The sequence below is a fragment of the Limnohabitans sp. WS1 genome (assembly GCF_003063265.1).
Lineage (GTDB): Bacteria > Pseudomonadota > Gammaproteobacteria > Burkholderiales > Burkholderiaceae_C > Limnohabitans_A.
Genome location: NZ_NERU01000008.1, coordinates 55902 through 111628, shown reverse-complemented (window position 1 = coordinate 111628; position 55727 = coordinate 55902). Strand labels below are relative to the sequence as shown.

General features: G+C 57.8%; 57 protein-coding genes and 2 tRNA genes (1 of these 59 only partly in view). 42 read left to right on the top strand and 17 right to left on the bottom strand.

What is annotated here, in order from left to right; genetic code table 11:
* Window positions 1-122 precede the first annotated feature (122 nt).
* Together tolB and pal are read left to right on the top strand one after the other, a co-directional pair.
* Window positions 123-1412 (top strand): Tol-Pal system beta propeller repeat protein TolB, encoded by a 1290-nt coding sequence (gene tolB, locus B9Z48_RS11815; protein ID WP_108378606.1) that lies wholly within the window; start codon window positions 123-125, stop codon window positions 1410-1412.
* Window positions 1413-1442: 30 nt separating this feature from the next.
* Window positions 1443-1976 (top strand): peptidoglycan-associated lipoprotein Pal, encoded by a 534-nt coding sequence (gene pal / locus B9Z48_RS11810; protein WP_108378604.1) that lies wholly within the window; start codon window positions 1443-1445, stop codon window positions 1974-1976.
* Between the two features lie 65 nt (window positions 1977-2041).
* Here the strand turns inward: pal and B9Z48_RS22110 are convergent, their stop codons facing one another.
* Window positions 2042-2317, bottom strand: coding sequence for a hypothetical protein (locus tag B9Z48_RS22110; RefSeq protein WP_368665921.1), 276 nt, complete (start codon window positions 2315-2317; stop codon window positions 2042-2044).
* Between B9Z48_RS22110 and ybgF the strand changes: the two genes are divergently transcribed.
* From ybgF to B9Z48_RS11785, 5 genes are all read left to right on the top strand, one after another.
* Window positions 2210-2779, top strand: coding sequence for a tol-pal system protein YbgF (ybgF, locus tag B9Z48_RS11805; protein ID WP_368665920.1), 570 nt, complete (start codon window positions 2210-2212; stop codon window positions 2777-2779). The two genes, B9Z48_RS22110 and ybgF, sit on opposite strands and share 108 nt — an antisense overlap.
* Window positions 2780-2791: 12 nt before the next feature.
* Window positions 2792-3910, top strand: coding sequence for a YeeE/YedE thiosulfate transporter family protein (locus B9Z48_RS11800; RefSeq protein WP_233261097.1), 1119 nt, complete (start codon window positions 2792-2794; stop codon window positions 3908-3910).
* Complete coding sequence (locus tag B9Z48_RS11795) at window positions 3907-4674, top strand: ThiF family adenylyltransferase (protein WP_108378602.1); 768 nt, start codon at window positions 3907-3909, stop codon at window positions 4672-4674. The genes B9Z48_RS11800 and B9Z48_RS11795 overlap by 4 nt, the downstream gene beginning before the upstream one ends.
* A 50-nt stretch (window positions 4675-4724) precedes the next feature.
* Window positions 4725-4800, top strand: a tRNA-Lys gene (locus B9Z48_RS11790).
* A gap of 98 nt (window positions 4801-4898) precedes the next feature.
* Window positions 4899-5150 (top strand): hypothetical protein, encoded by a 252-nt coding sequence (locus B9Z48_RS11785; protein ID WP_089962696.1) that lies wholly within the window; start codon window positions 4899-4901, stop codon window positions 5148-5150.
* Between the two features lie 38 nt (window positions 5151-5188).
* Here B9Z48_RS11785 and B9Z48_RS11780 read toward each other — a convergent pair whose 3' ends face one another.
* Genes B9Z48_RS11780 through dapC form a run of 5 tightly spaced genes read right to left on the bottom strand, consistent with a single transcriptional unit; the run spans window position 5189 to window position 10962 of the window.
* Complete coding sequence (locus tag B9Z48_RS11780; RefSeq protein WP_108378600.1) at window positions 5189-7189, bottom strand: ABC-F family ATP-binding cassette domain-containing protein; 2001 nt, start codon at window positions 7187-7189, stop codon at window positions 5189-5191.
* Window positions 7186-7701: an N-acetyltransferase gene (locus B9Z48_RS11775; RefSeq protein WP_108378598.1), complete on the bottom strand. Its 516-nt coding sequence runs from the start codon at window positions 7699-7701 to the stop codon at window positions 7186-7188. The genes B9Z48_RS11780 and B9Z48_RS11775 overlap by 4 nt, the downstream gene beginning before the upstream one ends.
* Window positions 7698-8585 (bottom strand): 50S ribosomal protein L3 N(5)-glutamine methyltransferase, encoded by an 888-nt coding sequence (gene prmB / locus B9Z48_RS11770; RefSeq protein WP_108378596.1) that lies wholly within the window; start codon window positions 8583-8585, stop codon window positions 7698-7700. Before prmB ends, B9Z48_RS11775 begins: the two co-directional genes overlap by 4 nt.
* Window positions 8582-9745: a succinyl-diaminopimelate desuccinylase gene (gene dapE, locus B9Z48_RS11765; RefSeq protein ID WP_108378594.1), complete on the bottom strand. Its 1164-nt coding sequence runs from the start codon at window positions 9743-9745 to the stop codon at window positions 8582-8584. The genes prmB and dapE overlap by 4 nt, the downstream gene beginning before the upstream one ends.
* Window positions 9746-9747: 2 nt before the next feature.
* Window positions 9748-10962, bottom strand: a complete 1215-nt coding sequence (gene dapC, locus B9Z48_RS11760) for a succinyldiaminopimelate transaminase (protein WP_108378592.1) — start codon at window positions 10960-10962, stop codon at window positions 9748-9750.
* Between the two features lie 321 nt (window positions 10963-11283).
* Between dapC and smc the strand changes: the two genes are divergently transcribed.
* Genes smc through ligA form a run of 3 tightly spaced genes read left to right on the top strand, consistent with a single transcriptional unit; the run spans window position 11284 to window position 18004 of the window.
* Complete coding sequence (gene smc, locus B9Z48_RS11755; protein WP_108378684.1) at window positions 11284-14811, top strand: chromosome segregation protein SMC; 3528 nt, start codon at window positions 11284-11286, stop codon at window positions 14809-14811.
* A 19-nt stretch (window positions 14812-14830) separates the two neighbouring features.
* Complete coding sequence (locus B9Z48_RS11750) at window positions 14831-15865, top strand: cell division protein ZipA C-terminal FtsZ-binding domain-containing protein (RefSeq protein ID WP_108378682.1); 1035 nt, start codon at window positions 14831-14833, stop codon at window positions 15863-15865.
* 12 nt (window positions 15866-15877) lie between these two features.
* Complete coding sequence (ligA, locus tag B9Z48_RS11745) at window positions 15878-18004, top strand: NAD-dependent DNA ligase LigA (RefSeq protein WP_108378590.1); 2127 nt, start codon at window positions 15878-15880, stop codon at window positions 18002-18004.
* Window positions 18005-18007: 3 nt separating this feature from the next.
* On the opposite strand, the gene def is transcribed toward ligA, so the two are convergent.
* A complete protein-coding gene (gene def, locus B9Z48_RS11740; RefSeq protein WP_108378588.1) occupies window positions 18008-18547 on the bottom strand; it encodes a peptide deformylase in 540 nt (179 codons plus the stop codon).
* Window positions 18548-18557: 10 nt separating this feature from the next.
* The gene (locus B9Z48_RS11735) at window positions 18558-18953 is read right to left on the bottom strand and encodes a 5-fold beta-flower protein (protein ID WP_108378586.1); all 396 of its coding nucleotides are present in this window, start codon (window positions 18951-18953) and stop codon (window positions 18558-18560) included.
* 232 nt (window positions 18954-19185) lie between these two features.
* Here B9Z48_RS11735 and B9Z48_RS11730 point away from each other — a divergent pair, with 232 nt between their 5' ends.
* Window positions 19186-21036 (top strand): hypothetical protein, encoded by a 1851-nt coding sequence (locus B9Z48_RS11730; protein WP_108378584.1) that lies wholly within the window; start codon window positions 19186-19188, stop codon window positions 21034-21036.
* Window positions 21037-21339: 303 nt separating this feature from the next.
* Here B9Z48_RS11730 and B9Z48_RS11725 read toward each other — a convergent pair whose 3' ends face one another.
* From B9Z48_RS11725 to lptF, 6 genes are read right to left on the bottom strand one after another with little or no spacing between them, the layout of a single operon-like run.
* Window positions 21340-22395, bottom strand: coding sequence for an alpha/beta fold hydrolase (locus B9Z48_RS11725; protein WP_158273250.1), 1056 nt, complete (start codon window positions 22393-22395; stop codon window positions 21340-21342).
* A gap of 59 nt (window positions 22396-22454) precedes the next feature.
* A complete protein-coding gene (locus B9Z48_RS11720; RefSeq protein WP_108378580.1) occupies window positions 22455-23624 on the bottom strand; it encodes a pyridoxal phosphate-dependent aminotransferase in 1170 nt (389 codons plus the stop codon).
* 22 nt (window positions 23625-23646) lie between these two features.
* Window positions 23647-24588 (bottom strand): CysB family HTH-type transcriptional regulator, encoded by a 942-nt coding sequence (locus B9Z48_RS11715; RefSeq protein WP_089962668.1) that lies wholly within the window; start codon window positions 24586-24588, stop codon window positions 23647-23649.
* A 44-nt stretch (window positions 24589-24632) separates the two neighbouring features.
* A complete protein-coding gene (locus B9Z48_RS11710) occupies window positions 24633-25025 on the bottom strand; it encodes a sirohydrochlorin chelatase (protein WP_108378578.1) in 393 nt (130 codons plus the stop codon).
* Window positions 25022-26128 carry an LPS export ABC transporter permease LptG gene (lptG, locus tag B9Z48_RS11705; RefSeq protein ID WP_108378576.1) on the bottom strand — a complete coding sequence of 369 codons (1107 nt, stop codon included), beginning with the start codon at window positions 26126-26128 and terminating at the stop codon, window positions 25022-25024. Before lptG ends, B9Z48_RS11710 begins: the two co-directional genes overlap by 4 nt.
* On the bottom strand, window positions 26125-27231 hold the full coding sequence (gene lptF / locus B9Z48_RS11700; RefSeq protein ID WP_108378680.1) for an LPS export ABC transporter permease LptF: 1107 nt from the start codon (window positions 27229-27231) through the stop codon (window positions 26125-26127). Before lptF ends, lptG begins: the two co-directional genes overlap by 4 nt.
* 23 nt (window positions 27232-27254) lie before the next feature.
* On the opposite strand from lptF, the gene B9Z48_RS11695 reads away from it, so the two are divergent.
* From B9Z48_RS11695 to B9Z48_RS11585, 24 genes are all read left to right on the top strand, one after another.
* Entirely contained in the window at window positions 27255-28760 is a 1506-nt protein-coding gene (locus B9Z48_RS11695) for a leucyl aminopeptidase (RefSeq protein ID WP_108378574.1), read from the top strand.
* A 32-nt stretch (window positions 28761-28792) separates the two neighbouring features.
* Window positions 28793-29227: a DNA polymerase III subunit chi gene (locus B9Z48_RS11690; RefSeq protein WP_108378572.1), complete on the top strand. Its 435-nt coding sequence runs from the start codon at window positions 28793-28795 to the stop codon at window positions 29225-29227.
* Entirely contained in the window at window positions 29224-29499 is a 276-nt protein-coding gene (locus B9Z48_RS11685) for a hypothetical protein (protein WP_089962657.1), read from the top strand. Before B9Z48_RS11690 ends, B9Z48_RS11685 begins: the two co-directional genes overlap by 4 nt.
* 105 nt (window positions 29500-29604) lie before the next feature.
* On the top strand, window positions 29605-30774 hold the full coding sequence (locus tag B9Z48_RS11680) for a branched-chain amino acid ABC transporter substrate-binding protein (protein ID WP_108378570.1): 1170 nt from the start codon (window positions 29605-29607) through the stop codon (window positions 30772-30774).
* Window positions 30775-31044: 270 nt separating this feature from the next.
* Window positions 31045-32286, top strand: coding sequence for a site-specific integrase (locus tag B9Z48_RS11675; protein ID WP_108378568.1), 1242 nt, complete (start codon window positions 31045-31047; stop codon window positions 32284-32286).
* A 104-nt stretch (window positions 32287-32390) separates the two neighbouring features.
* On the top strand, window positions 32391-32630 hold the full coding sequence (locus B9Z48_RS21395) for a hypothetical protein (RefSeq protein WP_146186273.1): 240 nt from the start codon (window positions 32391-32393) through the stop codon (window positions 32628-32630).
* Complete coding sequence (locus tag B9Z48_RS21390) at window positions 32627-32878, top strand: hypothetical protein (protein ID WP_146186272.1); 252 nt, start codon at window positions 32627-32629, stop codon at window positions 32876-32878. The genes B9Z48_RS21395 and B9Z48_RS21390 overlap by 4 nt, the downstream gene beginning before the upstream one ends.
* Before the next feature lie 239 nt (window positions 32879-33117).
* A complete protein-coding gene (locus B9Z48_RS11665; RefSeq protein ID WP_108378564.1) occupies window positions 33118-33870 on the top strand; it encodes a helix-turn-helix domain-containing protein in 753 nt (250 codons plus the stop codon).
* Window positions 33871-34027: 157 nt separating this feature from the next.
* Window positions 34028-34288, top strand: a complete 261-nt coding sequence (locus tag B9Z48_RS11660) for an AlpA family transcriptional regulator (RefSeq protein WP_108378562.1) — start codon at window positions 34028-34030, stop codon at window positions 34286-34288.
* Between the two features lie 10 nt (window positions 34289-34298).
* Entirely contained in the window at window positions 34299-34502 is a 204-nt protein-coding gene (locus B9Z48_RS11655) for a hypothetical protein (protein ID WP_108378560.1), read from the top strand.
* Entirely contained in the window at window positions 34495-34800 is a 306-nt protein-coding gene (locus tag B9Z48_RS11650; RefSeq protein WP_233261096.1) for a helix-turn-helix domain-containing protein, read from the top strand. The genes B9Z48_RS11655 and B9Z48_RS11650 overlap by 8 nt, the downstream gene beginning before the upstream one ends.
* On the top strand, window positions 34797-34988 hold the full coding sequence (locus B9Z48_RS11645) for a hypothetical protein (protein WP_108378558.1): 192 nt from the start codon (window positions 34797-34799) through the stop codon (window positions 34986-34988). The genes B9Z48_RS11650 and B9Z48_RS11645 overlap by 4 nt, the downstream gene beginning before the upstream one ends.
* Window positions 34981-35745, top strand: a complete 765-nt coding sequence (locus tag B9Z48_RS11640; RefSeq protein ID WP_108378556.1) for a Rha family transcriptional regulator — start codon at window positions 34981-34983, stop codon at window positions 35743-35745. The genes B9Z48_RS11645 and B9Z48_RS11640 overlap by 8 nt, the downstream gene beginning before the upstream one ends.
* Window positions 35742-36062 carry a hypothetical protein gene (locus B9Z48_RS11635; protein WP_108378554.1) on the top strand — a complete coding sequence of 107 codons (321 nt, stop codon included), beginning with the start codon at window positions 35742-35744 and terminating at the stop codon, window positions 36060-36062. The genes B9Z48_RS11640 and B9Z48_RS11635 overlap by 4 nt, the downstream gene beginning before the upstream one ends.
* Window positions 36059-36883, top strand: a complete 825-nt coding sequence (locus tag B9Z48_RS11630; protein WP_108378552.1) for a helix-turn-helix domain-containing protein — start codon at window positions 36059-36061, stop codon at window positions 36881-36883. Before B9Z48_RS11635 ends, B9Z48_RS11630 begins: the two co-directional genes overlap by 4 nt.
* Window positions 36883-38217, top strand: coding sequence for a DnaB-like helicase C-terminal domain-containing protein (locus tag B9Z48_RS11625; RefSeq protein ID WP_108378550.1), 1335 nt, complete (start codon window positions 36883-36885; stop codon window positions 38215-38217). Before B9Z48_RS11630 ends, B9Z48_RS11625 begins: the two co-directional genes overlap by 1 nt.
* Window positions 38210-39223 (top strand): hypothetical protein, encoded by a 1014-nt coding sequence (locus tag B9Z48_RS11620; RefSeq protein ID WP_108378548.1) that lies wholly within the window; start codon window positions 38210-38212, stop codon window positions 39221-39223. The genes B9Z48_RS11625 and B9Z48_RS11620 overlap by 8 nt, the downstream gene beginning before the upstream one ends.
* 18 nt (window positions 39224-39241) lie before the next feature.
* Window positions 39242-39625 (top strand): single-stranded DNA-binding protein, encoded by a 384-nt coding sequence (locus B9Z48_RS11615; protein ID WP_108378546.1) that lies wholly within the window; start codon window positions 39242-39244, stop codon window positions 39623-39625.
* Window positions 39625-39909: a hypothetical protein gene (locus B9Z48_RS11610; protein WP_108378544.1), complete on the top strand. Its 285-nt coding sequence runs from the start codon at window positions 39625-39627 to the stop codon at window positions 39907-39909. The genes B9Z48_RS11615 and B9Z48_RS11610 overlap by 1 nt, the downstream gene beginning before the upstream one ends.
* A 66-nt stretch (window positions 39910-39975) precedes the next feature.
* Window positions 39976-41502: a hypothetical protein gene (locus tag B9Z48_RS11605; protein WP_108378542.1), complete on the top strand. Its 1527-nt coding sequence runs from the start codon at window positions 39976-39978 to the stop codon at window positions 41500-41502.
* A gap of 43 nt (window positions 41503-41545) precedes the next feature.
* Window positions 41546-42727 carry a hypothetical protein gene (locus B9Z48_RS11600; RefSeq protein WP_146186271.1) on the top strand — a complete coding sequence of 394 codons (1182 nt, stop codon included), beginning with the start codon at window positions 41546-41548 and terminating at the stop codon, window positions 42725-42727.
* A gap of 3 nt (window positions 42728-42730) precedes the next feature.
* Window positions 42731-43054: a hypothetical protein gene (locus B9Z48_RS11595; RefSeq protein WP_108378538.1), complete on the top strand. Its 324-nt coding sequence runs from the start codon at window positions 42731-42733 to the stop codon at window positions 43052-43054.
* Window positions 43055-43062: 8 nt separating this feature from the next.
* A complete protein-coding gene (locus B9Z48_RS11590; RefSeq protein WP_108378536.1) occupies window positions 43063-43383 on the top strand; it encodes a hypothetical protein in 321 nt (106 codons plus the stop codon).
* Window positions 43377-43892, top strand: coding sequence for a hypothetical protein (locus B9Z48_RS11585; RefSeq protein ID WP_108378534.1), 516 nt, complete (start codon window positions 43377-43379; stop codon window positions 43890-43892). The genes B9Z48_RS11590 and B9Z48_RS11585 overlap by 7 nt, the downstream gene beginning before the upstream one ends.
* A gap of 104 nt (window positions 43893-43996) precedes the next feature.
* Here the strand turns inward: B9Z48_RS11585 and B9Z48_RS11580 are convergent, their stop codons facing one another.
* A complete protein-coding gene (locus B9Z48_RS11580; RefSeq protein ID WP_146186270.1) occupies window positions 43997-44368 on the bottom strand; it encodes a hypothetical protein in 372 nt (123 codons plus the stop codon).
* A 315-nt stretch (window positions 44369-44683) separates the two neighbouring features.
* Window positions 44684-44774, bottom strand: a tRNA-Ser gene (locus B9Z48_RS11575).
* A 198-nt stretch (window positions 44775-44972) separates the two neighbouring features.
* Here B9Z48_RS11575 and B9Z48_RS11570 point away from each other — a divergent pair.
* A complete protein-coding gene (locus B9Z48_RS11570; RefSeq protein WP_108378676.1) occupies window positions 44973-47246 on the top strand; it encodes an arginine/lysine/ornithine decarboxylase in 2274 nt (757 codons plus the stop codon).
* Between the two features lie 422 nt (window positions 47247-47668).
* Here the strand turns inward: B9Z48_RS11570 and fabI are convergent, their stop codons facing one another.
* Complete coding sequence (gene fabI, locus B9Z48_RS11565; RefSeq protein ID WP_108378530.1) at window positions 47669-48484, bottom strand: enoyl-ACP reductase FabI; 816 nt, start codon at window positions 48482-48484, stop codon at window positions 47669-47671.
* A gap of 76 nt (window positions 48485-48560) precedes the next feature.
* On the opposite strand from fabI, the gene B9Z48_RS11560 reads away from it, so the two are divergent.
* From B9Z48_RS11560 to nusA, 6 genes are all read left to right on the top strand, one after another.
* Window positions 48561-50420: an extracellular solute-binding protein gene (locus tag B9Z48_RS11560; RefSeq protein WP_233261095.1), complete on the top strand. Its 1860-nt coding sequence runs from the start codon at window positions 48561-48563 to the stop codon at window positions 50418-50420.
* A gap of 3 nt (window positions 50421-50423) precedes the next feature.
* Entirely contained in the window at window positions 50424-51461 is a 1038-nt protein-coding gene (locus B9Z48_RS11555; RefSeq protein WP_089957575.1) for a microcin C ABC transporter permease YejB, read from the top strand.
* On the top strand, window positions 51458-52513 hold the full coding sequence (locus B9Z48_RS11550; protein WP_108378526.1) for an ABC transporter permease: 1056 nt from the start codon (window positions 51458-51460) through the stop codon (window positions 52511-52513). The genes B9Z48_RS11555 and B9Z48_RS11550 overlap by 4 nt, the downstream gene beginning before the upstream one ends.
* Entirely contained in the window at window positions 52510-54114 is a 1605-nt protein-coding gene (locus tag B9Z48_RS11545; RefSeq protein WP_108378524.1) for an ABC transporter ATP-binding protein, read from the top strand. The genes B9Z48_RS11550 and B9Z48_RS11545 overlap by 4 nt, the downstream gene beginning before the upstream one ends.
* Window positions 54115-54269: 155 nt before the next feature.
* On the top strand, window positions 54270-54833 hold the full coding sequence (gene rimP / locus B9Z48_RS11540) for a ribosome maturation factor RimP (RefSeq protein WP_089957584.1): 564 nt from the start codon (window positions 54270-54272) through the stop codon (window positions 54831-54833).
* A gap of 72 nt (window positions 54834-54905) precedes the next feature.
* Window positions 54906-55727: the 5' portion of a transcription termination factor NusA gene (gene nusA, locus B9Z48_RS11535; protein WP_089957588.1), read on the top strand. It continues 663 nt past the right edge of the window; only the first 822 of its 1485 coding nucleotides appear in the window; it begins with the start codon at window positions 54906-54908; its stop codon lies off the right edge, out of view.

Genomic DNA, 55727 nt, shown 5'->3' with positions numbered 1-55727 from the left:
GCCCCCTTCAGTGCCTGTGCAGTAGCTTCGTTTTGATGCAAGGACAAGGGCAAAGCAAAGCAAAAGGCCCTCGTGTCGGTGTACGATCGCAGTTTCATTGGCACTTGAGCGCAGAGAGGTCTATGACTTTGTTTTCCAAATCCCCGCTGTGGATCGCCCAGTTGTTCAGGGTCATTGTTTTACTGGGATTGAGCGTGCCTGCCTGGGGACAATTTCGCGTAGAGGTTTCCGGTGTGGGCATGACCCAGTTGCCCGTGCTCATTGCGCCTTTCAAAGGCGAAGCCTCCGTGCCGCAAAAAATCGCCATCATTGTGCAATCCGACCTGGAGCGCAGTGGCTTGTTCAAGGCTTTGAATGCAGCGGGCATTTCGCTTGATGAAATGAGCCGACCCGACTGGTCTTCGCTGCGTTCTCAATCGGTTGAAGCCCTCGTGGCCGGCTCGGTCACACGTTTGGCAGACGGGCGTTTTGACATTCGCGCCCGACTTTGGGATGCCGTCAAAGGCCAAGAAAAAGCGGATTTTCGTGACACGGTGGTGCTGGGTGATTTGCGTTTGTCGGCCCACCGTTTGTCCGACTGGGTTTACCAGCAATTGACCGGGACACCGGGTGTTTTTGCAACCCGAATCAGCTACGTGACCAAGGCAGCCGGTCGCTACAGCCTATGGATTGCAGACTCTGATGGCGAGGGTGCCAAGTCGGCACTCAGCAGCCCTGAGCCCATCATTTCGCCCTCATGGTCCCCCAATGGTCAGCAATTGGCCTATGTTTCTTTTGAGTCGCGCAAACCCGTGATTTACGTGCACGAACTGGCCAGTGGCCAGCGTCGGGTGGTGGCCAATTTCAAAGGCTCGAACAGTGCGCCGGCATGGGCACCCGATGGACGGTCACTGGTTGCAACGCTCAGCCGTGATGGCGGGTCTCAGCTTTATCGCATCGACTTGGCAGGTGGCGAACCAAGACGCTTGACCCAGGGCAACATCAACACAGAGCCTGCTTTTTCACCCGATGGCACAGCGCTTTACTTCGTCAGTGATCGAGGAGGCAGCCCTCAAATTTACCGCATGCCCGCTCAAGGTGGTCCCGCTGAGCGTGTGACTTTTTCGGGCAATTACAACATCTCGCCCACCATCAGCCCGGATGGGCGCTGGCTGGCATATGTTTCTCGCACGGGTGCGGGCTTTTCATTGCAGTTGATGGACGTCAATTCGGGCCAAGTCATCGCCTTGACCGATACGTCTGCTGACGAGCGCCCCAGTTTTGCGCCCAACAGTCGAATGATCATGTATGCCACGGTCCAACGCGGGCAAGAAGCCTTGATGACGACCACATTGGATGGTCGTATCCGCGCCCGTTTGGCCGGTCAAGCCGGGGATCTACGGGAACCTCATTGGGGACCCATGAGAAAATAATCATGTCATTTGTTTTTCAAAAGGTGAGATATGCGTACAAAAATTCTGACAGCTCTGTTTTTTTCGGCTCTTTTGGCCGGTTGTGCTTCGGGGGTCAAGCTTGACGAGGTGCCTGTTGAGGACCGCTCGGCCACGTCCGCCGGTGCCAATGTTCAAGCTCAACCCATTGGCAGCGCTGCACAAACCAGCGTCTCCAACGTGATCAGCGAAAAATCGAGCAACGGCATCGGTCCTGTAGGCGTTGAACATGTGGTGTTCTTTGACTACGACAGCTTTGTGGTTCGTGCAGATGCCCGGCCAGTCATTGAAAATCACGCCCGTTTCCTGCAAGCCAACAAACAACGCAAAGCCAATTTGGAAGGCCACACCGACGAGCGCGGTGGCCGCGAATACAACTTGGCCTTGGGTCAAAAGCGTGCGGAAGCTGTTCGCCAAGCTTTGACTTTGCTCGGTGTGTCTGACGCGCAGCTCGAGGCGGTCAGCTACGGCAAGGAAAAGCCTGCAGCCCAAGGCAGTGCCGAAACGGATCTGGCCAAAAACCGCCGCGTTGAAATACGTTATTGATGACCGTTATGCCAATTTTTAACACACGGTCGGCTTCGGCCGGCCTCGCCCTGACTCTGGCTTTGTTAGGGGCGGGAGGCTCCGCCAATGCCGCCTTGTTCGGTGATGATGAGGCCAGGCGAGCCATATTGGACCTTCGTCAAAAATTGGAGCAATCCCAGACCGCCCAAAAAGCCTTGGTCGAGGAAAGCAACCAGTCTCAAGCCCAGCTGAATGCTCAGCTGCGGCGCTCTTTGTTGGATTTGCAAACTCAAATTGATGCGCTGAAGGCTGATCTTGCCAAAAGCCTGGGCCAGCAAGAACGCCTCGCGCGTGACCTGACCGAATTGCAATTGCGACAAAAAGATGTTCTTTTGTCCGTGGATGACCGTTTGAAGCGTTTTGAGCCCGTCAAAGTCACGGTGGATGGCCGCGAGCACTTGGTGGAGCCCGCTGAAAAACGTGATTTTGAACAAGCCATGGATGTTTTTCGGCAAGGTGATTTCTTGGCAGCGCAAGTGGCCTTGACGACTTTTGTGACGCGTCATCACAACAGTGTTTATCTGCCCTCGGCCCTTTTTTGGTTGGGCAACGCCCAATACGCCACCAAATCTTACAAAGAGTCGATGGCGAATTTCCAAAAAATGCTGACGCTTGCGCCCAACCATCCCCGAGCAGCAGAGTCCATGCTGGCGATTTCGAACGTGCAAATTGAACTGAAAGACCTCAAAGCAGCACGCGTCACTCTGACCGACTTGGTCAAGTCTTATCCTGAGTCCGAAACAGCTGCGACGGCCCGTGATCGCTTGTCTCGCCTGCGTTAAGGTTCGACCAAAGTGATCACATTGGCTGACGTTCAGACCCAAAGCCATTGGGTTTTGGGTCTTTCCTTTTTTCTGGCCGTGTTGGCAGGTGGTGTTTTGCACCGCAGCCATTTTTGTACCATGGGTGCCCTCAGTGACATTTTTCTGATGGGCAGCGCCACCCGCTTGCGCCAATGGGTATTGACTGTGGCCGTGGCCATCCTGGGTTTTGGAGCGATGGCTGGCTTGGGCTTGATCTCGCCGCAAAACACCATCTACGCCAACACATCATTGAGTTTTGTTTCCTTGGGCTTGGGTGGCTTGCTGTTTGGGTCAGGCATGGTGCTGGCATCGGGCTGCATCAGCAAGTCCTTGACGCGACTGGGTGCCGGGAATTTAAAGTCTTTGGTGGTTCTTTTGGTTGTGGGGGTATCGGCATTGGCCACCATGCGGGGTTTGCCCGCGGTATGGCGAGTCCATGCGCTCGATCCCATCAGTCTTCCTTTGAGTCATGGGGCTTTTGTGGGGCAGTGGGTCACGCATTGGACCGGTTGGACACTGGCGTCCGCTTCAGGTGTTTCAGCTGGTTTTGTCGGCGCTTTGCTGCTGCTGTGGGTCTTTAAGGATGCATCGTTTCGTTCATGGCGGGATGCCTGGCCTGGACTGGCCGTTGGCAGCTGTGTTGTGGTTGCTTGGTGGGTCAGTGGCGTTTTGGGTTTTGTGTCCGAACACCCGGAAACCCTGGACACCGTGTTTTTGACCACGGCAAGTGCTCGCATGGAGGCCATCAGCATGACAGCACCTGTGGCATTGTGGTGGGACGCTTGGATGTACTTCAGTGATGGGAGCAAACGTCTGACTTTGGGCATGGTTTGGGTGCCGGGCTTGATTCTCGGGTCCTTCCTGAGTGCAAGTCATGAAGGCTCGTTTCGCTGGGAGGGGTTCACACAAACGCCTGATCTGGTGTCACATTTGCTGGGCGGGGTGTTGATGGGGGTGGGCGGTGTCTTGGCCATGGGGTGCACGTTTGGTCAAGGTTTGTCCGGTTTGTCGACCCTGAGTTGGGGCAGCATGTTGGCTGTGGCAGGTATGGTTTTGGGTGCGTGGCTGACCTTTCAGTGGCAAATGCGCCGTGCAGAGGCCTTGGCATGATGTCCCTGGACGAAGAGCGGCGTTTTGGTGGTTTACAGCGCCTGTATGGTTTGTCTGGCGCACAGCGCATTCGTCAAGCCCATGTGGTGGTGGTGGGCATTGGTGGTGTGGGTTCTTGGGCTGCCGAGGCTTTGGCCCGAAGTGGTGTGGCACGTCTGAGTCTCCTGGACATGGACCACATCGCGCCATCCAACATCAATCGCCAAATCCATGCCCTGACGCACACCACGGGACAGTCCAAGGTCGAGGCGATGCGCGAAAGAATCGCCTTGATTCACCCGGAATGCCAGGTCGATGCCATTGATGATTTTGTGACGCCTGAAAATTGGCCAAGTGTTTTGCCCGCCCAGCCCGATGCGGTGATCGATGCCTGCGATCAGCTCAGAGCCAAGGTGAGCATGGCCCACTGGGCTCTTCAAAACAAAATCGGTTTTGTGTCAGTGGGGGCGGCAGGTGGTAAGCGATTGGCCCACCTCGTGGATGTGCAAGACTTGTCCCGCATCACGCACGACCCTCTGTTGGCACAATTGCGCTACCGTTTGCGAAAGCATCATGGGGGTGCACGGGACGGCAAGTTGATGGGTGTTCAAGGGATATTTAGCCGAGAGTCTGTCGCGCCTCCTGATGCTTCCTGTTTGCTTGAGGGCGATGGCTCTCTCAATTGCCATGGGTATGGCTCCGTGGTCAGCGTGACGGCCACATTCGGCATGTGCGCAGCCTCTGTCATTTTGAACTTTTTGGCAACTTCCCTCGAGAAACCCTGAAAAAGACGCTATAATTTGAGTCTTGCTTGAGTACACTGCACTCAAACATCGGGACCATAGCTCAGTTGGTAGAGCAGCGGACTTTTAATCCGTTTGTCGTGGGTTCGACCCCCGCTGGTCCCACCAAATTTAAAAGCACTTTGTATTTCGGTACAAAGTGCTTTTTTCATTGTCTCTTCAAGGATGGGCGTATTTCACGCAAACCCATCAGAAAGCGTCTCGACATGTCAGTTGAATCGAACATCCACAACGAATTGAAAAAAATGGTGCTGTGCGAACCTTGCACCGGTATTCAGCGCAACTGGCGTCGCGCTCCCGGTCATGCTGAACTGGTTCAAGGCAGCAACCGCAAAGAAACACGAGAAACTGGACAGGTCACCATCACCCGTTACCGTTGCGACCGGTGTGGTACATCTTGGGAATACGAAAATAACAGGGCGGACCAGCACGCGGGCTGGTCCGTGGTGGGCGGCTGAAGAAACGCTGTGTTTTTATGGGCGGGGCGACGAGCGGTTCAGGCCGTTTCTTCCAGCAGTTGTGTCAGCTCTAGCCAGCGCTCTTCCATGGCCGAGAACTCATCGCCAAGAGCTTTGAGTTTGCGACCCGCATCTGCAATTTCAGCCGCGGGCATAGGGCGGCTCAGCAAATGCTCCAGAGCGCTCTTTTCAGTTTCGATGCTCGCCATGCGCTGTTCGATTTGCTCCAGCTCTTTTTTCAGAGGTCGTGTTTGTGCGGCCAGTTGCTGACGCCGTTGCGCGTCTTGTTTGCGTTGTTCAGCGCTGCTCAGCGCCGGTGTGGCCGGGCTGTGGACCGCAGCCACGGGTGCAGGCTTGGGCATTTCGACGACCATGGCCAGAGTTTCTGTCGGGCCATTTTTTGCGTCATTTTTGACCGCTTCTCGCAGGCGCTTTGACTCTTCGAGCAAATACTTCTGGTAGTCGTCCAGGTCGCCGTCAAACGGCTCGACCTTGCCCCGGCCCACCATCCAGAACTCGTCACACACGGCACGCAACAAAGCGCGGTCGTGGCTGACCAGCATGACGGTGCCTTCGAACTCGTTGAGCGCCATGGACAGCGCTTCGCGGGTGGCCAAATCCAGGTGGTTGGTGGGTTCGTCCAGCAACAGCAAATTGGGGCGCTGCCACACGATCATGGCCAGCACCAGACGGGCTTTTTCACCGCCGCTCATGGAGCCCACGGCTTGCTTGACCATGTCGCCACTGAAGTTGAAGGTCCCCAGGTAATTGCGCAAATCCTGCTCACGGCTGGGCTCACCGCTGTTGGGCCCCAGCTCTTTGGCCAGGCGGATCATGTGCTCGAGTGGGTTGTCTTGCGGGTGAAGCACATCGAGTTCTTGCTGAGCAAAGTAACCAATGTTCAGACCCTTGCCCTCGGTCAGCGTGCCTGCCAGTTGGGGCATGGTGCGGGCGATGGTTTTGACCAGGGTTGATTTGCCTTGGCCGTTGGCACCCAAAATGCCAATGCGTTGCCCGGCCAGAACCGATTTGCTGACGTTTTGCAAGATGGATTTGGGTTCATCGTCCACCATGTATCCAAAGCTCGCTTCGCTGATGGCGAGCATGGGGTTGGGCAGGTTGTTGGGTTCTTTGAAGCCAAAGGTGAATTCGGCATCGGCCAGCAGTGGGGCCACTTTTTCCATGCGTTCGAGCGCCTTGACTCGGCTTTGTGCCTGTTTGGCCTTGCTGGCTTGTGCTTTGAAGCGGTTGATGAATTTTTGCAGGTGGGCAATTTTGTCCTGCTGCTTGGCAAATGAGGCCTGTTGCAGCTCCATTTGTTGGGCGCGCAAAATTTCAAAGCCGCTGTAGTTGCTGCCGTAACGCGTCAGCTTGGCATGGTCGATGTGCAGGGTGACATTGGTGACTGCGTCCAAAAATTCGCGGTCGTGGCTGATCACGATCATGGTGCCCGCATAGCGCTGCAGCCAGGCTTCCAGCCAGACCAGGGCGTCCAAGTCCAAGTGGTTGGTGGGTTCGTCCAGCAGCAAAATGTCGGACGGACACATCAGCGCCCGGGCCAGTTGCAAGCGCATGCGCCAGCCGCCCGAAAAACTGTTGACCGGGTTGTTGAGTTCATCCACCCGAAAGCCCAAGCCCAAAATCAAGGCTTCTGCGCGGGGCAGGGCGTCGTGGTCGCCCGCGTCGGCGAGGTCCGTATAAACGTGGGCCATTTCCATGCCGTCGCCGCTGGCTTCCGCCGCCACCAAGCGTTGGCGCAACTCGGCCAGGCGGGTGTCTCCTTCCAGCACAAACTCACTGGCAGGCTGGTCCGTCTCGGGCATGTTCTGCGCAACCTGACCCATGCGCCAGGCTTTGGGCATGTCAAAGTCACCGCCGTCCTCGTGCAGGGTACCGTTGAACAGCGCAAACAAGGTGGACTTGCCCGCACCATTGCGTCCAACCAAGCCGACTTTTTCTCCGGGGTTGAGGGTGACCGAAGTTTGGTCGAGCAGCACTTTGGTGCCACGGCGGAGAGTCACGTTTTTAAGAACAATCATGGGGTGTGTGGGGTGACCGCGTCCAGCGCTGTCAAGTTCATGCCAAGGTAAACCAGATCAGGGTCCGGGTGATTTTTGAATGCAGGGATGGCGGTAAAACCCATGCGTTCGTAGAGAGCTAAAGCCACGGTGTTGCTGCGCCAGGTGCTCAGCCCCATGCGGGTAAAACCTGCTGCACGGGCCTGTTTGATCAGATGCAGCGTGAGTTGTCGCGACGCGTTAAGGCCACGAAAGGGCGGACGCACATACAGGCGCTTGAGTTCAGCAAGCCCGGTTTCGCGGGTGGTCGTGAATGCGCCGCAGCCGACCCATTGCGCAGCACACTGAATCAGCCAAGCTTGTCCATTTGCGCCTGAATACCGTTCTTGAGGGTGAAGCATGTCACCGTGAATGGAACTCAGGCCCGGGTTGTTCAGGTCGCTTCTCGCGTACTCGCGCATCAAGTCCACAAACGCATCCCAATGCGCAGTTTGCTCGACTCGAAACTGCTCAAAAATGAGTAAGGCACTCATGCGGCGTTCAGCGCCTGCAAAGCCGAGCGGGTGATGAGCAGCACTTGGTCTTCTCCTTGGCTGGTGTCCAGCCAGGCGGCCTCCAGCTGAGGAAAGGCTGCTTCAAAGTGTTCGCGTTCGTGGCCGATTTCCAGCACCAGCACGGCGTGTTCGCTCATGTGCGATGGCGCATCTCGAAAAAGCTGACGCACAAAGTCCATGCCGTCTGTACCGCCGGCCAGAGCCAATTCGGGTTCAGCACGGTACTCGGCAGGCAGGGCATCCATGCTGGCCTGGCACACGTAAGGCGGGTTGCAGAGAATCAGGTCAAAAGGGCCAGGCGCGTCGGATAATCCATCGCTGTGCAGCAGTTTGACGCGCTCATTCAGGTCGTGACGCTCGATGTTGATGGCGGCCACGGCCAAGGCGTCATCAGAAATGTCGGCCCCAGTGACCTGCACCTCGGGCCAGGCCAGTGCCGCCAGCACGGCCAAGCTGCCGTTGCCAGTGCACAAGTCCAACACATGCCGCGTCTGGTCACTCAACCAAGCGTCGATGGTGCCGTCGGCCAGCACCTCGGCAATCAGGCTGCGCGGCACGATGGCGCGTTCGTCGATGTAAAACGACACACCCTGAAGCCAGGCTTCACGCGTCAGGTAAGCCGCAGGCTTGCGGGTGCCGATGCGCTCTTCGATCAGTGCAGCGCAGGCCGATTGCTGCTCACTTGTGACGGCTTGATCGGCCACCTCGTCGAGATCGGTGTCCAGTGGCAGGCCCAGACGCCAGAGCACCAGCCAGACGGCTTCGTCAAAAGCGCTCTGGGTGCCGTGGCCAAAGGCCACGCCCGCAGCTTGTAGCCGTTCGGTGGCTTGTTCGATCAGCCCTAAAAGAGTTGAAGCACTCATGCAGACAAGCCCGCGTTGAGTTGTTCGAGCGTGCGGCGGTAGATGGCCTTGAGGGGTGCCATGTCGACCAGCGCCACATGCTCGTTGACCTTGTGAATCGTCGCGTTGGGCGGGCCGAATTCGATGACTTGCGGGCAAATTTGCGCGATGAATCGGCCGTCGCTCGTGCCGCCTGTGGTGGACAACTCGGTCTTCAGTCCGGTCTCGTCGGTGATGGCTTGCTCAATCGCTTGGACCAACGTGCCGGGCGTGGTCAGAAATGGCCGACCACCCAGGGTCCATTCCAGCTCGTACTTCAGACCGTGCTGGTCGAGCACCGCTTGCAGCCGCTGCTGAAGGCTCTCGGGTGTGGACTCGGTGCAAAAGCGGAAGTTGAAGTCCACCACGCAGTCGCCCGGGATCACGTTGCTCGCGCCCGTGCCCGCGTGGATGTTGCTCACTTGCCAGCTGGTGGGCGGGAAAAAGGCGTTGCCTTCGTCCCAGCGGATGGCCACCAGATCGGCCAACGCCGGCGCGAGGCGGTGGATCGGGTTGTCGGCCAGGTGCGGGTAGGCAATGTGGCCCTGCACGCCTTTGACGGTCAGCTTGCCGCTCAAGGTGCCGCGTCGGCCGTTTTTGATCATGTCGCCGGTTTGTTGCACCGAAGTGGGTTCGCCCACGATACAAAACTGTGGTGCGTCGCCACGGGCCTGGAGCTTTTCGCAAACGATCACGGTGCCGTCAAGGGCCGGGCCTTCTTCGTCGCTGGTCAGCAAAAAGGCGATGCCCAATGTCGGATTGGGGTGGGCCGCCAGAAACTCTTGCACCGCCACGACCATGGCCGCCAGCGAGGTTTTCATGTCGCTCGCGCCGCGCCCAAACAGCTTGCCGTTCTTGTGGGTGGGGGTGAAGGGGTCGCTGTCCCATTGCGCGAGCGGCCCGGTGGGCACCACGTCGGTGTGCCCTGCAAAGGCCAAGGTCTGGCCCGAGGTGCCTGCACGTTTGGCCCACAGGTTGCGCACGCGGAAGGTGTCGGGGCCTGAGTCCATGAATTCGCAGACAAAGCCCAAAGGCTTCAAAGCGTCGGCGATCACATCCATGCAGCCTGCATCTTCGGGCGTGACGGAGGGGCGGGCGATCAGTTGCTCGGCCAGGCGCAGGGTGTCGTGACAGGTGGTCATACTCAAGCCTTGTTGGGGTGGGTACGTACAAAGCTGGCAATGCGCTCGGCCGCTTCGAGGCACTCGGCGGTTTCCGCCACCAAGGCCATGCGGATGCGGCCACGGCCCGGGTTGCTGCCCTTGAAGTCTCGGGCCAAGTAGCTGCCGGGCAGCACAGTGACGTGTTCGGCTTGATAAAGCGCTTGGGCAAACGCGGCGTCGTCGCCTTGCCAGTCTGCGGGCACGCCCGCCCAGAGGTAAAAGCTGGCGTCGGGCAGCTTCACATCCAGCACTTCGGCCAGCACGGGTGTGACCTGGGCGAACTTGGTGCGGTACTGGTTGCGGTTGTCCACCACATGGGCTTCGTCGCCCCAGGCGGCCACGCTGGCGGCTTGCACCACCGGGCTCATGGCGCTGCCGTGGTAGGTGCGGTAGAGCAAAAATTGTTTGATGATGGCCGCGTCACCGGCCACAAAGCCGCTGCGCAGGCCCGGCACATTGCTGCGCTTACTGAGGCTGGTGAAGGCGATCAAGCGCTTGAAGTCGGTGCGGCCCAGCTGGTGGGCGGCTTCCAAGCCACTCAATGGGGCTTCTTCACGGAAATAAATCTCGCTGTAGCACTCGTCCGATGCGATGACGAAACCATGCTGGTCCGACAGAGCGAACAACTTTTCCCATTCCGACAGCGGCATGACCGCGCCTGTGGGATTGCCGGGTGAGCAGACAAACAACAGCTGCGTGCGGGCCCAGACATCGGCCGGCACGCTGTCCCAGTCGTTGCCAAAGTTACGCGCCGGGTCGCTGGGCACGTAATAGGGCTCAGCGCCAGAGAGCAAGGCCGCGCCTTCGTAAATTTGGTAGAAGGGGTTGGGGCTGACCACCGTGGCGCCTGGGCGGGTCGGGTCGATCACGGTTTGCGTCAGGGCAAACAGGGCTTCGCGCGAACCATTCACCGGCAACACCTGCGTGGCGGGGTCCAGTACCAGCTGGTAACGGGTTTGCAGCCAGGCCGCGCAGGCTTTTCGCAAAGCAGGCTCGCCCGCTGTGGCCGGGTAGGCCGACAAGCCGTTGGCCACCGACGCCTTGAGCGCTTCCTGAATGAAGGCGGGCGTGGCGTGCTTGGGCTCGCCAATGCCCAAACTGATGTGGCGCAGGGCTGGGTTGGGCGTGACGCTGGCGAACAGCCGTTTGAGCTGTTCAAAAGGATAGGGTTGCAGCTTGGCGAGAAGGGGATTCATCCCCCGATTATCCGGGATGAAATCGTGCCAATGCATTCGGCAGGCTGCCAGCCTGACAATTGATGAAGTGGGCGCAAGGGGTTCATCACAGCACAGTGCACAACAGAAGGAAGGCCGAGGTTGGGTCGCACACACAGATTTGCTGCGCATGGCTCCCCAAGGGGCCCAATGAGGGTGATGGCTGAGTTAACATCTAAGATTATTCGGGATCGGAGATTGAGTTCTTTGATTCGTGGTTTTTTGCGAGTTTTGGTGACTTCTTGACGAATTCTCGCAAGACCTTGTGTTTTTTTGGCTTTTCCTTGGATCGATCAGACCACCGTGCGTCTCAACTCCATCAAACTTTCCGGCTTCAAATCGTTTGCTGAACCCACCAACTTCCTGCTGCCCGGGCAGCTGGTCGGGGTGGTGGGCCCGAACGGTTGTGGCAAATCCAACATCATGGACGCGGTGCGATGGGTGCTGGGTGAGTCCAAGGCCTCCGAATTGCGCGGCGAATCGATGCAGGACGTGATTTTCAACGGCACCACCACCCGAAAGCCTGCCAGTCGGGCCAGTGTCGAGTTGGTGTTTGACAACGACGATCACCGTGCCGGGGGGCAGTGGGGCCAGTTTGCCGAGATCGCCGTCAAGCGTGTGCTGACCCGCGACGGCAACAGCAGTTATTACATCAACAACCAGCCCGTGCGCCGTCGTGACGTTCAGGACGTGTTTCTGGGAACGGGCTTGGGTCCACGCGCTTACGCCATCATTGGACAGGGCACGATCAGTCGCATCATTGAGTCGCGCCCCGAAGAGCTGCGCTTGTTTTTGGAGGAGGCCGCTGGCGTTTCCAAATACAAAGAGCGCCGCCGCGAAACGGAAAACCGCCTGTCGGACACGCGCGAAAATTTGACCCGCGTTGACGACATCTTGCGGGAGTTGAATGCCAATTTGGAGAAATTGGAAAAACAAGCCGAGGTGGCTCACCGATACAACCGCTTGCAGGCCGACAGCACCTTGAAACAGCACCAGCTGTGGTTTTTAAAACGGCGTGACGCCGAGGCCGACCAAGCTCGCATGAAGGCGGATGTGGATCAGGCGGTCAACGCTTTGGAGTCACGCATGGCCGATTTGCGCCATGTCGAGGCCGATTTGGAGACGATCCGTCAGGCCCATTACGCCGCGGGCGACCAGGTCAATCAAGCGCAAGGGGCTTTGTACGAGGCCAGTGCGGAGGTGGGCCGTTTGGAGGCCGAAATTCGTTATGTGGTCGAAGGCCGACAACGTGCCGAACAGCGACTGCAACAACTTTTGGAGCAAACCACGCAATGGGGCACACGCAGCCTGGACGCACAAGCCGAACTCGAAACACTGGCCGAGCAAGCGGTCATGGCCGAAGACCAAAGTTTGACATTGGCTGCGCAGGTCGAAGACCAAGCCATGGCTTTGCCTGATCTTGAGGAAAGCCTGCGCAAAGCCCAAAACGATGCCACGGCCCAACGGGCCACAGTGGTTCAAGTGCAGCAGCAAATTGGCGTGTTGGCCGCCGATCAGCGAAACATTCAGGAACAATCGCGCCAACTCGACCAGCGCCGTGAGCGCCTTTTGACGGACCGCAATGCACTGGCTGCCCCCGACGAAGCGCGTTTGAATCATTTGCAAGATCAAGTGGCCGAGGCTGAAGCTTTGATGCAAGAGGCCGAGGCCCGTTTGCATGAATTGCAGGAACTTGTGCCTGCCCTCGACGAAGATCGCCGCCAGCGTCAAGCGGCGCTGAACCAAGAGTCGTCGAAGTTGGCCGATTTGCGTGCTCGCATAGAGGCCCTCAAAGCCTTGCAAGAAAAGGTGCGCACCGATGGCAAGCTCAAGCCTTGGCTGGCCAAACATGGCATGGACGGTTTGGAGGGCCTTTGGCGTCGCATTCAGATCGAGCCAGGCTGGGAAAATGCGCTCGAATCGGCCTTGCGTGAACGCTTGTCAGCCCTCGAAGTGTCGCGACTGGACATGGTGCGCGCCTTTGCGCTGGATGCACCGCCGGCCAAGCTGGCTTTTTTCACCTCGCCTTTGGCCTCCAAAGCCACACCCCGCAGCGGTTTGCCCACCGGTTGCAAACCCCTGTCCGATCATTTGCGCGTGCACGATGCGGGTTTGTCTGCCTTGTTGACCGACTGGTTACACGGTTGCTTGACCGCCCCACACATGGAAGACGCCTTGGCCTGGCGCGGTGAACTTCAGCCAAACGAGACTTTGTATGTGCAAGCGGGTCATGCCGTGAGCACCCACAGTGTGTTGTTCTATGCGCAGGATTCCGAGCAAGCAGGTTTGCTGGCGCGTGCACAAGAAATTGACAACCTTGAAAAGCAACTGCGGGCCCAGACGCTGATTTCAGAGGAAAGCCGCAGCGCTTTGGTGCGTGCAGAGGCCACCTACGCAGATGCCTCTCAGCGCTTGATCAGCGTGCGTCGCGAAGCCAGTGAAAGTCAATCGCGTGCACATGAGATGCAAGTGGAAACCCTGCGGCTGTCTCAGTTGGTGGCCCAAACACGTGCCCGCAGTGAACAAATCAGCAACGACCTGGCCGAAGTTGAGGCCTTGCTTGACGAGTTGCAGGAGCGTCGAGTGACGGCCGAGGCCCGTTTTGAAGAACTCGACATGCAGTTGGCCGACACGCAAGAGCGCCATGCACAATTGGACGAGCGCGTGATGGCCTGCGAGCGCAAACTCTCTGAGTGCCGCGAACAACAGCGCAGCTTGGAACGCCGAGCCCAAGAAGCCCAGTTTTCTCAACGCAGCCTGGATGCACGTCGCGCGGAACTCCAACGCACCATCGACACCGCCCAGCAACAAGTGGCCGGCATCGAGGCCGAAACACAACGCGCTCGCGATGAACTCAGTCGTTTGACCGACGCAGCCGCTCAAGCAGGACTGCAAAACGTGCTGGCCATCAAACTCGATCGTGAGCAAGCGTTGGGAGCTTGCCGCAGCGCTTACGATGATTTGACGGCCAAATTGCGTGCCAGTGATGAGCGAAAAGTCACTTTTGAACGTGAACTAGACCCTTTGCGCCAACGCATCAGTGACCTGCAACTCAAAGAGCAAGCGGCCCGTTTGGGTTTGGAGCAATACAGCCAATTGTTGGCCGATGCCCAAGCAGATCTGCAAGCTGTGGCGCAGTCTATTGAATTGGGTTCCGTGCGCGTGACGGGTCTGCAGGGTGAAATCGACCGCATTCACCGAGAAATCACAGCTTTGGGGCCTGTCAATTTGGCGGCTCTGGACGAGTTGACCAGCTCGCGAGAGCGCAAGGTGTTCCTGGATTCACAATGCACCGATCTGACCGATGCCATGAACACGCTGGAAGACGCTATTCGAAAAATCGATGCCGAGACGCGTGAACTGCTGGGCGGCACGTTCAAAATCGTCAACGAGCACTTCAGTCGGATGTTTCCCGAGTTATTTGGGGGCGGCAATGCCCGCCTGGTCATGACGGGTGATGAGATTCTGGATGCGGGTGTCCAAGTGCTGGCTCAGCCTCCGGGCAAAAAGAACCAGACGATCCACCTGCTTTCAGGTGGCGAAAAAGCCCTGACTGCAATTGCCTTGGTCTTTGCGATTTTTCAGCTCAATCCGGCACCTTTTTGTTTGCTCGATGAGGTGGACGCACCGCTGGACGATGCCAACACCGAGCGTTATGCCAAGTTGGTCAAGGGCATGGGCAAGGAAACCCAGTTTTTGTTCATCAGCCACAACAAGATCGCCATGGAGATGGCGGAGCAGTTGATTGGTGTGACCATGCAAGAGCAGGGCGTTTCCCGCATTGTTGCTGTGGACATGGAGTCCGCAGCGTCATTGGCCGACGTGGCCTGAGGAAGTTATGGCGGATTCTTTGAGTTCTTTGCAAGTGAGTTTGGCCGCCATTGGCGGGCTGACGGTGGTGGCTGTGGTGGCCTACAACTATTGGACTTCGCGTCAAAATGTCCCCAAGCAAGCCGAACCCTACACCGAGCCGACGGGACTGCAACCTGCCGGTTCATTGGCCAACGGCCAGGCGATTGAGCCGGTCCTGACCGATGATTTTGTCGCTTTGTCGACGTCTGACAAAAAACCGCATTTGGATGCCTTGATCGATGTGATATCAAGCATTGAAGTGGAGCAAGCCGTGCCTGCCCAATTGGTATTGGCCGCCTTGCCGCCCACGCGTCGCGTCGGCACCAAAGCCTTTCATATCGAGGGATGTTGTCAGCTTCATGGGCAGTGGGAGCCTATTCAGCTGGGGAAACGTTATGTGGCTTTTCAAGCGGGTGTGCAGTTGGCCAATCGGATGGGTGCACTCAACGACATCGAATTTTCTGAGTTTGTAGTCAAAACTCAAGCTTTTGCGGATGCGATCGGGGGGACCGCCCACTTCAGCGACATGATGGAGGAAGTGGCCCGTGCTCGAGAACTCGACCAATTCGCCAGTGCTCACGATGTTCAATTGAGCTTCACGCTTTGTGCACGATCGGCCGCCTGGAGTTCAGGTTATATCCAGCAACATGCAACACGTTTGGGTTTTGTCATGGGCCTGATCCCTGGGCGCATGGTGCTGACTTCTGAGCAAGCAGGGGCCCCCTTGCTGTCACTGAGTTTTGACTCACAGGCAGCGATGGCCGAAGACCCGGCTTTGTCGGCGATCCGTGAGTTCACGTTGAGCCTGGATGTGCCCCAAATTGCTTTTGAAGATCGTCCTTTTGAACGCATGCGCGAAGTGGCTCGCTCACTGGCCGACAACATGGAAGGTGTGATCACCGACGGTGATGGGCAAGTCCTGAACGAGATGGCTCTTGACCAAATTGCCAGTGATTTGCAGGTGCTTTACGAGGCGCTCAATGCCCGTGAACTGTCTGCAGGCTCGCCTCAAGCGCGTCGCTTGTTTTCTTGAGGGTGTGGATGGATGAGCACCTCAAATTTTGACTTGTTTTCGGACGAGCCGATGACCGAGTCAGCCCCCCGCTCGGATACTGTCTCGCCACAACTCAGAGCCCAACAGTTGCGTGACTTGCTGCACCACCATGCGCACGCTTACTACACGCTTGACGCCCCTGAGTTACCCGATGCCGAATACGACCGGCTTTTTAGGGAACTTCAAGCCCTCGAGGCCACACATCCCGAGCTGCTGACGCCGGATTCACCCACGCAACGCGTAGGCGGGGCGGTGTTGGACGCTTTTCAGCAGGTCACACACCGCGTGCCCATGCTCAGCATTCGCACCGAAACCGATACCGAGGCCAGCGGTGCCGAAGCCTTTGACACCCGTATTCGCAAAGAGCTGGGCTTGGCCGAAACCGAGCCGCCAGTGAGCTATGTGGGTGAATTGAAGTTCGACGGATTGGCCATGAGTTTGCGCTACGAAGCAGGTGTGCTGGTGCAAGCGGCCACTCGGGGCGATGGTGAAACGGGCGAAGAAGTCACACCCAATATCCGCACCATTGGACAAATCCCTTTGCGCTTGCCTGCCGATGCGCCTGCAGTGCTGGAAGTGCGCGGCGAGGTTTACATGCGCCGGGATGACTTTGAAGCACTCAATGAACGCCAACGCCAGCGCATTGCAGCCGGCACCAAGGGCGAAAAGACCTTTGTCAATCCGCGCAACGCCGCAGCGGGCGCTGTGCGTCAACTCGACTCCGGCATCGCGGCCGAACGGCCACTGAGTTTTTTTGCCTATGGACTGGGTGACATGACCCCATCGTCTGAAGGGGGGCCGACATGGACCACCCACTACGCCATGCTCATGCAACTCAAGGCCTGGGGCTTTCCGGTTGCCCAACAAACCTCTCGTGTGCAGGGCGCATCTGGTTTGGTGGCATTCCACCAGCGCATTGCCGCTGAGCGCGACGCTTTGCCTTATGACATCGATGGCGTAGTCTACAAAGTGGACGATCTGGCACTGCAAACGCGATTGGGTTTTGTGACCCGGGAGCCGCGTTGGGCGGTGGCGCACAAATACCCTGCACAAGAAGAAATGACCACCGTGCTGGCCATTGATGTGCAGGTGGGGCGTACCGGCAAGCTCACGCCCGTGGCCAAACTCAACCCGGTGTTTGTCGGTGGCGTGACGGTCACCAATGCCACTTTGCACAACGAATTAGAGGCCCGCCGCAAAGATGTGCGAGTAGGCGACACGGTCATCGTGCGGCGTGCGGGGGATGTGATCCCGGAAGTGGTGTCGGTGGTCCTGGAGCGACGCCCCCCTGATGCGCCGCAGTTCACCATGCTCGACCACTGCCCTGTTTGTGGAAGTCTGGCCGAACGGGAAGAGGGCGAAGCGGACCACCGTTGCACGGGGGGACTGTTTTGCAGCGCTCAACGCAAGCAGGCCATCTGGCACTTTGCCCACCGCCGGGCGATGGATGTGGATGGCTTGGGTGACAAATTGGTGGATCAACTGGTCGATGCGGGCCATGTCAAAACCTTGGCCGACCTCTACCACCTTCAATTGGAAACCTTGTCGGGCATGGACCGCATGGCCGAAAAATCGGCGCTCAACCTTTTGGAAGCCTTGGAGAAATCCAAAACCACGACTTTGGGGCGTTTTCTGTTCAGTTTGGGGATTCGCCATGTGGGCGAGGCCACGGCCAAAGAGTTGGCCCGCCATTTTGGGCAGCTCGACGCCATCATGGCGGCCAGTGAAGATGCCTTGTTGCAAGTGGCTGATGTGGGCCCGGTGGTGGCGCACAGCATTCGCACCTTTTTTGACCAGGTTCATCACCGAGAAGTGGTCCAGGCCTTGCGCGATGCCGGTTTGAACTGGGCAGAAGGTGAGGCTTTGGCCCCCACCGAAATGCCCTTGGCAGGCATCACCGTGGTGTTGACGGGCACTTTGCAGAGCATGGGCCGCGACGAAGCCAAGGAAAAACTGGAAGCCTTGGGTGCCAAAGTGGCAGGGTCAGTGAGCAAAAAAACCCACTATGTGGTGGCTGGTGCCGAAGCGGGTAGCAAGCTTGACAAGGCACAAGCGCTGGGTGTGCCCGTTCTTGGCGATGAAGGTTTGGCGCTGTTGTTGGCGGGGCAAAAACCCTGAGCTTCAATCGTCTTCAGCCGCGCTGATTTCCGGGAAAAGCACTTCGGTGAAGCCAAACCGGTTGAAGTCACGCACCCGCATGGGATAAAGCTTGCCGATCAAGTGGTCGCATTCATGCTGCACCACCCGGGCATGAAAACCATCGACGGTGCGGTCAATGGGCGTGCCTTGTTCAGCAAATCCTGTGTAACGTATGCGCGACCAGCGAGGCACCACACCCCGCAAGCCGGGGACTGACAGGCAACCTTCCCAATCTTCTTCCTGCGTCGCATCCAGCGGCGTGATCACCGGGTTGATCAGCACCGTGCGCGGCACCAGAGGACGGCCGGGGTAGCGCGGGTTCACGCTTGAGCTGCCAAAAATCACCACTTGAAGGTTCACCCCTATTTGCGGCGCCGCCAAACCTGCGCCATTGACACTGGCCATGGTGTCTTGCATGTCAGCGATCAACGCGTGCAGCTCAGGGGTGTCAAAGGCGGTCACGGGTTCGGCCATGCGCAGCAAACGCACATCGCCCATTTTGAGGATCTCTCGAACAGTCATGGCCAAGGTCTCACATGAAAAAATAAAAAAACACGATCATTTGCGTTCGCCGAAGCCCATCGGCGCGGCCAATGGGTCGACCCGATGCATCGTACAGCCGATCGCCATCGATGCGCCCCATGAGCGAGCCCGAAGCGCTGTAAAGCCGTTCACCATCAATGCGTCCAATTGGGCTGCCCGAGGCGCTGTACACGCGGGTGCCATCGATGCGGCCCAGCTGCCGGCCCGCAGCGTCATAAATGCGCTCGCCGTCCACCCGGCCTAACTGCTGCCCCGATCCGTTGTAAAAACGTTCGGCATCCACCCGCCCCAATGCCCGCCCGCTGCTGTCAAACATGCGCTGGGCCACAGCGGTGGGCATCAGCAGGCTCCATACAAGCAAGGCTGTGATCAGGTGTGGCGTCATCGGCAGACAATCGCAGAGGTTGAAGAAACGTTGTCCTTGCAAACACTTGAAAAAATCTGGCTTCAAATGGGTGCAGGCGCATGGACTGACTGTAAACCCAGCTCTCATGAAATTGGACGATCATTTCAAAAATCAAAGCGGGGACGCAGCACCACAGCGTTAGGGCGAGGCCCTTTGGAATGGACGGTCTTCAAGACACTCTCGAGGAGCGCATGAGAAGATCGCCTGATCCATGAACGCAGAAAACCACTTATTTCCCGCGCCGCAGCCACCCCAAGCCCTTGGCCCCCATGGCACTTCGCCCGATTGGGCGGCCATTTGGCAGGGCCTGGATGCCGAAGTGTTGGACCATTTGAAAAGCGCTGTGCAGGCCATGCCCGACAGTGATTTGGTGGCGGGTGCCAAACAGTTGCCCGAGCTGATGCAGGGCCTCAAGCAAGACAAACCCAACACCGATTTGCTGCGCCAACGCGTGCTGGCCAAGATGCAGCTCAAAACGCTGCCGCCTTTGGTTTTGGAGTTGCTCAGAAGTGCCACTTTGTCCGAGCCGCTGCTGGCCGTGCTGAGCGACAAGGCGATTGAACAGGGTTTGGCGGCCTTGATGGAGCGCTTTGGCCGCGTGCCGGTGCTGGCAGCGATGTGGCTCGATGAGCGCGATTCGGTGCGGGCCTTGGCCCAATCGTGCGCCCCTGCCCACACCAAACCCAAGCTGGGCAAGCCCAAGACGGAAGAAACTTTCAAGCAGCGCTTCAAGCCTTTGCTGACCGTGCTGCAGCCGGTGCTGGCAGATGTGCCCTACGAGCCGCCCACAGCCCGCCCCAACACGCGTCAGATCCCAGCCGCTGCGGCGGCGCAGCCCCAAACCCGCGAGCAAGCCGAGCGCGAGATCCGGGCCAGTTCTTTGTTCAAGCAGGTGCAGCGCGAGCGCAACGAGTTGCAGGACGAACGCGATGGCGTGATGCGCCAACGCGACAAGCTGAGCAAGGACGTGCAGGCGCTGGACGAACAACTCAAGGCGGCGCGTGCGCGGCTGGCCGAGGTGGAGGGCGATTGGCGCACGCGGGTGGCGCAGGGCATTGCCGATGGCTTGAACAAGCGCATGGCGCCGTGGCTGACGGCCAGTGAGGCCTTGGCCTTGCCGGTGTCACACCAGGCCGATCCGCTGGAGCGGGCCCGGCAATTGCTGGCGCGGCAGGCGCAAGAGGACAAGCGTTTCGGCACGCGCCGCGACGTGGGGCAGCAACTGGCCGAGGCACAGCGCTTGCTGGCGGCGCTGCAAGAGGCGCAGGTCGAGGCTTTGCGGCCCCTGCCTCAGTTGGCCGAGGAACAACGTGCGCTGGCCACCCACATCGAGGCCTTGCAGGCGCGGCTGGCGCAAAGCTCGATCCAGCCCACGCGCCAGCCCGTTCGGCAACTGGGGCAGGCGCTGCTGGCCATCCACGACATGGACGAGTTGCAGGAGAAAAAACGTCAGGTGGAGCGCAGCATGCTGGCCGATGCCTGGAGCATGGCCATGTGCCAGCAGGCCTACGATGCGCTGGACAGGCGAGCCATGCAGATTTATGACCTGCACCACCCGGCCACTGGCGTGCACAAAGACGAACACCCGCCCGTCACGCCCAAGCAGCATTTTGAGCACGCGCTGCGCCATGCGCGGCCGATTCGGCTGATCATCGATGGGCACAACCTGCTGCCCAAGCTCAAACCCTTGATTGGGGCCGAGTATTTTTCTGCCGAACAAGGGCCCAATGCGCGGGCTCGGGCTTTGCTGATCGAGCGGGTGCAGCGCCTGACCGAGCTGCACCCACTGCTCAGCGCCGACATTGTGTTTGATGGCCCGGATGACCAACACTGGAGCGAGACCGAGAGCTTGCGGGTGTGGTTTTCTGGCGGGCAGGGCAGCGACCGGGCGGACGGTCGGATTTTGGAGGCGCTGCAGGCACAGCTGCATCTGGGGCAGCGTTTTCAGGGTCAAGATGTGGCTTGCTTCGTGGTCACCGAGGACCGTGATTTGCGGCTCAAATCCCAAGTCTTGAAGGCCATGGTGGTCTCACCATTGGAGATGTGGGCCATGGTGTATTGAGGCTGAAGTGGTGCTTGATCGTGAGGTTCTTGTGAAGGCTTGATCGAGAAGCCAAGCGCACATTCGGGTGCTGGAGCCTATTGTTTCGGCCCTGTGAAGTTTTCAAGGGTCAAAGATTTTGCAGGTCGGCGGCTTCAGCCCCGACATGCAGCCTGCGCCAAAGCCAGCAATGTCGGGGCTGAAGCCACCGACCTACGAGATGAAATTTTTCACAGATTTCAAACTTCAGCGTGCCGGATCAATAAGCTACGGGCGATGGGCGTGGTACACGCCCCTCATCAACCCTCCGCAGCGAGCGAATTTTCAAGGGCGTTGTGTGCACACCGCGGCTTGCGCTTGCTGCAGGCTTTGCCGCCTGGGCAGTGGGCTTTGTTGCAACCACTGCTCCAGGTCTTGCAGCACTTCTCGGGTTTGCAGTTGGCGCGTCAACAGGTGCCAGCCTTCGGGATAGACCACAAAGTCCAGCGCTGCGCTGGGGGCGCCTGCGGCGTTCAGGTGCGTCAGCCAGTCGCACACGGGCGATGGCGGGATGATCCGGTCGCGGAGGCCATACAGCACCAAGCTGCGCTGTGGCGGCGAGGTGCTGAGGTTTTGGGCGCGGCCCATCAGCTGAGTCACCCCGGCCAAGCTGCTGACGCGGGTGGCTTTGATGAAGAGCGGATCGCGCCCAAGTTCGCGCGAGACCTCGGGGTCGTTGGTGGGGGTGATGCCCAAAGACTGCACGCCCCGACCGGTGAACACCATGTCGGGGGCGACGGCGTTCATGAATTGCAGGCTGAGCCGCTGGTACCAGGGCATACTGTTCGCGCCCCAGACGGCGGGAGCCTTCAGCACAATGTGGTCGGCCATCAAACCGGGTGTTTCAGCCGCTGCCACCCACACCAAAGCGCCGCCCATGCTTTCGCCAATGACCGTCAGCTGCAAGCCGGGATGCCGAACCCGCAATTGCGTGGCGATGTGGCGCAGGTCGGCCAGAAGCGTGTCTGTGCCGGGCCAGATGCCTGGCTTGGTGTTGGCCCCAAAGCCGCGTTGGTCGTAGGCGTAAACCGTGGCACCGAGTTCACCCGCCAGGTGCTGCGCCAGGGGCTCGAAAGCCTTGCTGTAGTCGTTGAAGCCATGCACGCCCAGCACGATGTGCCTGGGCGTGGGTGTGGCCCAGACCCGTGCGCTCAGGCTTTGGCCACCGGGCAAGTCAAAGTGCATGGGCCTGGCCGGCAGCACTTGGGCGGGGGTGATTTTGTCGGCGATGACAGCCACACGCGATGGGGGTGTGGTGGCGCTGCAGCCGGCCAACAGCAGCAGGCCCCAAGCGCAGACCAAGTGCTTGGCTTTGATCTGGAGGGAACTGAGGTGTGTCATGAGCAGGTCAGTGGCTGATTTTTGAGCTGGGGCCATCGTCAACCCCACACCTCTTGGCTTCACAGGACTTTGAGTTTGTCCAGTGCCGCACTCAGGGTTTCGTCGGTTTTGGCAAAGCAAAACCGGATGACTTTTTGGTCAAAGCCATTGCCATAAAAGGCCGACAGGGGGATGGCAGCCACACCCATCTCGGCCGTCAGCCATTGGCAAAAGTCGGCTTCGCTCAAGTTTTTCTCGGGCACTTTCAGCTCCGAAATGTCGGCGCACTGGAAATAGGTGCCTTCGCCAGGCAGCAGCTTGAAGTGGGTTTTCGCCAAGCCATCTCGAAACAGGTCACGCTTGCGTTGGTAAAACGCAGGCAACTGCAAATAGGGCGCAGGGTCGGCCATGTAGCGGGCCAGGGCGTGCTGCATGGGAGTGTTCACGGTGAACACCATGAATTGGTGCACTTTGCGCAGCTCAGCCGTGTAGTCGGCGGGGGCGGCCACGGTGCCGACCTTCCAGCCGGTCACATGGTAGGTTTTGCCAAAGCTGGAGACGATGAATGCCCGTGCGGCCAGGCCCTCAAAATGCGCGGCGCTCCAGTGCTGCAGCGGGGCATAGACCATGTGTTCGTAGACCTCGTCGCTGATCAGCACCACGTTGGTGGGGGCCAGAATCTCTTGAAGGGTCAGCATTTCCTCGCGCGTCCACACCATGCCGCTGGGATTGTGCGGGGTGTTGATCAAGATCGCGCGGGTGCGTGGGCCGATGGCGGCGCGGATTCGGTCGAAGTCCGGCCTGAAGCTGCCAGGGGTCAGCGGCACACGCACCACGCGGCCACCGGCCAGTTCGATGTTGGGCACGTAGCTGTCGTAGCAGGGTTCAAGCACGATGACCTCGTCGCCGAGGTGAACGATGGCCAAAATGATGGCCAAGATGGCTTGTGTGGCCCCGGCGGTGACGGTGATTTCAGTGGCCGGGTTGTAGCGTCGACCGTAGAGGGTTTCGATTTTGCTGGCCACGGCTTCGCGCAACGGGGCCACACCGGGCATGGGCGGGTACTGGTTGAGGCCCTCACCCATGGCGTCGTTCACCAACTCGGTCAACCGCGGGTCACACGGAAAGTCCGGGAAGCCCTGGCCGAGGTTGACGGCTTTTTTTTCGGCGGCCAAGGCCGACATGACGGTGAAGATGGTGGTGCCCATGTGGGGCGCTTTTGAAATGAGGGTGGGGCTGTTGGCGTTCATGTGCAAAGGGATGAGGCGTTTTTCAGAGTTCGTAGTCGTTGACGTGGCCGGTCATGGCTTTGGCGATCAGTGGTGCGGTCAGGCGATCGCTCAGCAGTTCGGCAAATTGGTAGACAAATTGGCGCAAATAGGCCCCGCGCTTGAAGGCCACTCGGGCCACGTTCATGCCCAGGAGTTGACCCAAGGGGCGCACGGCCAAGTCTTTGACCGGGTCGTCCTGCACGGCCATTTCGGCCACGATACCAATGCCAAGCCCCAAGCGCACATAGGTTTTGATGACGTCCGAGTCGATGGCTTCCAGCGCGATGCGGGGGGTGATTTTTTTGGCCGCAAAGGCTTGGTCAATGCGGCTGCGTCCAGTGAATGAGGGGTGGTAAGTGATGAGCGGTTCGCTGGCAATGTCTTCCAAAGACAGTGAAGTTTTTGCAGCAAGCGGATGGTCCAGCGGCAGCACCAGCACGTGTTGCCATTCGTAGCAGGGCAGGGTCACCAAGTCTTCGTAAGCCGAGAGCGATTCGGTGGCGATGCCGATCTCGGCCGTGTCATCGAGCAGCATTTTGGCCACTTGGTCGGGTGCGCCTTGGTGAAGGCTGATGTTGACCTTGGGGTATTTGTCGCGCAGTTTGGCCACGGGCAGGGGCAAAACATAACGCGCTTGGGTGTGGGTGGTGGCAATCGACAGGGTGCCACTGTCTTGTGCACTGTAATGGTCACCGATTTTGCGTAAATTGCCGACTTCGCGCAGGATCAGTTCAATGCTGCGCAGCACCTGTTCACCGGGTTCCGTGATGCGCTTGAGTCGCTTGCCATGGCGGGCAAAAATTTCGATGCCCAGCTCCTCTTCAAGCTCAATGATGGCTTTGGACACACCCGGTTGAGAGGTGTGGAGCGCTTTGGCCGTTTCAGTGAGGTTGAGATTGCGCCTAGCAGCCTCTTGAACAAAGCGAAATTGGTGAAGGTTCATATGCTAATCGTCATATTGATTCACACCATTATGCTTTATTGGGTCTATTGGTCCTTGCCAGAGCCACCCGCGATGTCGGCCATGAGCTGCGTCATCGCGGGGTGCTCGCCGATGGGCGGCATCAACTCAAAGGCCATTTGGGGGTAGGCTCGGACCAAGTCCTTGACCAGCAAGGGCAAATCTTCTCTGGCGTGACGTCCCACGCCTAAAAACATGGGAACGATGCGCAAATGCTCGATGCCTTGTTTCATCATCTGTTCAACGGTTTCAGGCAGGTCCGGTTGGGTCAACTCCAAAAAAGCGCAGGCCACGGCGATATCGGCATGTTGCTCCAGCATGCGTCGAGCCACCGCGTCCATGGGCAGTCTCCAAAGTGGATCGCGCGAACCATGTGCAAACAAGATCACGCCTGTTTTGATGTTGTCTTTTTGAGTCATCGCCTGAGCACCATCCACCAAAAAGCAGCCAAGGATATGGCGCTGTAAATCAAAGCCGGTGCTGCTGAAGTCAGCAACGGTTGCCAGTTTTGTAAATTACCAATGTGACCGAAAACATTGTTGAGCAAGGAAAAGCTGATGCCTGCAAGTACGCCACCAAAAACGTGGCCGGCAATCTGGCCAGAACGGAAGTGCAAGTAAGCAAAGGGCAGGGCGAGGACCAGCATCACCAAGCAGCTCAATGGGTAAAAGACCTTGCGCCAAAATTCAATTTCGTAGCGCTGAGCATTTTGGTTGTTGCTGGACAAATGCCGCATGTAATGGAACAGATCCCAGGTGCTCATGGTGTCCGGACTGAGCAAGGCAGCGGCCACCATGTCTGCGCTGATGGTGGTCTTCCACATCCACTGGGCGTGTTGCTGGGCTTGGTATCTTTCGAGTCCACTTGCAGGCTCTTGTTGCAGTGTTTTTTCTTGCACCTGTTTCAATTGCCATTCGTTTGGCAAGATTTCCCCTGTTGCCGCTGTGGTGATGGAGAGCAAGCGGCCTTGGCTGTTGAAGGCATGAATGCGAATGTCTTGCATGTGGGTAATGCCATCAAACCGTCGCACATTGACTGCAAATTGTTGCTGGCCCTGTTTTTCCTTGAGCCATGCACCGGTTTGACCGACGGTCAAATTGCCCTGAAATTTGGTTTTGATCTGTTGGGCCTGGCGTTCGGCCCAAGGCGATGCGTAATCACCAAAGAAAAAAGTCAAACTTACAAAAATCAAACCGAGTTGGAAGAGCATGTTCAGTGCCGTCCATGGCGCGAGTCCCCCGGTTCGCAGGATTGTGAATTCGGAACTTTGTGCCAAGCGAGCCATCACAAAAATGCTGCCAATCAAAACTGAAATGGGCAGCAACTCGTAAAGATGGTTGGGCGTTTTGAGGGCAATGAACAGCAAGGCATGCTGCATGCGATAGCCTTGAGCTGCATACCGGTCCAGGGCTTGGAGCTCGTCGACCAGGTCAAAAAACAAAAACAAGGATAAAAAACCAGCCAACACAAATAAAACGGCACGCAAAATTTCGCCATGCAACAGGGTTCGCACCGTTTTCATGCGGCACCTCGTGTCGGCACAACAAGACGCCACAGGCTTAGCCAAGTCCAGTTCATGTGCCTCAAAGTCAGCCATATGCAGGCCAACAGCAACATGCCGCCATGCAGTTGAATCATGTAAGGGGCAAAGCCCACACGCCCATTCGCAATCCAGTTTTGTCCCACATTCAACAGGTTGTAGTAGGCAATGAACACAAACAAAGCCAAACCCAAGTGGTAGCTGCGTCCCGCTCGGGGATTGACGGCCGACATGGCCAAAGCGACCAACACCAAATTGATGCCCGCAAGACTCAAGCCCAAACGCCATGACAACTCGCCTTGGTGCACAGGCGTGAAGTCACGCATCAATTCAAGTGTGGATTTCAAACGGCTGTTGCTGCGGTCCCCAGCCACCACAGCGCCGGAGTCGATCAGCAATTGGTATTTTTCAAATTGAGTCAAGCGGGTTTCTCCGGTGACCAAATCCGTGAGCCATTGCTGCCCCTTTTCAAGCAGCAAAAATCGGTCAGAACCCAGCAATTCGATGCGTCCCTGGGTTGCCGTGGTGACGCTTTCCGTGTTGCCATCGCGGCTCGATACAAAAACATTGTTGCCCCATTGTTGTCCGGGGCTGTCTTTGTCGATAAAAAAGACCCGGTTGCCTCCCGCCGACTCTTGGAACTGACCGGGCGCAATGCGTTCTACGTCATTGCGTTTTTCAAAGCGTTGCTTGAGGTCTTGAATTTGCTGATTGCTCCAAGGCCAAATGAACAAAGCCAGCACAGCAATCATGGTCAAAATGGGCCAAGTGAATCGAAACAGGGGGCGAATAAAGTTGCCCAGTCCTCGCCCACTGGAAAACCAGATCACCATTTCACTGTCTGCATACATGCGCGACAGGGTGGCGACCACAGTGATGAATAAACTCAATGTGGCTATTGTGGTCAATTGTCCCAGCACACTCAGGCTCATGACCAACACCACATCAGAAGGGTTGACACTGCCACGACTGGCTTGCCCCAGCGTCCGGATCAAAGTGATGGTCATCACAATGGTCACCAGAATCACCAGTGCAGCACCAAAATTGCGTGCAAGGTCTTTGCGCAGGGTGGAATGGAATAACATTGGCAAAAAGGAAAAGCGCAATTATGAACTTCGAAATCCAAAAGCGGTCGCTCTTATCGGTCACACAGGGCGAATTGGACGGTTTGATGATTTTGTGGCCTGCAGCCACTTTGCCGGATACCGCTGCAAAAGACCCCATTTCGCGTCTTTTGGCGGGAGCCTGCAAAAAGGGAGATTTTGAGCTCAAACCCAACTGCACTTTGGCTCTTTATGCTCACCCAGAGATCAAAGCCCGTCATGTGGTGGTCGTTTGCAGTGCAGACAACACGCCCGCAGCCGTTCGTGCTGCCATGCAAGCCGCTTGGTCGTGCTTGAAGTCCTTCAAAATCAAGCATTTGGGCATTCACGCGGTTGGCGAATGCCCCGCGCACAGCATTCAAGCGGCCCTGGTCAGTCTGGCCGAGGCCACCTACAGTTATGGCACCACCTTGAGTCAACCCAAGTTGCGCAGCCTCAAGCAAGTGCAGGTCAGTTTGGCCTCGGTACAAGCCGATGCGGTGGACAGTGTGGCTTACGCACAGGCCTTGGTCAGCGGTATTGAAGTGGCCAAAGAGTGGGCCAATCGTCCTGCCAACCATGCGACCCCCACACACTTGGCCCAAGCGGCTCAAAACATCGCGACCGGTCGATCTTTCAAGTGTGAAGTGCTAGGCCCCAAAGAAGTGGCCAAATTGGGCATGGGGGCTTTCATGGCGGTGGCCCAAGGCGCATCCGAGCCTTTGCGTTTTATCGTGATGCGCTACAACGGTGCCGCTGCAGCCCAAGCGCCCGTTGTGTTGGTTGGCAAAGGCATCACCTTTGACACCGGCGGTATTTCCATCAAGCCAGCGCCTGAGATGGACGAAATGAAATACGACATGAGTGGTGCAGCCAGTGTTTTGGGGGTTTTCAAAGCTTTGGGCGAAATCCGGCCAAGCATCAACGTGGTGGGGCTGATTCCGGCCACTGAAAACATGCCTGACGGACTGGCCGTTAAACCGGGTGATGTGGTCACCAGCATGAGCGGTCAAACCATTGAAATCCTCAACACCGACGCGGAAGGTCGTTTGGTGCTTTGTGATGCTTTGACCTACGCTGAGCGATTTAAACCCAAGGCGGTGATCGATATCGCCACACTGACAGGCGCGTGCGTCATTGCTTTGGGTGCGGTCCGCTCAGGTTTGTTCTCCAGCAACGACCCACTTGCTCAAGAGATTTTCCAAGCCGGCGAAACGTCTGGCGATGCTTGCTGGCGCATGCCCTTGGACGACGACTACGCCGAAGGTTTGAAATCCAAATTTGCGGACGTTGCCAACGTGGCGGGTCGTGCTGCGGGGTCGGTCACGGCGGCCAAATTTTTGCAACGCTTTGCCAAGTCGTTTGCTTGGGCGCACCTGGACATCGCTGGGACAGCTTGGCGCAGTGGGGCCGCAAAAGGCGCAACGGGTCGCCCTGTGGGTCTGCTCTTGCAGTATTTGGTGTCCGCTGCCAAAACGACCCCTCAAAAGTCAGCCAAAGCCAAAGCCAAGGTCAAGCCCAAATCCGCTTGAACAGAGTCAAGCTGTCTGAGTGCATACCCCGAATGACGCGCATTGAATTTCATTTCAATACCCAGGAACGTCTGGTGCACACCTGTCGTTTGTTGCGCAAGGCCCGGTCGCAAGGCTTTAGAGTTGGTGTTGTTGGTGAACCCAGCACATTGCAACGCTTGAATCAAGCGCTGTGGTCCTTTTCTGAGACGGAGTTTTTAGCGCACTGCACGGCTGAAGATCCGCCTTTGGTGCAAGAAGCCAGCGCATTGTTTTTGGGCGAACAAGCCATGCACAGGCCTGATTTGACCGTTTTGGTCAATTTGGGCGACCAAGTGCCTGCGGCCTATGAACGGTTTGAACGCTTGATCGAAGTCGTTGCCAACGACGAGCATGGCCGCTCAGAGGCGAGAAATCGGTGGAAATATTACAAAGCCCAGGGATTTGATCTGGTACAGCACGATCTTTCAAAAAAGTCTGAAACATGAGCGCCACCAGCATCGAAAAAAATGCCGCCCATCAGCCATCTGAGCCGATTCCTTTGCTGACGGACCGCCTGCAAGTGGGTACTTTCCCAGTGGCATTAGGGCTGGCACTGGATGCCCGGATGGCGGAAAAACAAGCGCTGTTCGATTTGTCAGGAACCTTGCTTCAGAACTTGCGGCCCGAGTTGGACCGCTTGACGGCGCAATTGGTGGAACAAACCCTCCAAGAACTTTGGCGCAAGCGCAGTGAAAGTTACCAAAATAGACACCTATAACCGTTTTCTTCGTGTGAATTTTGGTTTTCCCTGAGCCACAAGGTGTCGTTTTTGAAGTATCTTTAGAAGTTGCTTGATTGAAGCAATTTATTCTTCGGAGTTTCTATGACATTTTCTGGTAATCGTTCATTGACCGTTGTGGCTGTCGCTGTAGCTGCTGTTGTTTTGGCTGCTTGCGGCAAAAAAGAAGCCCCTGTGGCTGACGTTCAAGTGATCAAAATTGGTCACGTCGGCCCCGTCAGTGGTGCGATCGCCCACTTGGGCAAAGACAACGAAAATGGCGCTCGCATGGCCATCGAAGAGCTCAATGCTGCAGGCCTGAAGATTGGCGACAAGGCTGTCAAATTCGAATTGTTGGCTGAAGACGATGCCGCCGACCCCAAACAAGGCACCGCTGCTGCTCAGAAGCTGGTTGACGCCAAAGTCAACGGCGTGATTGGTCACCTGAACTCAGGCACCACCATTCCCGCTTCGCAAATCTACAACACCGCTGGCATTCCTCAGATTTCCCCATCGGCCACCAACCCCAAGTACACCCGTCAAGGTTACGCAGGTGCTTTCCGTGTGGTGGCCGACGACGTGCACTTGGGTGGTACCTTGGGCAAATACGCTGTGGAAACCCTCAAAGGTAAAAACATTGCCGTCATTGACGACCGTACCGCGTATGGCCAAGGTGTGGCTGAAGAGTTCAAAAAAGGTGCTACTGCTGCTGGCGGCACCATCGTGGGCCACGAATTCACCACCGACAAAGCTTCTGACTTCAACTCCATCCTGACCACGCTCAAAGCCAAGAAGCCTGATGTCGTGTTCTTTGGCGGTATGGATGCCGTTGCTGGCCCGATGCTGCGTCAGATGAAGTCCTTGGGCATTCAAGCCAAATTCATGGGCGGTGATGGCATCTGTACAGCTGAATTGGCCAAATTGGCCGGCGACGCCATGAAAGACGAAGCGGTGGTTTGCGCTGAAGCCGGTGGTGTCGAAGGCGAGCAGAAAGTTGGCATGGACAAGTTCCGCGCTGACTTCAAGGCCAAGTACAACGCTGACGTGCAGGTGTACGCTCCTTACGTCTATGACGCCGTCAAGATCATGGCCACTGCCATGGTCAACGCAGGCTCTGCTGATCCAGCCAAGTACCTGCCCGCACTCAAGAGCATCACTTACAAAGGCGTGACCGGCGACATCTCCTTTGATGAAAAAGGCGACGTCAAGAATGGTGCTTTGACCATGTACACCTACAAAGGTGGCGAGCGTTCACAGATCGCTGTGGTTCGTTAATTGACCACGATCCCCGAGTCAATCGGGGATCTTGTTCATGTCTTGGTTGCCAAGACATGAAACGTCAAGATGAAAAAAAGCCTGCACATGTGCAGGCTTTTTTATTTTCTGGCGGAGCAGGCGTCCGCCTTCTAGTTGTCTGTTGATGTATTTTTATGCCTTCGTAAGTTGTTGTCCCCTATGAAGAATTTTTATCCGTAGTCTTCCAATGTCCTCCAACGTCTCATACAATCGCGTAAAGGTTGGCGGGAACATTGGGGGGTTATCGGTATGCCAAAGATTACAAAGGTTCTAACAGCACTGGAGGTCGGTCGGATCAAAGAGCCGGGCGTTCATCTGGTCGGCACAGTGGCCGGATTGGCCCTCAGTGTGTCGCCAACGGGGTTAGGCCGCTCATGGCTGCTGCGCACCATGGTTCACGGTAAGCGCCGTGAGTTTGGTTTGGGCTCATTTCCCGAGGTGACGTTGGCCATGGCCCACCAAAAGGCCCGTGACATGAAAGACAAGCTTTCGAAGGGCATCGACCCGGTGCAGGAAAAGCAAGAGGCAGCCCGCCGCCTGTTGGCCACCAGCTTCTTGAACAAGACCTTCACTGAATGCTGTGTGTCATACGTGTTGGCCCACGGTGCAACATGGCGCAATGCCAAGCACCGCCAACAATGGGAAAACACACTCGCCACCTATGCCGCCCCAATCATCGGGCAACTGCCAATTGATGCCGTGGACACTGCGGGAGTGATGGCAGTGCTGCAACCGATATGGGTCACCAAGACCGAGACGGCAACCCGCATACGCGGCCGCATTGAACAGGTGTTGGATTGGGCCACGGTACAGAAGATGCGCCAGGGCGAAAACCCCGCACGCTGGAAAGGGCACCTGGACAAGCTGTTGCCCAAGCCTTCCAAGGTCTCCAAGGTTGAACACCACAAAGCGCTGGCCTACACCGACATGGGCGCTTTCATGCCTAAGCTGCTGGAGGTGAAGGGCATGGGAGCGCTGGCGCTTCGCTTCACGATTTACACCGCCGCCCGATCTGGTGAGTGCCGTGGTGCCCGTTGGTCAGAGTTTGACCTGGATGCCGGTGTCTGGACTGTGCCGGCCGAAAGGATGAAGGCAGGCCGTGAACATCGCGTTCCCTTGAGTGCTGAGGCGCTTGATCTGCTGAAGGACATGCCGCGGCTGGATGGAACAGACCTGGTCTTTTGGGGGCCAAGTAAGCGCGAGTTGAGCGATATGACCCTTTCCGCTGCATTGCGGCGCATGGGCATGAGTGAGACCGTGCACGGTTTCAGGTCCACCTTCCGAGTGTGGGCAGCTGAACGTACTGTCTTTCCCCGGGAGATTGCAGAGGCGGCGCTGGCCCACACCAATGGCGACAAGGTTGAAGCGGCTTACCTGCGGAGTGACCACTTTGAAAAGCGCCGTCACCTGATGGACCAGTGGGCGAAGTTCTGCCACACACCCGTGAGCACCGCGCAAGTGGTTTCGATTGCTGAGGCCCGGGCGGCTTGATGAATACCGCCATGCCCTGGGGCGGATTGACCAGGGCAAAGGCGGGGCCTGAAGGTGCAGGAACACCAACAAGCCCCTGACCACACCAAGCATGGAGGCTTGAAATGGCTAATTTGGATCTTATAGCAGCACCTGACACCACCGATGTACTGGATGACTTGACCGCGAAATGTGCGCAGCTCCAAGCGTTGATGCTCATGACGCACGGGGAAGCTGGTGCATCGTTCAACAGCCTTGCTGACACTCACAGAGAAAACTTTTTGTGGCACTGCACATTGGTTGTTGATGAAATCAGCGAGCTGGCCTCGTCATTGAGCCCAGCAACCGTGCAGGTGCAGGCTTGAGTGGCGCTTACCCCGTCCAAGACTTTGCCGATGGGCGCGTCTTCGTGATTTCTGCGGGCGACAGTCGTAATCCGCTTGTGTGCGCTGATGACCACTTTGGCGTGCAACAAGCTGCTGATGGCCCGACATTCGTTGTTGTTGGCCAAGCTGTGACCGACCAGCGTTTGCAGCAAAGTCTGCCTGACCTGAGACGCTATGGCGTCACGCTTGAACAGCTTCAACAGGCGCGGGACCAGGTTCAGGCCTGATCTTTCCGTGCTGAGAACATTCAAACGAGGACACCTCAAACCCTTGGCGGTCATAGACAAACGATGAAGGGCAAGGCTTCGGCGGCTTAAAAGCGCTGACAACGTCCGTAAGATTGATCCAACAAACCAACAGGTTTGGGCCACGCCTAGCTGCGGACTAATTACCCGCAGTGAAAACCCGGTTCCTTGGCTGGGCTGGCGCTGGTTCCATTTTCAAGGACACGCCACAAGGGGCGCACATGAAGAAACCACACTCCGGCACGGGTGTCGAGGCCGTGACCATCCACCAAAGCGCCACTGAGTCGATGCGCGAGGACCGCAAGTTTGCTGAGTCCCGAAAGATCGACGCCATGATTCAGACCGTAGAAATGATCCCCGCCTCAGCGTATGGCCAGGCCCGAGCAAAGCGCCTGATTCGGAAAGCTGCCGACCACGGTGATGGTTGGTTGATGGCATCGGATTACAACGACATGACCGAGAAGTTGCGTGCGCTGTTCTGCAACGATTCATCCGCCGATCTGATGGCGGAAGATATACCGATGTTCCTCTCCCGCAAGCTAACCGGCCTGGATGGAAAACGCATGGGCGTAGATGATGCTGAGGCTGCGGGGCTGCTGCTGACCGATGGTGATGCCGTGCCCCTGCTGCGCCGCCTGCGTGGTGTGCACCTTGATGTCCTGAGGGCGCTGGCACTGGATTGCCGCAATGATGACCTGGTGCAGCTGATCGACAGGGATTGCCTGCTCAAGCTCACCGATGGTGCTTTGCCCGTCCAAGATGACGAGGATCAGCGCAAGAAGGTATCGGACGCTAATGTGCGCACCGCTTGGGCGGCAAGTGGGGGCAATAAGGCAAAGGCTGCTCGTTTGCTGGGCATAAACCGATTTGCCTTGACGAAGCGGCTCCGCAAGATAGGCTTGGATTTACCCGTAGCCTCCACGCAAACAAAACCGGAAATCGCAAAGAAACAGTCCTGGTGCCCTGCTCATTGACAGGTGACACCGTGGTGGCACCTTAACCACAAAGGTGTCACCCCCTCGCTGGAACCCGCATGGTTACTGGCTTCAAAGGGGGTATTGCTGGCACCTTGGTGTCACCCGAATCATTCACTTCATCCGCAGCCGTTGCGGGAATATTTGGAGTGGATTTATGAACTTTCTGAAAATCGCTGATGTTGCCGCTGCCCGTGGCGGCCAAGCCCGCAGCACTGTCTACATGGACATTTCCCTGGGCCTGCTGCCCAAGCCAGTCAAGCTCGGAGTCCGCGCCGTGGGTTTTCCGAAAGACGAGATCGACGCCGTTGTCGGTGCCGTGGCTTGCGGTGCATCCGATGACCAAGTGAAAGACCTGGTGAGCCGCCTGCACGCCCAGCGTGCCGAGCGACTGAAGTCAATCTTGGCATTGGCGTAAGGGGTGCGCCGTGAAACTCCCACCCACAAAAAGAAAAACCGTCGAACTCCCCAGCCAGACGGTTTTCCAAACGACACGCGATGCACCTTTGGTGCCCAATGATTATCACCCCACGCTGGTCAAGTTGGCAACTTTGGCAGCACTGCTTATGGTTCAGCTGGCCGGTGGTGTTGCACTGGTCGGTTTTTGGGTGTGGAGGTCGGTCAGTGCCTGATTTCCAAACCCCACCCGCAAAGCGCCGTTTCCTTCAGGGACTGGCCCGCAGCATGAGCGGCAATGCTGGTACCACCCAAGCCGCCCGCTTGCTGGAAGCCTTGAAGCATGGCCCGATCACCACGAACGAGTGCCGCCGCTTCTTGGATGTGTTCGACCCGGCCGCCCGCGTCCGCGACTTGCGCCACAAGTTGGGCCGCGATGCGATTGAGACCCACTGGCAGGGGTCGGTGACAGAGCAGGGCGTAACGCACAAAGTCGGCTTGTACTGCCTGGTTGTGAAAGGTGGTCCTCATTGAACGCGCCCACCGTCAAAGACTTCGCCACCGCCCAGGCCCAAGCCGCATTGCACGGCCTTGAGCTGGCGCTGGTGCACGCCGCGCCCGATGCCGAGCCCGTTTACATCCTGACCGGCCACGCCAACCGGGTAGACCTGACCGATTGGGCTCAGGTCACGGACTTCTTGAAGGGGACCCGTCATGGCTAAAACATCAAAACCAACAACCAGCGCCAGCAAAGCCGGTGCCATCGAGTTGGTCTCGGTCAAGGACAACCGCGCCTCCACAAGCAGCCGCACCGTAGCCGAACATTTTGGCAAGACACACCGGAACGTCACCCGGGCCATTGCCACCTTGCTGGGTCAGACCGGGGATGCTGATTTCAATGCGCTCAATTTTGAGCCGATTGAGTATCTTGACAGCCGTGGCCGCAAGCAAACTGAGTGGCTTATGTCAGAGCAGGGCTTTGCCTTGTTGGCTATGGGCTTCACCGGCCCCAAAGCTGTGGCCCTGCGCTTGAGTTTCATCAAGGCGTTTGAAGCTGCAACCCAGCGCATCCGTGAGCTTGAGAGTCGGCAAGCCGAACCAGGCTGGAAAGTTGCCCGCATTGACACCAAGATCGGCCACCACCTGATTGGCTTCGCGCTGAAGACTTCTCGCCAGATCGCTGGCAAAGACACCGAGGCCCACCACTACATAAACGAGGCGAAGCTGATCCGCCACGCCATGACGGGCACCCAGGAACCGCTTTGCCGCGACACCTTGGACCGTGACGAGCTGAAGATTCTGGCCCGCGTCGAGCACGCCAATGCAGAAATGATCGCAGTGGGCGAGGGGTACGCCATGCGCAAGGGTAAGTGTCGGGTGTTGGCATTGCAGTTGCTGTCCGACCTGGAACGCCGTGGCCGCTCACTGATCGAGCGTAACGGTCTTGGCCGTGGCCGCCTTACTGGAGTTTCACCATGAGCTTCATTGCAATCGTCACGGATGTGCCCGGTGCACATCCCCAGCTCTATTCCTACGTGTGGCTGCATTCATCAAAGCCAGCATCCAAAAAGCTGATCCTGCTGCGACTGGCCTTTATTTCATCCACAAGCCAGGAGCACCGGACAGAGGTGCAACTGGTCGAACTGGCACGCAACTGTGCAGTGTCTGTCCACCAGGTCAGAAAAACCATCGCTGATCTGTGTGCCGAGGGCTGTTTGGTACGGCGTGGCGTGTCAGCCTATGCCATCAATACTGCGCGTTTGATGGGCAGTCAAACTCAAGGGGACACCAAATGAGCAACACAGCATTGATGGCCGTGTGGCGCATTGAGGTGCGACCGGCAGCGAAAAAGCTGGTTTTGGTCTATTTTTCAGACCGCATGAGCGAGAGGACTGGTCAGCTCAATCCGAGCGTTTCGACGGTGGCCAAGGACTGCGGGTTGAGTGAGAAGCAGGCCCGCCGTTATATCCATGAGCTTGTTGCTGATGGCCTGGTTGAGGCTGATGGAAACCATCGCGGTGGTGATCCACGGACCTCTAAAAACTACCGCCTGACCTTCGTTGATCAAGGGGCTACCCCTCCCACCCATGGGAGCCCTCCCCAAAAGCTACCCCTCCCATCCACGGGAGGGGACCACTCCCATCCACGGGAGGGGACCCCTCCCGCCCATGGGAGCCTAATCAGTAAAGAACCAGTAATGAACCAGAAAGAGGCACAGGGCAAGCCTGCTTTGTCTGCCAAGCAGTCGAAGAAAAAGGCGGAGCTCACGTTTGCCGCTTGGTACACACAGATCACCGAAGCCGGAGAAAAGGCGATCAGCACTTACGCCCCAGTGCTGAACTTTGCCGAACAAGTTGGATTGCCACTTGAGTGGATCGACTTGGCTTGGCAGCAATTCAAGCGTGACCACATCGCCAGGACTGACAAGCAGCAAGCCGACTGGAGACTGACGTTCCTGAATTACTGCCGCAAAGGTTGGCTGAATGTCTGGAAAGCCCGGCGTGATGGCACTTTCTACCTGAGCGATGCAGGCGTGATGTTGGCGAAGGAACTCGGGGTCGATGTGCCTAACGAGTCACAGGCCCAGACGCCTTCACTTTTGGCGGGGTGCATCTGATGACCACACACCTTTTTGATCACGATGCAGAAATGAGCCTTGTCGGGGGCTTGCTGATGGGCAACGGGGCGCATTTTGAAGACTTGGCCCCACTCACCCCTTCAGACTTCGCTGATGGGCGCGTACGTGGCGTTTTTGATTGCTTCCTGAGCCTGTATCAATCAGGCAAGCCTGTTGGTTTGCCTGATGTGGTCGCAGCCATTGGCGATCTTGACGCGGTGGGTGGTGTGGAGTTCGTGCAGGCACTGTCAACACACTGGCCCGCCAAGAGCCGGATGGTGGCCTGGTCGAAGTCAATCCGCGAGAAGGCTGCAACCCGCCGCTTGCTGTCTGCATTGGGCGAAGCGCAAGAGCTGGTCATGGGCGATGGTGATCTGGCCAGCAAGCTGGACCGTGTGCAAAGCATGATCGAGCCGCTGGCAAATGCCCAGGTCAAGAACGTGCCGCGCACCCTGCGTGATGTGGCGATTGCCCGCACCCAGCACTACGAAGACCTTGAAGCTGGCACTGTGGAGCCCGGCTGGCGTACTGGCATTGATGAGCTTGACCGCCTGCTGTCCGGTGGCCTTCGCCCGGGGCGCATGGTCGTTCTCGCTGCCCGGCCCGCCGTGGGTAAATCGTCGCTGGCGCAGTTTGTCGCCCAAAACGTGGCCCGTGACGGACGCAAGGCGCTGATTCTCAGCCAAGAGATGGCCGTCGAAGACCTAGCAGACCGTGCCTTTGCCGGTATTGGCCGAGTGGGCTTTGATGCTTTGCAGACTGGTCAACTCAGCCGGGACGAATGGAGCCGGATCAGCAACAGCCTGGCAGACGAGGCCATGCAAAACGTGGTCGTGGACGACAGCCCAGCCCTTCGTTTGTCCGACATTCGCGCCAAAGTTCGCGCCGTCAAGGGCGTTCGCCTGGTCGTGGTGGACTATTTGCAGCTCATGAGTGGATCCACTGACGCCCCCAGCCGCAACAGCAACCGGGAGAGTGAAATCGCGGGGATCAGCCGAGGTCTGAAGGCGTTGGCCATGGAGATGGGCGTTTGCTTGGTCGCACTGTCCCAGCTTAACCGGGCGGTGGAGCAGCGCACAGACAAACGCCCAACACTGGCCGACCTGCGCGAATCAGGCGCGATTGAACAGGATGCCGATGTGGTGGCCATGCTGTGGCCGGTTCGTGAATTTGAGGGAGGGGCCAAGCTGATCGGCATGACCCTGGCCAAAAACCGCATTGGCCGCACGGGTGACGTGTCGTTGCACTTCGAGGGCAAGTTTCAGCATTGGGGCGAGTCCACCGAAAGCTTGAACCAGCCAGCCCTTGCCAGAAAGGTGGGCATCCGTGATTGATCAACAACAAGGCGGGGCAGTCTCGCCCCTGGCATACCGCTGCATGGCGGGCGTGGCCGGTCTGATCGGTGCCGCTGCATCGGTGGTGGCCATCCGGTTTTTCATGGTGGCGGTGCAGTCTCAAGAGTCTGATCCAGCCATCCGTGCGGTGCTGACCTTCACGGCCGTGCTGTTCGTGGTCGCCGAGGTGGGTTTGTTCAGCCTGGCCGGGTTGCTGACCCGTGCCAAGCACAAGGCGCTGAGAGCCCGCTTGGTGGTGGCCGGTTGCGTGCTGTTGGCCTTTGAGGTGGCCACCATCTTCGGTGCTCAGGTGGTTATTGCTGCCGGTGACGATGCTCGGGCTCAGGCCACACAGACGCGCATCAGTGAACTGAAATCCACCATTGCCCGCCAACGGGAAACCGCCGCCGCCTTGGTGGAGGCTGGCCGGGTCTCGGGTCAAAGCGTGATTGCATCCAGTCGCCAAAGTGGCCTGTCCGCCATGGAGAAAGCCGCTGATTTGGAGAGCACCACGCTGGCGCTGTCCACCGAGTTGGCCCGCCTGGAAGCTGCAAAGGTGCCCACGCAAACCGGCATTTTTGGTGAGGTGGGGACTGTCGTGATGGGGGCCATCCGGGCTGTGCTTGTCTCGGGTATTGGCTTGCTGATGTTCGGCCTGGCCGGTGTGCTCTGGCGTGTAGCACACGAAGAAACACACCCCGAGTCGCTGCCAGCGCCAGCACCTGAAACCCGCGCCGCCATTGGGCCGCAAGCTGATTCGGTGGGTGTGCCGCCTGCTGTGCCAGCGTCTGTGCCTGTGCCTGTTGATGCACCTCTGCTCGACCGGCATGAAGTCATCCGCGCCGCTGTCCTGGACGGGGGTCTAAAGCCATCCGTTCGGGCCATCCAAGCTGTTCACGGTGGGTCCACCACCCGTGCGCGTGAGGACTTGAACCGCCTGCATGACGAAGGCGTCATTCAGGACATGGGGACTGGCAGGGGTTATGCCCTGGTCGCCAAGAACTGATCAACCCAAGGAACTCAAATGCTTGAAGCACTCGCAACCGGAAAACTGCACGGCACCGCAAAAACGCAAACCGGCAAAAACGGCAAGTCATTTACAACTTGCAAAGTACGCACGCCCATGACCAATGGGGAATCGGTGTTCGTCAACGTGATCACGTTCGATGAGTCGGTGGGCGCTGGCCTGCTGGCGCTGGGTGACGGCGATGGTGTGGCACTGGCGGGCACCTTGTCTGTGAGCACCTGGACCAACCGCGATGGTGTGGCAAAGCCCTCGATTGACCTGGTGGCATCTGCGCTGCTGACGGTTCACCATATTCGCAAGCGCCGCCAAGCCATGGAGCCTGCTCGGGACAACGAGCACCAGCGCCTTGTCGCTGAATATCCAGACTTCGGGGGGCAGTGATGGACCGAAATCAAGACACCCTCCGCCTGTGGCCACCCAAGGGCACCCCGGCATTCAAGATGCTGATGGACATGGTTCAAGGGCACAACGTCTGGAGCCCAGCACCAGCGCGTGATGCTGATCTGGCCCGTCTGGTCGCTGAGTTGCGGTGGTTAGGTTGGCAGGTCGTTCGCACTTGGCAAGTGACAGAGAAGGGCACCCGTTGGACTTATGGACTTCACAAGTCGGTGATCGACGAAGCTGCAGCTGAGATACGCCGTATGGCAAGGGAGGCAAGCACCTGAACCACGACACAACACCCGCAGCGGTTCGCCGCATGACAAACATCTATCAATTTTGGAGATTTACAAATGAGCCAGACCTTCCAACATGACCCCCTCGACGTGCTGACCCGCGCTGAAAAAAGTGCCGATGACTGGTGGACAAGCACCCTCAAGAACGCCAAGGCCCGAACAGATCTGGACCAGCAGCATTGGGACAACGCCTTCAAGAACGACAAGCAGTTCATGACGCATGGCAGCGATTTGTTCAAGACCAACTCAGAAAACACGTACCGGGGCACAAGGGCACAGTACGACACCATGCTGGAGCCGGACCGCTACGACACACAGAAATCGGTGTATGGCCGCGACAACCTGCGTGCGCAAGACGAGACTTGGCAGCTTGAAAACGCCATGTCACCCACAAACCGGGCGGCCAGGATGTCGGTCTACAACGACCGTTTTCAGTCACCGGCGGCAGCGCTGCAAGCCGGGGTGGCTTCGGCGGGCATTGCCGACACCCAGCAAGCGGCACGGGCAGCACAGGATGCAGCGGCACTGATGCCGGGGGCGCTGAGTGCGCAAGCAACCTACGGGCGTGCGGCCACTCAGGCGGGTAGCCTGAACTTGGCCAACGACATTGCAACGGGCAACTTTGATCGAGCAAACGAAGCGCTGGCGGCTGGAGGCTTCAACATGAAGATCATGCCCGCACCCAACAATCCGGGCAAAGTGGTGGTGGTTGACGAGCAGGGGCGTGCATCCATGCCACTTGAGCCCAGCGCGGTGGAGGCGCAATTCCGGGACCGCACCGGTACACGGCAGGGCAACGCGGGCACTTATGCGCAGGGCGTGGCGGGTGAGCAGCGCAAGTTTGATCAAGAGACCGCGCTCAACAATGCCAGGATTGCCCAGCGTGACCGATACACCCAGGCCCGGATGTCCACCGAAATGGGCAAGCGCTTGACCGAAAGACTGCGCAATGCGAGGACCGAAGAGGAACGCGCAAACGCTCAAGAGGATCTGGACACCTACCTGAGCGAGTCCCCGGCGGGCGGCGCGGCCTATGGCACCAGTGGGCCGCAAGCCCCTGATGGCCAGTCGATGCGATCCATCATGATGGGCACGCCAGCTGCACAGGCTGCACCTGCGCCGGCAGCACAGGCGGCACCGGTACCAGCAGCGCCAGCAGCCGCCCCGGCGGCGCAGTCGGTTTACTCGCCAAACCAAGGCGTCACCCATGGATCAGCGCCAGTTCGTGCCCATGCACCCGTCATCCTTTGGAAGCCTGGCCAGGCTGTTGACGATGCTTCTATGCATCATATTGAGCAAGCTTATGTAACTGCCAACAGCAAACTCAAACAGGTTCGCTCAGATTGGGAGCGTGCAAATTCACTGCAAAACCGTGCGGCTGTGAGCCCAGAAGTGCGCGAACGCATCAAGGCCGTTTTGGATGCTGTACGCGCCGAGACTGATCAAGTCAACAGCCAGTATTTCGGAGCAAAGCGCGAGTGGATGCGCGTGAGAGGTGAGCAGGCTTACTCGCCAAGCCGGTCACTCCAGCAGACAGCAAACGAATCCATCAATCGCGACTTCGGTGCCCGCTACGGCAATTGAGTGGGAAGTTGAGCGACACAAACAATCATTCACGGACAAAATCATGAAGAACTTTAAAACCACTTTTGGAACAACACGCAGCATTTCAAGACGTGACCTTTACGCCTTGGGCGAGCCCCTGGGCGAAAGCGCCACACGCGCCAAGCCGGGTGGGCGGGTGCTTGGCGGGGGTGGCGGTGGTGGGCCGGTGACCAACTGGCCGGACATGACAACCCCGCTGGGTAATGGCGTGCTCTCGGGCATGACCGGCTACTACGGCGTGGTGACGGCAGACACGGCGGCAGCTGCGGCCATTCAGGCGAGTGCGGCGGCCACCTACGAGGCGTGGCAAACAGGCCGCGATGCTTCATGGCAGGCTTGGTACACATCCCAAAAACAGGCAGACACCCTGGCCCAGCAGGCGGCCATGATCGCTGTGAAAACTGCGATTGACCTGGTGATTGCTGACAAGCAAGACAAGCGGATGCGCGAGATTGCCAAGGATCAGCGCGACTTGGCCGACCGGCAGTTGAAGATGGGCGAAGAGCTGCACGCCCGGTACGTGAACAAGTTTGCCCCCATCGAGGATGCTGCGGCCGACTTTGCCAAGAACGATTGGGAGAAGAACCGCTACAAGCCCCAATACGCGCTTCAGCAGGGCCGTGCCAAGCTGGATGCGGCACGCGCCTTTGGCAAGGTGGCGGGCAAGCTGAACAAGAAGATGGCCCGGTACTGCACCGGGGCCAATGCCAACATGCTGCGCCAAGTCACGACCGATTGGGCACGCATGGAGGTGGACATGACCAACAGGGCCTACCGCTTTGAAGAGGCGCAAATGTGGAATCGCGATGACTTGCAGTGGCGGCGCTTGCAAAACGCCATTGCCAACGGCCAGCGATTGCCCAGCCAGGCGGCAGCCGATATTGCCAACGGCATTCGGACGGCCACGGAATCAAACGCTATTCGTGGGCAGGCGATGCAGGGGTGGTACGGAGCTTTGGCGCGTGGCGCAGCAGGCATGTTCCGTTTTGGGTATGGCGCTCTTGAGCAGCAAAGGGCAGGCCAGTACGGGCAATTGCCGGGCATGGCCAGAATGGGTGGCATGGGAAGTTTGGGAGACTTTGGCCTTCAGCAAGACATTTTGCAAAACTCTTACAACTACGGTGAGCAGATGGACACAGGCAGCCTGACGGGCAGCGATGCCACGGGCGCGGATTTTTTCAAAATACCTGACACAGAGGCCTGACCTATGAGCATGACAGATCATCATCAAAAGGGGGTCGATCATGCAATGCTGATGATGCCGCTTAAATGCAGTTTCATGGATGCGTTGCCGCACGTTGTCGAGTCATTGGTTCCTCTGTACGGGACGGATGGCTATGACCAGGCAAGGATCGGGGCAACGTCATTCCTGGTTGGGGCGTCATTCTGTTTGCACTTCGGGCATGAGTCGGGTATTCAGGCAGGGGATGTGTTCAGTGGGATGGATTGCTCTGGTTTCAACCCTGACATAGCTTTGGAGGGCTTTGAGACACAGCGCAGGCTCACTGAGCAGGCCTTGTCCATCCAGTGAGGCGCACCATGGCCAACACAAAAAAGCAACTTGGTTGTTCGCTGAAAAGGCAGAACTGGTCGCCCATTGAGCACGCGCTGGCGCTGTTGCCCGTTCAGGTGGGTGACTGCCCTGAGCAACTGACGGCCAAGGCAGTCAAGGCTTGGTTGAATGCCCGGCCCAAGCGTGGCATTGGCCCAAACTGCCAAGCCGGGTTGTACGGCCTGTTCTTGGGGGCCTTGCTTCGTGCGGGTGCTAACTTGACCACGGCCAAGGACGCACCAGGCGGGCACATCCTGCAAGGCTGGCACGCCCAGGGTGGCTTGATGAAGAAGGGCAACCGATGGTGAAGTTAACGGCCAAACAACAGCGCTTTGCCGAGCTGGTCGCACTTGAAGGGATGACTCAGGCGGATGCGTATCGGGCGGCCTACGCTACGGGAAACATGAAGCCGGAAACCATTTGGGCGCGGGCTTCAGAGCTGATGGCTGACAGGAAGGTGTCAGGAAGGGTTGCAGAGCTCAGGGCCGAAATCCAGGACAAGGCCGTGGAAAAGGAACTGTGGAGCCGGGTGGACAGCATCGGGGTGCTCAAGGAAATCGCCACCAATCAGGAGGCGCGGGGCAACGAGAAGGTAAGCGCTGTCAAGGAGCTGAACGCTATGCACGGGTTCAGCGTCACCAAAGTTGAGCACTCGGGCACCATCGCGGCGCAAGAAGTTCTGGCCAACCTGACACCAGGCCAAATGGTGCGGGCGTCATTGGCGTTACTTCGCAAGCACAGCAACGGGCCAGAGCGTGCGGAGATCGTAGAGTTCGCCCAGCAAGTGATGGAAGGCGAGGGCTTCGCCTTCGACTGATTGAGCATCGCTGGCCGTTTTGTGGACTGGTGTGGGTATCCTCAAAACTGAGCACGCCCCCGTCACCGTGCAATTCGCTCAACGGTGCGCTTCAACAGCCTCAGTTACTGGCCAACAAACCGGGCGTATTTGCCGAAAGTGGCCGTGTGAAAGTTGGCCGACATCATTTCTACGTTACAGCCATTCTGGCCAGATGCGATGGCTTTGCCTTGGTACATCATGACGTAGTGGGGTTGTGGCATGGCAGATGTGAAGTTGACGGACTTCTTCAGCAGTGTGTACTCAAGGCACTTGAATCCATCAGGCCGTGTTTCTGAGGCCACCGGCATTCCCATGATTTGGGTGATCTGCGTGATCGTCATCCCGCTTTCGATCATGACCAGCTTTGCTGCATCGTCATGAAGTACCCGTGGTGATCCGCAGGCGGTGAGTGTGAACACGCAAGCTGCGATGGTCGAGGCGGTGATTGCCTTCATAGTTTCCCCTGATTTGTTTTGTGGCCTTGCATGATGGGCGCACCTTGCGCACCAACAATGGGCGAAGGCGATTATGCGGGGTGGCGATCTGAGGGGGCTGTGGTTTGGAAACTGTATGTGTTTCCTAGGGTAGCGGGGCGACTCGCTATATATATATGACGATGCTGAAGCTTCCCTGGGAATACCACTCGAACAGTGCAAATGCTGATGAACTGAATGGCCCAACAAAAAGCCCGCAACCACTTGACGTGATGGCGGGCTGTTTGGGGGGTAGCAATGAAATCATTGCTTAAGCTGTTGATTTCATTGGGGTTCTGGCGGAGCAGGCGGGATTCGAACCCGCGGTGGGCTATTAACCCACACACGCTTTCCAGGCGTGCGACTTAAACCACTCATCCACCGCTCCGAAGCCTTAAATTATAGCAGCTGAAACCGCCCATTGTGGGCAACTCATGCAATTGTTGTCACAAGCACCGAGTAAGCTCCCTTTGCAGGTTTTTCGATGAATTCTGATCTCGGTGCCTCCAGCGGGTCTTTTTATCCTTAAACTTTGCGACTGTTTCAATCGCTTTGTCTTTTCTTTGGCGAACAGCCCGATCAGCCCATGAAATTCCGTTTCCCCATCGTCATCATTGACGAAGATTACCGCTCCGAAAACACATCGGGTTTGGGCATTCGCGCATTGGCAGATGCCATCGTCAGCGAAGGGCTGGAGGTCTTGGGTGTGACCAGCTACGGCGATCTGTCTCAGTTTGCACAGCAGCAAAGCCGCGCCAGTGCGTTCATCTTGTCCATTGACGACGAAGAGTTTTCACCCGGACCCGACTTGGACCCGGCTGTCATCAACTTGCGGGCCTTCATTGACGAAGTTCGCCGCAAGAATGCCGACGTGCCGATTTACATCTATGGCGAGACCAAAACCTCGCGCCATTTGCCCAACGACATCCTGCGCGAGTTGCACGGCTTCATCCACATGTTTGAAGACACGCCTGAGTTTGTGGCGCGTCACATCATCCGTGAAGCCAAGAGCTACCTGGAAGGCGTGCAGCCACCATTTTTCAAGGCGCTGCTCGACTATGCGGAAGACGGATCCTATTCGTGGCACTGCCCGGGGCACTCCGGTGGCGTGGCCTTTTTGAAAAGCCCCGTGGGTCAGATGTACCACCAGTTTTATGGTGAGAACATGTTGCGGGCCGACGTGTGCAATGCGGTGGAAGAGTTGGGCCAGCTGCTGGACCACAACGGCGCCATTGGCGAGAGCGAGCGCAATGCGGCCCGCATTTTCAATGCCGACCATTGTTTCTTTGTGACCAACGGCACCAGCACCTCCAACAAGATTGTCTGGCACCACACCGTGGCCCCGGGTGACGTGGTGGTGGTGGACCGCAATTGCCACAAGTCCATCTTGCACGCCATCATCATGACGGGTGCCGTGCCCGTGTTCATGAAGCCCACGCGCAACCATTTCGGCATCATTGGCCCCATCCCCAAAAGTGAATTCGAGCCTGCGGCCATCATGGCCAAGATCAAGGCCAACCCCTTGCTCAAGGGCGTGGACCCCAAGAAGGTCAAGCCGCGTGTGATGACCCTCACCCAGTCCACCTATGACGGCGTTCTGTACAACACGGAAACCATCAAGACCATGCTCGATGGTTACGTGGAAAACCTGCACTTTGACGAAGCCTGGCTGCCGCACGCCGCCTTTCACCCGTTTTATGGCCCCTACCACGCCATGGGCAAAAAGCGCGCACGCCCCAAAGAATCCATGGTGTACGCCACGCAGTCCATCCACAAACTGCTGGCCGGTATCAGCCAGGCCAGCCATGTTCTGGTGCAAGACGCGCAAAGCGTCAAACTCGACAGGCCCCTGTTCAACGAAGCCTATTTGATGCACACCTCAACCTCGCCGCAGTACAGCATCATTGCCAGTTGCGACGTGGCCGCCGCCATGATGGAGCCGCCCGGTGGCACTGCGCTGGTGGAAGAAAGCATTGCCGAAGCCTTGGATTTTCGCCGCGCCATGCGCAAGATTGATGCCGAGTACGGCAAAGACTGGTGGTTCAAGGTGTGGGGCCCCGAGAAGTTTGCCGAAGAAGGCATTGGTCGCGCGGACGATTGGATTTTGCGCAACGACCCGCGCAAAAAAACCAGCAAGTGGCATGGTTTTGGCCAGCAGCTGGCCGACGGCTTCAACATGCTCGACCCCATCAAGTCGACCATCGTGACGCCGGGCTTGGATCTGGACGGCAAGTTCGACAAGACGGGCATCCCGGCATCCATCGTCAGCAAGTTCCTGACCGAGCACGGCGTGGTGGTGGAGAAGACGGGCCTCTACAGCTTCTTCATCATGTTCACCATCGGCATCACCAAGGGCCGCTGGAACACGCTGCTCACCGCTTTGCAGCAGTTCAAGGACGAATACGCCAAGAACCAGCCCATGTGGAAAATCATGCCGGAGTTCTGCCAGAAGCACCCGCGTTACGAGCGCATGGGCCTGCGCGATCTGTGCCAGCATGTGCACGAGATGTACGCCAAGTACGACATCGCCATCTTGACGACCGACATGTATTTGTCTGACTTGGCCCCAGCCATGCGCCCATCAGACGCTTACGCCCACATTGCCCAGCGAAAGACCGAGCGGGTGGAAATTGACCACCTGGAAGGCCGCATCACGGTGGGTTTGGTCACGCCATACCCACCTGGCATTCCGCTCTTGATCCCTGGCGAGGTCTTCAACAAAAAGATCGTCGATTACCTCAAGTTCGCCCGCGAGTTCAACGAGAAGTGCCCGGGTTTCGAAACCGACATCCATGGTCTGGTCGAAATCAAAGACGATGATGGCAAGAAACGGTACTTTGCGGATTGCGTGAAAGTTTGAAGTTTTTCGGGGGGGTGACTTGAGGGTCTTTGGGGCAGAGGGCAGGTGAGTTGGGGCCCTCTGCGGGGGCTAAGAGGCGCTTCGCTTTGCCACATCGCCCCCGCAAAGGACCCCAACTCACCTGCGGGGGGAGAATTGAAAAAAGCGGCGAAAGCCGCTTTTTTCAATTCAAGGAGATGTTCGTTCGATCCCACTCTTCATGGCCAGTGGCCAAGCACTGTTGGTTGATCAAGCCCGAGAGCCAGAGAAGCGCTGCAACCTTCATCTGGCCCATGGTCACAAGAACATCCACTGAGCCTGAGGTGAGGTGGGCGCTGAACCGGGCGATTTGGCGAGCGAAGCGAGTTATGAGCCCGGGCAGCGTCCGGCTCGCCTCAGGCGGTCTTGAAGAGGGCACGTACCCCAAGGAGCGAACAACCCAATCAAGCCGCAGCCGCTGGCTCCGCAATGCCGCCGACCACCTGGCTGAAACCACCGTCCACATACGTGATCTCGGCCGTCACGCCCGCGGCCAAGTCGCTCAACATGAACGCCGCCACATTGCCCACGTCCTCAATGGTCACATTGCGGCGAATGGGCGAGGCCTCGGCCACCACCGACAAAATTTTGCCAAAACCCTTGATGCCACTGGCCGCCAACGTTTTGATGGGACCGGCCGAAATGCCGTTGGCCCGCAACCCCCGGTTCTGGCTGCCCAGCGACTCTGCCAAATAACGCACCGATGCTTCGAGGCTGGCTTTGGCCAATCCCATGGTGTTGTAGTTGGGCACCGTGCGAATCGCCCCGAGGTACGTCAGCGTCAGCACAGCCGACTTGTCGTTCAGGTAGGGCAGGGCCGCTTTGGCCATGGCGGGGAAGCTGTAGGCGCTGATGTCGTGGGCGATCTTGAAGCCTTCGCGCGACAAACCGTCCAAAAAGTCACCGGCAATCGCTTCGCGGGGTGCATAACCAATCGCGTGCACAAAACCGTCGAATTTGGGCCAAGTGGCCGACAGGTCGGTGAACAGCTTTTCAATCTGCTCGTCGCTGCCCACATCACAATCAAAAATCAGCTTGGTGTCAAAATCGGCCGCAAATTCGGTGATGCGGTCTTTGAAACGCTCGCCCACGTAGCTGAAAGCGAGCTCAGCGCCTTGTGCGTGGCAGGCCTTGGCGATGCCATAAGCAATGGAGCGGTTGGACAACACGCCCGTGATCAACAACTTTTTACCCGAAAGAAATCCTGTTTTTGTGGTCATGCACTCAACTCCTGAAAAATGTGTGCAGAATTGTCGCATGCGAAGACCCATGGCCCATTTCTGGATACTCTGCTGCTTGGCCCTCGGGCTCGGCGTGGCGGGCAACGCTTGGGCTGCTCACGCTTACGCGCAATTTGGGGACATTCGCTACCCGGCCGGGTTTGCGCACTTTGCGTATGTGAACCCTGCTGCGCCCAAAGGCGGCGAGATCATGCTGGTGCCGCCGACCCGGCAGTCCAATTTTGACAAATACAACCCCTTCACCTTGAAGGGCAGCGCCCCGCCCTCCATGCTGGGCATGATGTTTGACACCTTGCTGGTGGGCAACATGGACGAGCCGACCACGGCTTACGGCTTGCTGGCTTCTGACGTGGCGGTGGCCAGCGACCGCATGTCGGTCAACTTTCAGATTAACCCACTGGCCCGCTTTCACAATGGTGACCCCGTGCTGGCGGCCGATGTTCGCCATTCCTTTGAGCGCCTGACCAGCAAACAGGCCGCGCCCCAGTACCGCACGTATTTTGGCGAGGTCAAAGGTGCCACGGTTCTTGGCGAGCGCAGCATCCGCTTTGATTTTGTGCGCCCCAACAGCGAGCTGCCCTTGATCGTGGGCAGTTTGCCGGTGTTCAGCCAAAAGTGGGGGCTGGAAGGCAACACCCACAAACCCTTGGACCAAATGGTGATGGACATCCCGATTGCGTCCGGCCCTTACCGCATCGGCCGTGTGCAGTTTGGCAAAGACATCACCTACGAGCGTGATCCGGCTTATTGGGCGCGCGACTTGAACGTGCGCAAAGGCCAATTCAATTTCGACCGCATCACCTACAAGATCTACAAAGACAGCACCGCTCAGCTCGAGGCCTTCAAGGCAGGTGAGTTCGATTACATGCAGTCTTTTATTGCGCGGGAGTGGGCCCGTGCCTTCACAGGACGCGCCTTTGAACGCGGTGATTTGATCAAGGCCGAGCTGCAGCACGGCAATGCGGGGGACTTTCAGGGCTTTTTGTTCAACACGCGCCGTGACAAGTTCCAGGACGTGCGCGTGCGCCAAGCCATCGCCCTGGCCATGGATTTCGAGTGGCTGAACCGCCAACTTTTTTACAACGCCTACAGCCGGGTGCGTGGCTATTTTGTGGCCAGCGACTTTGAGGCCAAGGGCCGACCTGGACCCGACGAGCTGGCCTTGCTCACGCCCCTGCGGGGCAAGCTGCCCGCTGCCGTGTTTGATCAAGAGGTGCCGCAGCCGCCCCAAACCGCGCTCGACCCTGCTTCGGGTCACACCCTGCGCGACCACTTGCGCCAAGCGCGGGATTTGCTGCAAGCCGCCGGATGGACCTACCGCGATGGCGCTTTGCGCAACGATAAAGGCCAAGCTTTCAGCATCGAGTTTCTGGACAGTTCGGGCTCCATGGGCCGCGTGGTCACGCCCTTTGCCAAAAACCTCGAGAAACTGGGCATCAAAGTGCAATACAAGGTGATCGACTTTGCGCTGCTGCAAAAACGCATGGACGTGTTCGACTTTGACATCATCAGCAACCGCACCGTGGGCAGCGAAGCCCCCGGCACCGAGTTGCTCGAGCGCTATGGCAGCCGATCGGCCGAGGCGGAGGGTTCGGGCAATGTGATTGGCCTCAAAGACCCGGCCGTGGACGCGCTGCTGGACAAGGTGGTCAGCGCCACGTCAAGGCCAGAGCTGGTGATCAGCCTGCGAGCGCTTGACCGGGTGCTGCGCCACGGCCATTACGTGGTGCCGCATTGGTATGGCGCCGTGCACCGGGTGTCCTGGCGGGCCAAGGCGTTTGCGCATCCGGCCGATTTGCCTCGGTTTTATCAACCTGAAAAACTGGTCACCACTGTGTGGTGGTCACCCACCGCCACAAGCGCGCCTGGCCCATCGCCCTCCACAGCGGCTCCACCAGCCAAAAAGGCCCCCTGACCCATGCTGGCCTACATTTTCAAACGCTTGCTGCTGATGATTCCGACCTTGTTCGGGGTGTTGTTGATGACCTTTGTGGTGATCCAGTTTGTGCCCGGCGGCCCGGTCGAGCAAATGGTGTCTCAGCTGCAAGGCCGTGACACAGGCGGGGAGGGCGCAGCCGCAGCGGGCAGCGGCTACCGCGGCCGTCAGGGCGTGGACGCCGCCCGCATTGCCGAAATCAAAACGCTTTACGGCTTTGACAAACCACCCACCGAGCGTTTTTGGATGATGCTCCAGCAGTTTGCGCAGTTCGACTTGGGCAAGAGCTTTTTCTACCCCAAAGACGTCTGGAGCCTCATCAAGGAAAAGTTGCCTGTGTCCATCAGCCTGGGCTTGTGGACGTTTTTCCTGAGTTACATGGTGTCGGTGCCTTTGGGGATCGCCAAGGCGGTGCGGGCGGGCACGCGTTTTGACACGCTCACCAGCTTGCTGGTGCTGGTGGGTTATGCCATTCCGGGTTTTGTGCTGGGCGTGGCCTTGCTGGTGATTTTTGGCGGTCAACTGCAGTGGTTTCCGCTGCGCGGCCTGACCTCGTCCAACTGGGAGCAGCTGAGCTGGGGCGCCAGAGTGGTGGATTATTTGTGGCACATCGCCTTGCCGGTCACAGCCAGTGTGCTGGGTTCGTTTGCCGTCATCACCATGCTGACCAAGAACGCATTTCTCGAAGAAATCCGAAAACAGTATGTGCTGACCGCTCGCGCCAAAGGCCTGAGTGAAAACCGCGTTTTGTACCGCCATGTCATGCGCAACGCCTTGATCCCGCTGGTCACGGGGTTTCCTGCGGCCTTCATCGGCGCTTTTTTCACGGGCTCCTTGCTCATCGAAACCCTGTTCTCGCTCGACGGCCTGGGTTTGCTCAGTTACGAGGCCGTGATCCGGCGCGACTACCCGGTGGTGCTGGGCACCTTGTATCTGTTCACCCTGATCGGTCTGGTCACCAAGCTGATCAGTGACCTTTGTTACCTGTGGGTGGACCCGCGCGTGAAGTTCGACAAATGACCGCAGCCAACACCACCGCACCCCCGCAGCAGATGTCCCCCTCGGCCCGGGCCTGGCAGCGCTTCAGACGCAACCGCTTGGGCTTTGGCAGCCTGCTCATTTTTCTCACCCTGTTTGTCCTTAGCTTGGGGGCCGAATTCTTGTCCAACGACAAGCCTTTGGTGGTGCGTTTTGAGGGGCAATGGTATTTCCCGGTGGTGCAGACCTTGCCTGAAAAAGTGTTCGGGGGGGATTTCGAGACACCCGCCGACTACCTTGACCCCTTTATTCAGCAGCAGTTGCACAAGGGCGACAACTGGGCTTTGCAGGCCTTCAACCCCTACCACCACAGCACGCTCGACTATTTCGCGCCTTTGCCCAACCCGGCCCCGCCCACGGCCCGCAACTGGCTGGGCACCGATGACCGGGGTCGTGATGTCTTGGCACGTTTGCTTTATGGCTTTCGGGTGTCGGTGCTGTTTGCTTTGGCGCTCACCTTGTTTGGCGTGGTGCTGGGAGTGTTGACCGGCGCGGTGCAGGGCTTTTTTGTCGGCAAAACCGACCTGGTGTTTCAGCGCTTCATCGAAGTCTGGAGCGCCATGCCTGAGCTTTATTTGCTCATCATCTTTTCGGCCGTGTTCGAGCCCAGTGTGGGCTTGCTGCTCTTGCTGCTGGGCCTGTTTGGTTGGATGGGCTTGTCCGACTATGTGCGGGCCGAGTTTTTGCGCAATCGGCAGCTCGACTATGTCAAATCGGCACGGGCGCTGGGCCTGGGCCATTGGCAGATCATGTGGCGGCATGTGCTGCCCAACAGCATGACCCCGGTGGTGACCTTCTTGCCGTTTCGCATGAGCGGCGCCATTTTGGCCCTGACCTCGTTGGACTTTTTGGGCCTGGGCGTGCCGCCAGGCACACCCTCGTTGGGCGAGTTGCTGGCCCAAGGCAAAAACAACATCGACGCCTGGTGGATATCGATGTCCACTTTTGTGGTGCTGGTGGTGACCTTGCTGCTCTTGACCTTCATGGGTGACGCCTTGCGCGACGCACTTGATCCGCGAAAGGTGGACGCATGAACGCGCCCCAAGCTTTGCTGGAACTCAAAGACCTGCAAATCGCCTTTGGCGGGCAGGCGGTGGTGCATGGCGTGAACCTGAGCATCCAGCCCGGCGAGCGGGTGGCTTTGGTGGGCGAGTCGGGATCGGGCAAATCGGTCACCGCGCTGTCGGTGCTGCGTTTGTTGGAATCAGCTGAGCTGTCGGGCCAGGTGCTGTGGCAAGGTCAGGACTTGCTAAAGCAAACGCCTGCCGAGATGCAACGCATCCGAGGTGATGACATTGCCATGATTTTTCAGGAGCCCATGACGGCGCTCAATCCCCTGATGACGGTAGGGTCGCAAATCTCGGAAGTGCTGCAGCTCAAAAAGCTCTTGCATCGGCGCGATGCCGATACGCGGGCCGTGCATTTGTTGTCAGAAACCGGAATCGACGACCCGGAGCGCCGTTTTGAGGCTTACCCGCACCAGTTGTCGGGTGGCCAACGCCAACGCGCCATGATGGCCATGGCTCTCGCGTCCGAGCCCAAGCTGCTGCTGGCCGACGAACCCACCACCGCGCTGGACGCCAGTTTGCGCCTGCAAATGTTGCAGCTTTTGGCCGATTTGCAGCAAAAAACCGGCATGGCCGTGCTGCTGATCACCCATGATCTCGCCTTGGTGCGCCACTTCGCCGACCGGGTGGCGGTGATGGAAAAAGGCGTGCTTGTGGAGCAGGGGAGTTTGATGGAGGTGTTTTCAAACCCTCAACATCCTTACACCCAAAAACTGCTCGACAGCCGCCCCAGTCGCGATGGATTGGCAGAGGCCCCAATCCCATCCCCCTCGCCATTGTTGCTGGCAAAAGGACTGCGAGTTCAGTACCCCATGGCCACACCTGGCATTCGCGGTTGGTTCAAGAAACAACATTTCACGGCCTTGCACGGCGCAGATTTCAGCATCCTGCCAGGCACGACATTGGGTGTGATGGGCGAGTCGGGCTCAGGCAAGTCCAGCCTGGCTATGGCGGTTTTGGGTCTGATGCCTTACGGAGGTGAGCTGACATTTGAGGGCAACTCCTGGCAGGGCAGTCCTGGGCGTGACAAAGCTTTGCGTCAAAAGGTTCAGGTTGTTTTTCAAGATCCATTTGGCAGTCTGTCGCCAAGAATGACCGTGGGTGAAATTGTCTCGGAAGGCTTGCGACTGCATCGGCCGCACCTGTCTGAGCCGGAGATTGAGGCGCAAGTCGTGTCTGCTTTGTCTGAAGTGGGTCTGATGACGGCCGATTTTCCAGACTTGCTGAACCGATATCCTCATGCGTTTTCTGGAGGGCAGCGGCAACGCATCGCATTGGCGCGTGCATTGGTGGTGGAGCCAGACTTGCTTGTTTTGGATGAGCCCACAAGTGCCTTGGATGTCACGGTACAAAAGCAAATTTTGAGCTTACTTCAGACATTGCAAAAAAACCGCAGAATCGCTTATTTAATGATTACCCATGACATCGATGTTCTACGGGCCATGGCCCATTGGGTCATGGTGCTCAAAGCGGGGCACATTGTTGAAATGGGGCTTGCCGACAAGGTGTTGAACCAAGCTGCGCACAATTACACCCGCAGTTTGCTGGCCGCCTTCCCTGACGACTGATGGCTGTTCTGGGTATTTTGCCCATCGTTTTCCTTAATAATCACGCACTTAGCGCAATTTTCAGCTAGAATAATGGCTTCACGACCAAACGGGCGGGTTTTCACCGCCCGTTTTTTTTGGGTCTTTCTTTTTTAACGTTGACATTCAGAAGCTCTGTGGCATTGCAGCAAATTGTTCAAGAAACCGTGACCGGCCTGGGATATGACCTGGTTGAAATTGACCGCACAGCGGGCGGTTTGCTGCGCATCACCATTGATTTCCCTTGGCAACCCGGATCTGAATTGTTCATCAACGTCGAAGACTGTGAAAAAGTCAACCGACAACTTCAGTTTGCGCTCGAAGTCGATGGCGTCACCTACAACCGCCTTGAAGTTTCTTCCCCAGGCATTGATCGTCCCTTGCGCAATGCTCAAGACTTTGAGCGTTTCGTCGGCGAGTTGATTGACATCACTCTGAAAGTGCCTATGGGTGAGAACGCCGCTGGCATGGTCAATCCCACACGCAAAAAATTTCGCGGAACGCTGGAGCGTGACGCCTCAGGTCAAAGCTGGCAAATCGTCTGGAGCGAAGAGCCACCCGTCAAGCCTGGTCAAAAAATCAGCAAAAAACGAATTCCAGCGCCCTTGAATGTGCTGGGTTTTACCTTGGACGAACTGCGCGAGGCGCGTCTTGCACCTGTGGTGGATTTCAAAGGGCGCAAGCCAAAAATTGAAGCCTGACGAATTGGTCGGGTTTTGAATATTTATATCGGGCCTCGTTTAAAGGCCTCAGTGGAACAGGAGAGTCGAGTCATGAATCGCGAAATGTTGATGTTGGTTGAGGCCATCTCAAGAGAAAAAAACGTTGAGCGCGACGTGGTTTTTGGGGCCGTGGAAGCCGCTTTGGCACAAGCGACCAAAAAGCTGTACGTCGGTGAAGTGGACATTCGGGTTGCGGTTGATCGTGACAGTGGCAACTACGAGACCTTTCGACGTTGGCACGTGGTGCCCGATGAAGCAGGTTTGCAATTGCCCGAGCAGGAAATTCTGTTGTTCGAAGCCAAAGAACAAATTCCTGACATCGAAGTTGACGAATACATCGAAGAGCCAATTGAGTCGGTTCCTATTGGCCGAATCGGAGCCATGGCGGCCAAGCAAGTCATCTTGCAAAAAATTCGTGACGCAGAACGTGAAATGCTGCTCAATGATTTCATGTCGCGGGGCGAGAAGATTTTTGTCGGCACGGTCAAACGCATGGACAAAGGCGACATCATTTGCGAATCGGGACGCATTGAAGGTCGACTTCGCCGCAGTGAAATGATCCCGAAAGAAAACCTGCGCAGCGGCGATCGTGTGCGGGCCATGATCATGGAAGTGGACCTGACACTGCGCGGTGCCCCCATTTTGTTGTCACGTTCTGCACCCGAGTTCATGATTGAACTTTTCCGTCAAGAAGTGCCAGAAATTGAGCAAGGTTTGCTGGAAATCAAAACTTGCGCACGCGACCCAGGTTCACGCGCCAAGATCGCTGTTTTGTCGCATGACAAACGCGTCGATCCCATCGGCACCTGTGTGGGTGTGCGGGGCACTCGTGTGAACGCGGTCACCAACGAATTGGCTGGTGAGCGAGTTGAC

Bases quoted from the DNA above. Each gene is read 5' to 3' on its own strand.
- tolB (WP_108378606.1), top strand. From the start codon at position 123: ATGACTTTGTTTTCCAAATCCCCGCTGTGGATCGCCCAGTTGTTCAGG.
- pal (WP_108378604.1), top strand. From the start codon at position 1,443: ATGCGTACAAAAATTCTGACAGCTCTGTTTTTTTCGGCTCTTTTGGCC.
- B9Z48_RS11795 (WP_108378602.1), top strand. From the start codon at position 3,907: ATGATGTCCCTGGACGAAGAGCGGCGTTTTGGTGGTTTACAGCGCCTG.
- B9Z48_RS11785 (WP_089962696.1), top strand. From the start codon at position 4,899: ATGTCAGTTGAATCGAACATCCACAACGAATTGAAAAAAATGGTGCTG.
- B9Z48_RS11780 (WP_108378600.1), bottom strand. From the start codon at position 7,189: ATGATTGTTCTTAAAAACGTGACTCTCCGCCGTGGCACCAAAGTGCTG.
- B9Z48_RS11775 (WP_108378598.1), bottom strand. From the start codon at position 7,701: ATGAGTGCCTTACTCATTTTTGAGCAGTTTCGAGTCGAGCAAACTGCG.
- prmB (WP_108378596.1), bottom strand. From the start codon at position 8,585: ATGAGTGCTTCAACTCTTTTAGGGCTGATCGAACAAGCCACCGAACGG.
- dapE (WP_108378594.1), bottom strand. From the start codon at position 9,745: ATGACCACCTGTCACGACACCCTGCGCCTGGCCGAGCAACTGATCGCC.
- dapC (WP_108378592.1), bottom strand. From the start codon at position 10,962: ATGAATCCCCTTCTCGCCAAGCTGCAACCCTATCCTTTTGAACAGCTC.
- ligA (WP_108378590.1), top strand. From the start codon at position 15,878: ATGAGCACCTCAAATTTTGACTTGTTTTCGGACGAGCCGATGACCGAG.
- def (WP_108378588.1), bottom strand. From the start codon at position 18,547: ATGACTGTTCGAGAGATCCTCAAAATGGGCGATGTGCGTTTGCTGCGC.
- B9Z48_RS11735 (WP_108378586.1), bottom strand. From the start codon at position 18,953: ATGACGCCACACCTGATCACAGCCTTGCTTGTATGGAGCCTGCTGATG.
- B9Z48_RS11730 (WP_108378584.1), top strand. From the start codon at position 19,186: ATGAACGCAGAAAACCACTTATTTCCCGCGCCGCAGCCACCCCAAGCC.
- B9Z48_RS11725 (WP_158273250.1), bottom strand. From the start codon at position 22,395: ATGACACACCTCAGTTCCCTCCAGATCAAAGCCAAGCACTTGGTCTGC.
- B9Z48_RS11720 (WP_108378580.1), bottom strand. From the start codon at position 23,624: ATGAACGCCAACAGCCCCACCCTCATTTCAAAAGCGCCCCACATGGGC.
- B9Z48_RS11715 (WP_089962668.1), bottom strand. From the start codon at position 24,588: ATGAACCTTCACCAATTTCGCTTTGTTCAAGAGGCTGCTAGGCGCAAT.
- B9Z48_RS11710 (WP_108378578.1), bottom strand. From the start codon at position 25,025: ATGACTCAAAAAGACAACATCAAAACAGGCGTGATCTTGTTTGCACAT.
- lptG (WP_108378576.1), bottom strand. From the start codon at position 26,128: ATGAAAACGGTGCGAACCCTGTTGCATGGCGAAATTTTGCGTGCCGTT.
- lptF (WP_108378680.1), bottom strand. From the start codon at position 27,231: ATGTTATTCCATTCCACCCTGCGCAAAGACCTTGCACGCAATTTTGGT.
- B9Z48_RS11695 (WP_108378574.1), top strand. From the start codon at position 27,255: ATGAACTTCGAAATCCAAAAGCGGTCGCTCTTATCGGTCACACAGGGC.
- B9Z48_RS11690 (WP_108378572.1), top strand. From the start codon at position 28,793: ATGACGCGCATTGAATTTCATTTCAATACCCAGGAACGTCTGGTGCAC.
- B9Z48_RS11685 (WP_089962657.1), top strand. From the start codon at position 29,224: ATGAGCGCCACCAGCATCGAAAAAAATGCCGCCCATCAGCCATCTGAG.
- B9Z48_RS11680 (WP_108378570.1), top strand. From the start codon at position 29,605: ATGACATTTTCTGGTAATCGTTCATTGACCGTTGTGGCTGTCGCTGTA.
- B9Z48_RS11675 (WP_108378568.1), top strand. From the start codon at position 31,045: ATGCCAAAGATTACAAAGGTTCTAACAGCACTGGAGGTCGGTCGGATC.
- B9Z48_RS21395 (WP_146186273.1), top strand. From the start codon at position 32,391: ATGGCTAATTTGGATCTTATAGCAGCACCTGACACCACCGATGTACTG.
- B9Z48_RS11665 (WP_108378564.1), top strand. From the start codon at position 33,118: ATGAAGAAACCACACTCCGGCACGGGTGTCGAGGCCGTGACCATCCAC.
- B9Z48_RS11660 (WP_108378562.1), top strand. From the start codon at position 34,028: ATGAACTTTCTGAAAATCGCTGATGTTGCCGCTGCCCGTGGCGGCCAA.
- B9Z48_RS11640 (WP_108378556.1), top strand. From the start codon at position 34,981: ATGGCTAAAACATCAAAACCAACAACCAGCGCCAGCAAAGCCGGTGCC.
- B9Z48_RS11635 (WP_108378554.1), top strand. From the start codon at position 35,742: ATGAGCTTCATTGCAATCGTCACGGATGTGCCCGGTGCACATCCCCAG.
- B9Z48_RS11630 (WP_108378552.1), top strand. From the start codon at position 36,059: ATGAGCAACACAGCATTGATGGCCGTGTGGCGCATTGAGGTGCGACCG.
- B9Z48_RS11625 (WP_108378550.1), top strand. From the start codon at position 36,883: ATGACCACACACCTTTTTGATCACGATGCAGAAATGAGCCTTGTCGGG.
- B9Z48_RS11615 (WP_108378546.1), top strand. From the start codon at position 39,242: ATGCTTGAAGCACTCGCAACCGGAAAACTGCACGGCACCGCAAAAACG.
- B9Z48_RS11610 (WP_108378544.1), top strand. From the start codon at position 39,625: ATGGACCGAAATCAAGACACCCTCCGCCTGTGGCCACCCAAGGGCACC.
- B9Z48_RS11605 (WP_108378542.1), top strand. From the start codon at position 39,976: ATGAGCCAGACCTTCCAACATGACCCCCTCGACGTGCTGACCCGCGCT.
- B9Z48_RS11600 (WP_146186271.1), top strand. From the start codon at position 41,546: ATGAAGAACTTTAAAACCACTTTTGGAACAACACGCAGCATTTCAAGA.
- B9Z48_RS11595 (WP_108378538.1), top strand. From the start codon at position 42,731: ATGAGCATGACAGATCATCATCAAAAGGGGGTCGATCATGCAATGCTG.
- B9Z48_RS11590 (WP_108378536.1), top strand. From the start codon at position 43,063: ATGGCCAACACAAAAAAGCAACTTGGTTGTTCGCTGAAAAGGCAGAAC.
- B9Z48_RS11585 (WP_108378534.1), top strand. From the start codon at position 43,377: ATGGTGAAGTTAACGGCCAAACAACAGCGCTTTGCCGAGCTGGTCGCA.
- B9Z48_RS11580 (WP_146186270.1), bottom strand. From the start codon at position 44,368: ATGAAGGCAATCACCGCCTCGACCATCGCAGCTTGCGTGTTCACACTC.
- B9Z48_RS11570 (WP_108378676.1), top strand. From the start codon at position 44,973: ATGAAATTCCGTTTCCCCATCGTCATCATTGACGAAGATTACCGCTCC.
- fabI (WP_108378530.1), bottom strand. From the start codon at position 48,484: ATGACCACAAAAACAGGATTTCTTTCGGGTAAAAAGTTGTTGATCACG.
- B9Z48_RS11555 (WP_089957575.1), top strand. From the start codon at position 50,424: ATGCTGGCCTACATTTTCAAACGCTTGCTGCTGATGATTCCGACCTTG.
- B9Z48_RS11550 (WP_108378526.1), top strand. From the start codon at position 51,458: ATGACCGCAGCCAACACCACCGCACCCCCGCAGCAGATGTCCCCCTCG.
- B9Z48_RS11545 (WP_108378524.1), top strand. From the start codon at position 52,510: ATGAACGCGCCCCAAGCTTTGCTGGAACTCAAAGACCTGCAAATCGCC.